Annotated in this window: 44 protein-coding genes, 2 tRNA genes and 1 pseudogene (1 of these 47 cut by a window edge); 22 read left to right on the forward strand and 25 right to left on the reverse strand. The window is 72.5% G+C overall.

The annotated features are described in order from the left end of the window. A protein-coding gene (locus ACEPPI_RS03725; protein WP_373913801.1) for a glycosyl hydrolase family 18 protein crosses the window boundary here: on the forward strand, positions 1 to 561 show its final stretch. It extends 1137 nt beyond the left edge of the window; the window shows 561 of its 1698 coding nt (coding positions 1138-1698); its start codon lies off the left edge, out of view; the stop codon is at positions 559 to 561. A gap of 153 nt (positions 562 to 714) precedes the next feature. Here ACEPPI_RS03725 and ACEPPI_RS03730 read toward each other — a convergent pair whose 3' ends face one another. Together ACEPPI_RS03730 and ACEPPI_RS03735 are read right to left on the reverse strand one after the other, a co-directional pair. Beyond that, positions 715 to 1251 (reverse strand): ALF repeat-containing protein, encoded by a 537-nt coding sequence (locus tag ACEPPI_RS03730; RefSeq protein ID WP_373913802.1) that lies wholly within the window; start codon positions 1249 to 1251, stop codon positions 715 to 717. A gap of 163 nt (positions 1252 to 1414) precedes the next feature. Beyond that, positions 1415 to 3214, reverse strand: a complete 1800-nt coding sequence (locus ACEPPI_RS03735; protein ID WP_373913803.1) for a putative bifunctional diguanylate cyclase/phosphodiesterase — start codon at positions 3212 to 3214, stop codon at positions 1415 to 1417. A gap of 410 nt (positions 3215 to 3624) precedes the next feature. Between ACEPPI_RS03735 and ACEPPI_RS03740 the strand changes: the two genes are divergently transcribed. Then, a complete protein-coding gene (locus ACEPPI_RS03740) occupies positions 3625 to 4821 on the forward strand; it encodes a M6 family metalloprotease domain-containing protein (RefSeq protein WP_373913804.1) in 1197 nt (398 codons plus the stop codon). A 60-nt stretch (positions 4822 to 4881) separates the two neighbouring features. Here the strand turns inward: ACEPPI_RS03740 and ACEPPI_RS03745 are convergent. The 4 genes and pseudogenes from ACEPPI_RS03745 to ACEPPI_RS03760 all read right to left on the reverse strand — a co-directional run bounded on the left by ACEPPI_RS03745 (position 4882) and on the right by ACEPPI_RS03760 (position 6736). Next, positions 4882 to 4955, reverse strand: a tRNA-Lys gene (locus ACEPPI_RS03745). Beyond that, positions 4946 to 5549, reverse strand: a pseudogene (locus ACEPPI_RS03750) (bifunctional DNA primase/polymerase). The gene ACEPPI_RS03745 and the pseudogene ACEPPI_RS03750 overlap by 10 nt, the downstream one beginning before the upstream one ends. 204 nt (positions 5550 to 5753) lie before the next feature. Next, complete coding sequence (locus ACEPPI_RS03755; RefSeq protein ID WP_266839198.1) at positions 5754 to 6101, reverse strand: hypothetical protein; 348 nt, start codon at positions 6099 to 6101, stop codon at positions 5754 to 5756. A 77-nt stretch (positions 6102 to 6178) separates the two neighbouring features. Next, a complete protein-coding gene (locus ACEPPI_RS03760) occupies positions 6179 to 6736 on the reverse strand; it encodes an NADPH-dependent FMN reductase (RefSeq protein ID WP_373913805.1) in 558 nt (185 codons plus the stop codon). A gap of 246 nt (positions 6737 to 6982) precedes the next feature. Between ACEPPI_RS03760 and ACEPPI_RS03765 the strand changes: the two genes are divergently transcribed. Beyond that, positions 6983 to 7465 (forward strand): hypothetical protein, encoded by a 483-nt coding sequence (locus ACEPPI_RS03765; RefSeq protein ID WP_373913806.1) that lies wholly within the window; start codon positions 6983 to 6985, stop codon positions 7463 to 7465. After that, on the forward strand, positions 7462 to 7650 hold the full coding sequence (locus ACEPPI_RS03770; protein ID WP_373913807.1) for a hypothetical protein: 189 nt from the start codon (positions 7462 to 7464) through the stop codon (positions 7648 to 7650). Before ACEPPI_RS03765 ends, ACEPPI_RS03770 begins: the two co-directional genes overlap by 4 nt. Positions 7651 to 7834: 184 nt before the next feature. Here the strand turns inward: ACEPPI_RS03770 and ACEPPI_RS03775 are convergent, their stop codons facing one another. The 4 genes from ACEPPI_RS03775 to ACEPPI_RS03790 are packed head-to-tail and all read right to left on the reverse strand — an operon-like array spanning position 7835 to position 12783. Further along, complete coding sequence (locus ACEPPI_RS03775) at positions 7835 to 9166, reverse strand: AAA domain-containing protein (protein ID WP_373913808.1); 1332 nt, start codon at positions 9164 to 9166, stop codon at positions 7835 to 7837. Further along, complete coding sequence (locus ACEPPI_RS03780; RefSeq protein WP_373913809.1) at positions 9163 to 10746, reverse strand: hypothetical protein; 1584 nt, start codon at positions 10744 to 10746, stop codon at positions 9163 to 9165. Before ACEPPI_RS03780 ends, ACEPPI_RS03775 begins: the two co-directional genes overlap by 4 nt. Next, entirely contained in the window at positions 10734 to 11924 is a 1191-nt protein-coding gene (locus ACEPPI_RS03785) for a hypothetical protein (RefSeq protein WP_373913810.1), read from the reverse strand. Before ACEPPI_RS03785 ends, ACEPPI_RS03780 begins: the two co-directional genes overlap by 13 nt. Further along, positions 11863 to 12783: a phosphatase PAP2 family protein gene (locus tag ACEPPI_RS03790; protein ID WP_373913811.1), complete on the reverse strand. Its 921-nt coding sequence runs from the start codon at positions 12781 to 12783 to the stop codon at positions 11863 to 11865. The genes ACEPPI_RS03785 and ACEPPI_RS03790 overlap by 62 nt, the downstream gene beginning before the upstream one ends. A 117-nt stretch (positions 12784 to 12900) precedes the next feature. Here ACEPPI_RS03790 and ACEPPI_RS03795 point away from each other — a divergent pair, with 117 nt between their 5' ends. Next, positions 12901 to 13497, forward strand: coding sequence for a histidine phosphatase family protein (locus ACEPPI_RS03795; protein WP_373913812.1), 597 nt, complete (start codon positions 12901 to 12903; stop codon positions 13495 to 13497). Between the two features lie 70 nt (positions 13498 to 13567). Here ACEPPI_RS03795 and ACEPPI_RS03800 read toward each other — a convergent pair whose 3' ends face one another. Beyond that, complete coding sequence (locus tag ACEPPI_RS03800; protein WP_373913813.1) at positions 13568 to 14890, reverse strand: tetratricopeptide repeat protein; 1323 nt, start codon at positions 14888 to 14890, stop codon at positions 13568 to 13570. A gap of 263 nt (positions 14891 to 15153) precedes the next feature. Here ACEPPI_RS03800 and ACEPPI_RS03805 point away from each other — a divergent pair, with 263 nt between their 5' ends. Both ACEPPI_RS03805 and ACEPPI_RS03810 read left to right on the forward strand, forming a co-directional pair. Continuing rightward, positions 15154 to 15606: a hypothetical protein gene (locus tag ACEPPI_RS03805; RefSeq protein WP_373913814.1), complete on the forward strand. Its 453-nt coding sequence runs from the start codon at positions 15154 to 15156 to the stop codon at positions 15604 to 15606. Between the two features lie 34 nt (positions 15607 to 15640). Further along, on the forward strand, positions 15641 to 16549 hold the full coding sequence (locus tag ACEPPI_RS03810) for a spermidine synthase (RefSeq protein WP_373913815.1): 909 nt from the start codon (positions 15641 to 15643) through the stop codon (positions 16547 to 16549). 146 nt (positions 16550 to 16695) lie between these two features. On the opposite strand, the gene ACEPPI_RS03815 is transcribed toward ACEPPI_RS03810, so the two are convergent. After that, positions 16696 to 17262: a hypothetical protein gene (locus ACEPPI_RS03815; protein WP_373913816.1), complete on the reverse strand. Its 567-nt coding sequence runs from the start codon at positions 17260 to 17262 to the stop codon at positions 16696 to 16698. A 78-nt stretch (positions 17263 to 17340) separates the two neighbouring features. Between ACEPPI_RS03815 and ACEPPI_RS03820 the strand changes: the two genes are divergently transcribed. From ACEPPI_RS03820 to ACEPPI_RS03845, 6 genes are all read left to right on the forward strand, one after another. Then, a complete protein-coding gene (locus ACEPPI_RS03820) occupies positions 17341 to 18027 on the forward strand; it encodes a response regulator transcription factor (RefSeq protein WP_280915177.1) in 687 nt (228 codons plus the stop codon). Positions 18028 to 18037: 10 nt separating this feature from the next. Then, positions 18038 to 19423: an ATP-binding protein gene (locus ACEPPI_RS03825; RefSeq protein ID WP_371678432.1), complete on the forward strand. Its 1386-nt coding sequence runs from the start codon at positions 18038 to 18040 to the stop codon at positions 19421 to 19423. A gap of 58 nt (positions 19424 to 19481) precedes the next feature. After that, positions 19482 to 19646 carry a DUF5993 family protein gene (locus tag ACEPPI_RS03830; RefSeq protein WP_373913817.1) on the forward strand — a complete coding sequence of 55 codons (165 nt, stop codon included), beginning with the start codon at positions 19482 to 19484 and terminating at the stop codon, positions 19644 to 19646. Between the two features lie 178 nt (positions 19647 to 19824). Further along, a complete protein-coding gene (locus ACEPPI_RS03835) occupies positions 19825 to 20298 on the forward strand; it encodes a hypothetical protein (protein ID WP_373913844.1) in 474 nt (157 codons plus the stop codon). Positions 20299 to 20501: 203 nt separating this feature from the next. Then, positions 20502 to 21164 carry an NADPH-dependent F420 reductase gene (locus ACEPPI_RS03840; RefSeq protein ID WP_373913818.1) on the forward strand — a complete coding sequence of 221 codons (663 nt, stop codon included), beginning with the start codon at positions 20502 to 20504 and terminating at the stop codon, positions 21162 to 21164. Between the two features lie 173 nt (positions 21165 to 21337). Further along, entirely contained in the window at positions 21338 to 21634 is a 297-nt protein-coding gene (locus tag ACEPPI_RS03845) for a DUF3303 family protein (protein WP_373913819.1), read from the forward strand. Between the two features lie 223 nt (positions 21635 to 21857). On the opposite strand, the gene ACEPPI_RS03850 is transcribed toward ACEPPI_RS03845, so the two are convergent. Continuing rightward, on the reverse strand, positions 21858 to 22355 hold the full coding sequence (locus ACEPPI_RS03850; protein ID WP_373913820.1) for a MarR family winged helix-turn-helix transcriptional regulator: 498 nt from the start codon (positions 22353 to 22355) through the stop codon (positions 21858 to 21860). A gap of 77 nt (positions 22356 to 22432) precedes the next feature. Next, positions 22433 to 22591, reverse strand: a complete 159-nt coding sequence (locus ACEPPI_RS03855; RefSeq protein ID WP_373913821.1) for a hypothetical protein — start codon at positions 22589 to 22591, stop codon at positions 22433 to 22435. Between ACEPPI_RS03855 and ACEPPI_RS03860 the strand changes: the two genes are divergently transcribed. Beyond that, positions 22590 to 23411, forward strand: coding sequence for an NAD(P)H-binding protein (locus tag ACEPPI_RS03860; protein WP_373913822.1), 822 nt, complete (start codon positions 22590 to 22592; stop codon positions 23409 to 23411). The genes ACEPPI_RS03855 and ACEPPI_RS03860 overlap by 2 nt on opposite strands. 69 nt (positions 23412 to 23480) lie before the next feature. After that, positions 23481 to 24524: a LacI family DNA-binding transcriptional regulator gene (locus ACEPPI_RS03865; RefSeq protein WP_373913823.1), complete on the forward strand. Its 1044-nt coding sequence runs from the start codon at positions 23481 to 23483 to the stop codon at positions 24522 to 24524. Between the two features lie 71 nt (positions 24525 to 24595). On the opposite strand, the gene ACEPPI_RS03870 is transcribed toward ACEPPI_RS03865, so the two are convergent. The 4 genes from ACEPPI_RS03870 to ACEPPI_RS03885 all read right to left on the reverse strand — a co-directional run bounded on the left by ACEPPI_RS03870 (position 24596) and on the right by ACEPPI_RS03885 (position 27322). After that, positions 24596 to 24668 (reverse strand) — tRNA-His (locus ACEPPI_RS03870). Positions 24669 to 24762: 94 nt separating this feature from the next. Further along, on the reverse strand, positions 24763 to 25365 hold the full coding sequence (gene orn, locus ACEPPI_RS03875; protein WP_266839171.1) for an oligoribonuclease: 603 nt from the start codon (positions 25363 to 25365) through the stop codon (positions 24763 to 24765). An 84-nt stretch (positions 25366 to 25449) separates the two neighbouring features. Then, positions 25450 to 26625, reverse strand: a complete 1176-nt coding sequence (locus ACEPPI_RS03880) for a helix-turn-helix domain-containing protein (protein ID WP_100660955.1) — start codon at positions 26623 to 26625, stop codon at positions 25450 to 25452. Between the two features lie 376 nt (positions 26626 to 27001). Beyond that, positions 27002 to 27322: a hypothetical protein gene (locus ACEPPI_RS03885; protein ID WP_373913824.1), complete on the reverse strand. Its 321-nt coding sequence runs from the start codon at positions 27320 to 27322 to the stop codon at positions 27002 to 27004. A 468-nt stretch (positions 27323 to 27790) separates the two neighbouring features. On the opposite strand from ACEPPI_RS03885, the gene ACEPPI_RS03890 reads away from it, so the two are divergent. Further along, complete coding sequence (locus tag ACEPPI_RS03890) at positions 27791 to 28321, forward strand: universal stress protein (protein WP_030229460.1); 531 nt, start codon at positions 27791 to 27793, stop codon at positions 28319 to 28321. 99 nt (positions 28322 to 28420) lie between these two features. After that, positions 28421 to 28990 carry a GPR1/FUN34/YaaH family transporter gene (locus tag ACEPPI_RS03895; protein ID WP_373913825.1) on the forward strand — a complete coding sequence of 190 codons (570 nt, stop codon included), beginning with the start codon at positions 28421 to 28423 and terminating at the stop codon, positions 28988 to 28990. 81 nt (positions 28991 to 29071) lie between these two features. Here ACEPPI_RS03895 and glmS read toward each other — a convergent pair whose 3' ends face one another. From glmS to ACEPPI_RS03910, 3 genes are all read right to left on the reverse strand, one after another. Beyond that, the gene (gene glmS / locus ACEPPI_RS03900; RefSeq protein ID WP_373913826.1) at positions 29072 to 30889 is read right to left on the reverse strand and encodes a glutamine--fructose-6-phosphate transaminase (isomerizing); all 1818 of its coding nucleotides are present in this window, start codon (positions 30887 to 30889) and stop codon (positions 29072 to 29074) included. A gap of 56 nt (positions 30890 to 30945) precedes the next feature. Further along, on the reverse strand, positions 30946 to 31221 hold the full coding sequence (locus ACEPPI_RS03905; RefSeq protein ID WP_030008735.1) for a hypothetical protein: 276 nt from the start codon (positions 31219 to 31221) through the stop codon (positions 30946 to 30948). 107 nt (positions 31222 to 31328) lie between these two features. After that, positions 31329 to 32216: a DUF4429 domain-containing protein gene (locus ACEPPI_RS03910; protein ID WP_373913827.1), complete on the reverse strand. Its 888-nt coding sequence runs from the start codon at positions 32214 to 32216 to the stop codon at positions 31329 to 31331. 52 nt (positions 32217 to 32268) lie between these two features. Between ACEPPI_RS03910 and ACEPPI_RS03915 the strand changes: the two genes are divergently transcribed. The 5 genes from ACEPPI_RS03915 to ACEPPI_RS03935 all read left to right on the forward strand — a co-directional run bounded on the left by ACEPPI_RS03915 (position 32269) and on the right by ACEPPI_RS03935 (position 37583). Next, on the forward strand, positions 32269 to 33846 hold the full coding sequence (locus ACEPPI_RS03915; protein WP_373913828.1) for a beta-N-acetylhexosaminidase: 1578 nt from the start codon (positions 32269 to 32271) through the stop codon (positions 33844 to 33846). Positions 33847 to 33928: 82 nt separating this feature from the next. After that, positions 33929 to 34255 carry a hypothetical protein gene (locus ACEPPI_RS03920; protein ID WP_373913829.1) on the forward strand — a complete coding sequence of 109 codons (327 nt, stop codon included), beginning with the start codon at positions 33929 to 33931 and terminating at the stop codon, positions 34253 to 34255. Continuing rightward, positions 34252 to 34884 (forward strand): hypothetical protein, encoded by a 633-nt coding sequence (locus ACEPPI_RS03925; protein ID WP_373913830.1) that lies wholly within the window; start codon positions 34252 to 34254, stop codon positions 34882 to 34884. The genes ACEPPI_RS03920 and ACEPPI_RS03925 overlap by 4 nt, the downstream gene beginning before the upstream one ends. Next, positions 34884 to 36518, forward strand: coding sequence for a putative T7SS-secreted protein (locus ACEPPI_RS03930; RefSeq protein WP_373913831.1), 1635 nt, complete (start codon positions 34884 to 34886; stop codon positions 36516 to 36518). The genes ACEPPI_RS03925 and ACEPPI_RS03930 overlap by 1 nt, the downstream gene beginning before the upstream one ends. A gap of 18 nt (positions 36519 to 36536) precedes the next feature. Continuing rightward, a complete protein-coding gene (locus ACEPPI_RS03935) occupies positions 36537 to 37583 on the forward strand; it encodes a toxin glutamine deamidase domain-containing protein (RefSeq protein WP_373913832.1) in 1047 nt (348 codons plus the stop codon). Positions 37584 to 37849: 266 nt separating this feature from the next. Here ACEPPI_RS03935 and ACEPPI_RS03940 read toward each other — a convergent pair whose 3' ends face one another. Genes ACEPPI_RS03940 through ACEPPI_RS03955 form a run of 4 tightly spaced genes read right to left on the reverse strand, consistent with a single transcriptional unit; the run spans position 37850 to position 42981 of the window. Next, positions 37850 to 39631, reverse strand: coding sequence for an IucA/IucC family siderophore biosynthesis protein (locus ACEPPI_RS03940; protein WP_373913833.1), 1782 nt, complete (start codon positions 39629 to 39631; stop codon positions 37850 to 37852). Then, complete coding sequence (locus ACEPPI_RS03945; RefSeq protein ID WP_373913834.1) at positions 39628 to 40206, reverse strand: GNAT family N-acetyltransferase; 579 nt, start codon at positions 40204 to 40206, stop codon at positions 39628 to 39630. Before ACEPPI_RS03945 ends, ACEPPI_RS03940 begins: the two co-directional genes overlap by 4 nt. Next, positions 40203 to 41504, reverse strand: a complete 1302-nt coding sequence (locus ACEPPI_RS03950; RefSeq protein WP_373913835.1) for a lysine N(6)-hydroxylase/L-ornithine N(5)-oxygenase family protein — start codon at positions 41502 to 41504, stop codon at positions 40203 to 40205. Before ACEPPI_RS03950 ends, ACEPPI_RS03945 begins: the two co-directional genes overlap by 4 nt. Next, positions 41488 to 42981 (reverse strand): aspartate aminotransferase family protein, encoded by a 1494-nt coding sequence (locus tag ACEPPI_RS03955; protein WP_373913836.1) that lies wholly within the window; start codon positions 42979 to 42981, stop codon positions 41488 to 41490. Before ACEPPI_RS03955 ends, ACEPPI_RS03950 begins: the two co-directional genes overlap by 17 nt. Positions 42982 to 43155 lie beyond the last annotated feature (174 nt).

Consider the following 43155-nt stretch of genomic DNA (forward strand, 5'->3'; position numbering starts at 1 on the left):
GGCCTCGCGCAGACCGCCACCGGTCCCTCCGGCGCCCGGCCCACCAGCCAGCAGGCCGGCATCGCCAACTACAAGGAGCTCGGCGGTATCGTCGACAACCCGGCGACCACCTTCTGGGACGACCAGGCCAAGGCCGCGTACTTCTACAAGGACGGCGAGTTCTTCACCGGCCTGAACCAGAAGGCCGTCCAGGCCCGGGTCGACTACGGCAAGCAGCGCGGCCTGGCCGGCGCGATGATGTACTCGCTGCTCGGCCTGGACGACAAGACCACCCTGCTCAACCAGATCTCGGACGCCCTCGGCGGTATCACGCAGCCCCCGACCACCCCGCCGACGACGCCGCCCACGACGCCTCCGACCACCCCGCCCACGACGCCTCCGACGACCCCGCCGACCACCGGCTGCGGCTCCGTCCCGGCCTACGTCGCCGGCACCGTCTACACCGGCGGCAGCCAGGTCTCGTACAACGGCCGCAAGTGGCAGGCCCAGTGGTGGACGCAGAACGAGACGCCGGGCACCACGGGCCAGTGGGGCGTCTGGAAGGACCTCGGCGCCTGCTGATCTCCCCCCACCCCGCGCCGAGCGGTACCTCCGCCCCGCACCCCGTACCCCGGGTGTGGGGCGGAGGTGTGCCCACGGGGCATGGAGGAAGCCCCGGAACGCCGCGGCGCGGCGGCCCCGTGGAGGGGCGGCCGCGCCGCGGGCAGTGGTCGGTCAGACCTGGAACCGGCCGACCGTGATGAAGTGGCGCAGCTCCTCCGGGGTGCCGTCCACGACCTTCTGCGCCGCCGCGCGCAGGGCGTCGCTGATGCCGGGGCGGGCCAGGATCCGGGCGACGTCCACGCGGTCGTCCTCGGCCTGGGCCAGGCGCAGGCCGGTCTTCAGGAAGGCGGTCCGGTCGGCCGGGGTGCCGTCGAGGGCCTTGTTGGCCTCGCGCTTGACGGCCTTGCCGGTGGCCGGGTTGGCGAACAGGATCCGCAGGATGGCGACCTTGTTGTCCTCGTCCTGGGCCTTGGCGAAGCCGGTGGCCAGGAAGGCGACGCGGTCGGCCGGGGTGCCGTCCAGAGCCTCCTGGGCTTCCCGCTTCACGCCCTTGCCGCTGGCGGGGTCGGCCAGGATCCTGGCGATGGCGGCGGCGTTGTCCGCGTCCGAGTCCACGGCCGTGGCCGCGGCGAAGGACGGCGTGGAGAGCAGCAGGACCGGGGCCAGCGCGGTCGCGGTCAGGACGAGTGCGGCTCGGGTCGTCTTCATGGTTCCCCCTGGGTCGAGCGGATCGCGGCCGGTTCACGGCAGCGAAAGGATCATGTGAAGACAATCCGCTCTACTGGTTCCAGGTGGGTGATTTCCGGCCATTGGGGATGTGTTGCGAACGCCGCCGCCGCGCACGGAGCTGCGGGGCCGGCCCGCAACGGGTTCAGGCTCCGGGGCGGGTGCCGATCATTTCGGCGATCAGTTCCGGGGCCACCGCCCGGGAGTACAGCCAGCCCTGGCCCGTGTCGCAGCCGACGCGGCGCAGCCGGGCGGCCTGGCCGGCGGTCTCCACGCACTCGGCGGTGACCGTCAGGCCCAGCCGGTGCGCGAGCTGGACCAGGGCCTCCACGATGGTCTCGTCGGCCGGGTTGGGATGGGAGCCCTCCTCGTAGCGGAAGCCCCGTACGAAGGAGCCGTCCAGCTTCAGCACCGACACCGGGAGCCTGCTCAGATAGGCCAGGTTCGAGTACCCGGTGCCGAAGTCGTCGATGGCGATCCGCACGCCCATGTCGCTCAGCGCCTGGAGGGCCTGGAGCGGCCGTCCCGCGGAGCCCATCACGGCCGACTCGGTCAGCTCCAGCTGGAGCAGCTGCGGGGCCAGTCCGGTCTCGGCGAGGATCTCCGCCACGTCGCCGACCAGGTCGGAGTCCCACACCTGACGCACGGCCACGTTCACGGAGACGAACACCGGCGCGTCGCTGGGCTGCTCGATCTGCCAGCGCCGGGCCTGGCGGCAGGCCGCGCCCAGTACCCACCGGCCCAACTGGACGATGGAGCCGTCCTCTTCGGCGATCCCGATGAACCGATTCGGCGTCAGCGTGCCGAACTGCGGGTGGTTCCAGCGGACCAGGGCCTCCACCCCGCGCACGGCTCCGCTCTCCAGATCCACCAGGGGCTGGTACTCCAGCTCGAACTCGCCCCGCTCCACGGCCGGCCGCAGCGTCGAGGACAGTGCCTGCCGCGTCATGCGGTGCGCGTTGCGCTCCGGGTCGAAGAGGGTCCAGCGGGCCTTGCCGTCCTCCTTCGCCCAGTACAGGGTGGTGTCCGCCGCCTGCATCAGCCCCGTCGCCGAGGTCCCGGCCGCGTCCCGTTCGACCACGCCGATCGACGCGGACACCGACAGCCGCTGCCCGGCCAGATCGAAGGGCTCCTGTACGGCGGCCAGTACGCTCCGCGCCAGGTCCACGAGCTGTTCGGTGCCGCTGGAGTCCTCGACCAGCAGTGCGAACTCGTCGCCGCCGAGCCGGGCCACGAGGTGCCCGCCCGTGCGCCCGTACCCGTACTGGTCGGCGCACTGGGTCAGCCGGGCCGCGACGGCGGTCAGCAGCCGGTCGCCGACCCGGTGGCCCAGGGTGTCGTTGACGGCCTTGAACCCGTCGAGGTCGAGGTAGCACAGACCGATCCGGCCGGTGCCGCCCTGCTCGTACGAGGAGGACTCCAGGGCGGCGGAGAGCCGTTCGAAGAACAGGGCCCGGTTGGGCAGCCGGGTCACCGGGTCGTGCATCTGGAGGTGGCGCAGGCGGGCCTGGAGGTCGCGCCGGTCGCTGATGTCGGCGACGGACAGCAGGACGTCCGGGGTGCCGGCCACCGGGCCCAGCGTGACCTCGGTCCACAGCGAGTGTCCGTCGGGGTGCTTGAGGCGGCGCGTGCAGCGCAGCCGGGCCTGACGCCCGCGCAGCACCTCCTGGTAGGCCTGCCAGGTACGGGCCTCGGCCGCGAGGTCCACGAGATCGGCGGCGCGCTGCCCGGCGAGCGCGTCCGGCTCGGCGCCCAGCAGCCCGGCGAGGGCGCGATTGGCGGCGATGACCTCGCCGTCGCGGCCGACGAGGGCCATGGCGAGGTTCGCCGCGTCGAAGGCGGCCCGGTAGTCGCGCGGCGAGGCGGACACCGCGGGGTGACGCTCCGTAAGGGCCGGTCGGATGCTGTCGGCCGCCGAACCGGTTCCTTCTGAGGTTGCGCTCACCCTTGGCTCCCGCAGTGTTCGTGAGTGTCCGTGCAGGAAAGTGTGCCGATCATAGAGGCTGCCGGGAGGCCCTATCCAGCGGCGTCGCCGTGCGGGGCGCGGCCCGTCGGCATGATGACGCCCCGCGGACGGTGTGCTGACGGAGCGTCGCGGAAGGCCCGGGTGACCGTTTCTGCGCGCCTGTGAGCGCGTGAGTGCCGTCATTGATCTCACGTGATCGGACGTGACGTTCCGTAGGCGGGCCCGTCAAATCGGTGGGTCACCGACTTGCCGTACCGCTCACTCATGTGGGGCAGCGGAACAGGGCATTAGTAAGACAATCGCCTCAAGGTGGATGAGAGGGTACGAATCCACCACCGGAGGTCGATGTGCCGCCACAGCAGACACCCGGGGGAGTGGACCGCTCCCGCATGCGCAGCACGGCCGCCGCCCTCACCTCCCTGACGGCACTCGCCGCGATGTCGCTCGTGGCGGGTCCCGCGGTGGCCGATTCCCGGACCGGAGGGCCCTGTGCGCTGACGCGCACGGCCGCGCACCACTCCCTCGGTCTGGACAGCTGGAACCGGGCCTACCCCAAGCCCGAGCGCGAGCTCAACGCGGTGCTGGTCTTCCTCTCCTTCCCCGACCACCGGCCCGCCGTCACCCCGGCGGACCTGACCTCCGACTACTTCCCGGCGACGAGCGACTTCTTCCGGCGGGCCTCCTACGGCCGGTTCCGCCTGGTCCCGCACCCGCAGGAGCGGTGGGTCCAGATGCCCCGGCCGTCGGCCGCCTACGGGATACGGCGCGACTGGGCCCCCGAGAACCGGGCGGCCTACCTGCGGGACGCGGTCGCCGCCGCCGACCCGCAGGTCGACTTCTCCCGGTACGACGTCGTGTACTTCGTCGCCGACCCGAACGCCCCCGGTGTGGACTCCGACGCCACCAAGGTCGTGAACTTCGACCGCCCGATCACCGCGGACGGCGTGGAGCTGCGGCGGATCGTCACCGTCTTCGAGCACCACCCGCCCGACCGCAACGTGCTGGCCCACGAGACCGGGCACGTCTTCGACCTGCCCGACCTCTACCATCGGCCGACGGACGGCAAGGGCGACTGGGACACCTACGTCGGTGACTGGGATGTCATGGGCAGCCAGTTCGGCATGGCCCCGGACCTGTTCGGCTGGCACAAGTGGAAGCTGGGCTGGCTGGACCCCTCCCAGGTCGACTGCGTGCGCTCCGGCACCTCGCTGCACACCCTCCAGCCGCTCTCGGAGGCCCCGCCGAGCGGCGGCACGGGCGGGACCAGGCTCGCGGTGATCCGTACGGGTCCGGGCAGTGCGATCGCCGTCGAGGCCCGCGGCTCCTCCGGCAACGACGGGGACACCTGCACGGAGGGCGTCCTGGTCTACCGGGTCCGCAACGAGGCGGCCTCCGGCGGCGGCCCGATCGAGGTGCTGGACGGGCATCCGCGCACGGAGGCCTGCTGGGACCGCTCGGTGTACCCGCCTCTGGCGGACGCGCCGCTGGAGGTCGGGGAGACGTTCACGGTGCCGGGCGAGCGGATCACGATCGAGGTCGCGGACCGCACGCAGTCCGGCGCGTACACGGTGAAGATCACGGCCTGACGGCGGCGGACACGACGAAGAAGACCCCCGCTCTGCTGAGCGGGGGTCTTCCTCCGTCTGTGCGCCGCCAGGGACTCGAACCCCGGACCCGCTGATTAAGAGTCAGCTGCTCTAACCAACTGAGCTAGCGGCGCTTGCTGACGAGGTAGACATTAGCATCAGGTCCGGCCGAAGGAAAAATCGATACCGGGCCGGGCGGCGTGCAGGAACGCCCAGAGCAGGGAGTCCGGCCCGGGGAGCCAGGGCCGGACGGCGTCGGGGGCCACCAGCCAGCGCGACGGCCCGGAGGCGGAGCCGGGGCCGGTGGACAGCGGGGGCACGGTGACGGCGTCCCCGTGGCCGTGGCAGAGCGGGGCCGTCGCGGCCGGGCTCCACTCCTCCCAGGCGAGCAGGGCCGGCAGCCGCTGCGCGGTCCCGGGGGCGGCGAAGAGCAGCATCCGGCCGCGGTGCACGGCGGCGGGCCCGGAGCCGGGCCCCCGCTCCCAGAGCAGGTCGAGCATCCGCCGGCCCGCCACGAGCGGAACGTTGACGACGTCGAACGCGGTCCCGCAGGGCAGGACCGCGGGCGCGGCGGGCCGGGCCTGCCAGGCCGCGAGGGTGTTCTCCGGGTGGGCGGAGGCGGAGGCCAGCCAGGCGGCGCCCTGCGCGGTGACCTGGGTGGCGGGCGCGGTGCGCGCGTCGAGGCCGTCGAGTACGGGGCAGCCGGCGGCCGTCGTCAGGGTCGTCATATGCCAAGGTCTACCGGGCGTAGTCTTCCCGTTCCCAGGAGTTACCGAAATCCGGGACAGGGCGGGCGGGGGTGGAGTATGTTGCGCCGCGCATATGCCAGGGGGCGCGCGGCGACCCCGCCCGGAACGCCGCGCGCCCGGCGCCCGCCGGAAGCGGCGCGCCGGGCACGGTGCCGGGTGGTGCGGAGTGGTGCGGGGGCGGGCTCAGGCGGTGTCGGGGCCGGCGCCGCGCTGGAGGTCCTCGCCGAACTCGATCATCTTGCGCGCGTAGTCCTCGGTCCACTCCGCCGCCTCGGCGATGGCCTGCGGCGACAGCCGGTCGAAGCGGCGCGGGTCCGCCAGCTGGGCCGCCGCCAGGGCCTGGAACTCCACCGCTCTGTCCTGCGCGGCCCGGAAGGCCAGGGTCAGCTCGGTGGCGCGGGCCAGCAGCTCACGCGGGTCCTCGATCGATTCCAGGTCGAAGAAGTGCTCCGGGTCCGTGGCGGCCTCCGAGGGCTCGAAGAGCAGCGGCGCCGGCCGCAGCCTCCGCTCGGTCCGCTCGGGCTCTGACATGCGTGTCCTCCTGCTGCGCGTACGAAATCCTCCGGGCCACCCTCCATTGTCCAGCGTCGCGCAAGGGTGCCGCCGGTTCAGGCGGCGGCGGGCTCCTTGGCCAGGGCCGAGATGTCCTCGAAGACGCCCGCCAGCTCGCCCGCCAGCCCCTCCGTGGGCTCGAAGCCCTCGGCACCGAGCAGTGAGTTGATGCCCGGGATCGCGAGGGAGCGCCCGGCGGGCAGCATGCCGAGCCGGGTCAGGACCGGCAGCAGCATCTCGGCGGCCGGGGCGCCGCCCGTGGCGCCCGCGCTGTAGCTGACCAGGCCGACCGCCTTGCCCTGCCACTCGCGGTAGAGGAAGTCGATGGCGTTCTTGAAGGGGGCGGTGAAGGACCCGTTGTACATCGGCAGCACGAACACGAACGCGTCCGCGGAGTCGACGAGCGCGCTCCACTCCCGGGTGTGCGCGTGGGCATAGTTCCCGGTCGAGGCGTACTCCGGCTCGTCCAGGAAGGGCAGCGCGATCTCCGCCAGGTCCACCGGGGTGACCTCGAAGCCGCCGTGCGCGCGGGCCTCGTCGGCGATCCAGCGCGCGAGGGGGCGGCCGCTGGAGGTGGGGCGGGTGGCGGCGGAGACGACGTGCAGGCGGGTCATGGTGTGAACTCCCGTTGGGTGGAGGTGTGCTGTGCGCACCGAAGTCTCGCCGCCGGGTCCCGCCGGAGAAAACCGGAACCCCGGGATATGTCACGACCGACCCCCGCCGCTACCGCCGCCCCGCTGCCCCGGAAGCCCTCAGGGCCGCCACCGCACCCGGTGTTCGGCGAGGTGGGCCGGGATGGGGACTACGCAGGGGGTAACGACATGCGGTACCGGCCGTCACCGGGTACTCGCGTCCTGAAGATGCGGCGGATCAGCCGAGACTCCGAATGCAGCTCTGCTCTGGCGTGGTCCAACGGTAAGGCGTGCGAGTTCTCCGTCTCCTGGTCGCAGGATCAGCTCTACGTCATGGCGGAACATGCATTCCTCGCCAAGTTGGGGAATGAGGAAATCACGGAACGCCGGTATGTCCCGGGCAGGGACAACAGGAAGCAGATCAAGGAGCTTGAGCGTGCCATCGACGATCTGGCGCAATCAATCGCCTTGGCCGCTTCCTCTGTCGTGGTCGCTTCCCTGACCGGCGCGATGGAGCGGCATGCGGCCAACCTCGAAGCGCTGATGGGTGAACCCTTCGTGCCGGGAAGGTGGGAGGTTGCTGGCACCGGCCAGACCTACGCCGGGAAGTGGTCCACCATGAGGGGTTGGACGGAGCGGGGTCCGTTCCTTCGCGAGGCGGGCTTTCGGCTCTTCGTCTGGGGACGCCCCAAGGCGAAGGGCGAAACATGACTGTCTACGTCATCTCTCCGGGTGATGTTGCCAAGAGGGTCAGTGGCGCTCTGGCCGGATCCGTTGAGCCGGGTGACGAAGAAGCGTGGAATCTTGAAGCTCTGAAAATCTTCAACGAAGTCCTGGAGGAGGAGATTGGCCAGTTCGGCGTCAGTTCCTCACCGATGTCGCGGGAGCTTCCATAGCTCCTGTGGTGGCCTCGGATCTCCTGCCCAAGCGGACCCACCGCCCGGCTGTGAGGTAGCCCGGCAGTGGTCGGAGGGGTGGTGCATGCAGAGGCTGCCTTGGCTGCTCCACCACCCGGGAAACACTCCCTGACGCTGCGGACGCTCATGGGTGAAGTGACCGGACCCCGAGCCCATCCGTGCCCTACGGCTTCCACGAGACTCGGTGGTTCGACCAGAAGTCCCACGTGGACATCATCGCCTCCCATCCGTCCGGGAATTTCACCGTGACGCCCAGCTGGACCGGTTCCGTCGAGGGGTGTTCGTCCAGGAGTTCCGCTATGCCCGCGCGGGCCACCACCACGCAGGCGTGCCGGTGGCGGGAGGCCAGGACGCACAGGCGGCCCGTCTCCAGGTGGAACGCCGTCGCGTCGGGGCGGCCCGACAGGGGGTGCAGGACCACCGTGAGGTCGTACTCGCGGCCCTGGAGCCGGTTCGCGGTGTCCACGGTGACCCCGGTGACGCCCAGCGAGGCCAGGGCCGAGCGGACCGCGGCGGCCTGGTCGCGGTGGGCGGTGCCCACGGCGATCCGGTCGGCCGTCAGCGGGGACGGCCGCGGGGACTGCTCGTCGGCGGTCACGGCGCCCCGGTCCAGCGCCCGCCGGACCACCAGCGCCACCGCCCCCACCGCCTCCGGATCCGTGCGCGGCGTGTGCCGTGCGGGCAGTTCCAGCAGGCCCCAGCCCGACGCGGCGGCCTCGTCCAGCACCCGGTCGGGGCCCGAGCCGTCGCCCGCGACCCCGTACGTGAGCCGCCGCTCGCCCGGACCCGTACCGCTGCGGAACTGGCTGTACGGGTAGAAGGCGCGCGAGACCAGCGGCGCGGCCGTCGCCGGCAGCCGCCACGACACCGGGAGCCGGTGCTGCGGCAGCTGCGGGTTGTGCGCCAGCAGGGTGGACACCGCCGACGCCGAGGGGTCGTAGGACAGGCCCGCCCACTGCTCGGCGCCCACCACGCTGAACGGGTCCAGCTGCCCCGGGTCGCCGACGAACAGCGCCCGGTCGAACAGCCCGGCCACGGCCAGCAGCGCGTCGGAGCGCATCTGGTACGCCTCGTCGACGATCGCGTGCTCCCAGGGCTCCGCGTCCTTCACGTACGCCCACTTCGCGGCCGTGGAGATGGTCACCGGCAGCTCCGCCAGGTCCCCCGGCTTGGCGGACAGGGTGACGGACGGCAGCTCCCGCAGGGCGGGGTCGTACGCGTCACCGTCGCTGCTGTGCAGCCGGCCGACCTTCAGCTCCGGGTCCTTGTCGGCAAGCCGCAGCACCAGGTCGTCGACCTGCGCGTTGGTCTGCGCGACCACCATCAGGCGGCGTCCGGCCGCGGCCAGTTCGCGGGCCGCGCGCACCACCAGCGTCGACTTGCCCGCGCCGGGCGGGGAGTCCACCACCACGCCCCGCTCGGTGCCGTGCAGGGTGTCGCGCAGGATGGCGGCGGTCGCCTCGGCGGCGGCCGCGCCCGGGTCGAAGGCGGTCACAGGAGGTCCTCGTCGGTCACGGAGTCGGGCGGCGTCGGGGCGCTCAGGTGGGCCGGCGGCCCGCCGTGCGTCCACGGGGTGTGCTCGGGATCGGGCAGTTTGGGTCCGCCCCGCGCGTCGTGCTCGAACAGCGTCCAGCACACCCGGTCGCCCTTCTCCGGCACCGAGCCCGCCACCGGTTCCCGGCCCGCGCCCATCTTGTCGAGCACGCGCAGCACCAGCTGCCCGTCCTCCTCGTGGCGCACGAACGCGAACGCCTGCTGGCGCCCGTCGAGCGAGCGGAACACCTTCCCGCCGCCCTCGTCGGCCAGTTGGGGCCGGTCCTCGGTGGCCACCGTCACCAGCGGGCGCGGGCGGGGCCGCTTGCCCTCCGTCCACTCCGTCACCACTTCGGTGACCTCACCGGCGAAGGCCTCGCCCGCGAGCCGCCGGCCCGCCATGACCAGCGGGTCGTCCAGCGCCTCCTGGGCGTCGAGCCGGACCTGCTCGGTCTCGCGCGTGGCCAGCTTCTGGGCCGCGGTCACCGCGTCGTCGCGGCGCGGCTGCGGGGGCTCGCCCGCCCTGACGCGGTCCCGGTGGCCGGTGAAGGACCACCGGTCGCGGGTCCAGCGTTCCGTGGTGCGCTCGCCCGGCGGCAGGGCGCGCAGCAGGGCGATCGCCTCCCAGGTCTGCCGCCAGGTGTGCGCCATCTGCGAGGTGACCAGCTCCCGGACCGCCCGCTCGGTCTCCCGTACCCGCTCCTCGGCGCCGGGTTCCTCCGCGGCCGCCGCCGCCCGGGCCGCGTCGAAACGGCTGATCGCGGGGGCGAGCAGCCCGTTGTCGAAGGCCGGGTCGGTGGCCGGGCCGGCCGGCGGGAACAGCAGCCGGCCGTGCCCGTCGCGGCCGAGCTCCACGTGCAGGGCCCACTCGGCCCCCGACGTGCCCCCGGGCGGAGCTATCCAGCCCAGCAGCGACCCGAGGTGCTGGTCCTCCAGGTTGCTCTGGCCGGTGGCCCAGTGCCGTCCCAGCAGCTCGGTGGCGCTGAGCAGCATCGAGGAGCCGGGGACGCGGGAGCGCTCGGCGAGGTGCGTGAACCAGCGGCCCAGCAACGGCACCCGGGCGGGCGCCGGGTACGGGTTCTCCGGGTCCTCCTCGGCGGTGCGCCGGAACCGCATCGAGCGGCCCAGCAGCCGGACGTACTCCACGCCGGCCCGGCTGGGCACGATGATCTGCGGGGCGTCCACGCACAGTTCGGCCTCGACCTTGGACTTCCGGCCGGTCTCCGGGTCGGTCTCGGTGCGCTCGGCCGGCTCCACGACGTCCGCGTACCCGTCGACGTACGGCATCACGCGCTCCGCCAGTCCGGCCAGGAACGTCCAGCGCAGGTTGCGGTCGCGCGGCTGCGGGACCACCAGGACCAGCGGGTCGTCCGGGTCGGTGCCCAGCATCGCGCCGAGCGGGGCCCCCGCCTCGCCGGCGGTGGTCAGCGGTACGAGGACCAGCGGCCGCTCGCTCAGGTGGCGGTGCCGTACGGTCGCCAGCGGCCGGGCGCGGCCCGCGCGGACGGCCTCCAGCCGGGCCAGGGTGTTCAGCAGGGGCATGCGGGGCCCTCCGGTGCGGGGTGCGGGGGCCGGGCGGCGGCGAGTTCGAGCGCCTCGGCGCGCAGCCGGGCGGCCCGGCGCAGCGCGGCGGCGGTGGGGTCGTCCCCTTCCTCGGAGGTCCCGTCGGCGGGGGCCGGGGAGCCGGCCGCGGCGAGGGCGGCGTCGACGGTGGCCAGCCCGCCCAGCTCCCCCCGTACGGAGCGGCCCAGCGCGGCGGGGTCCCCGGCGGCGCGGGACCGCTCGCGGCAGTGGAAGGCCAGCTCGCAGGCGGCCAGGCACTCGGGGGCGTAGGCCGCGTCGACGGCGGAGACGGCCTCGGTGAGTTCCCCGGCGGGCCGGGCCGGGTCGAAGCTGAGGCCCGCCGGCAGGTCGGCGGCCAGTTCCTCGACCCGGGTCAGCCGCTCCATCTGGCGCAGGGTCACCGCCCGTTCGCGGCGCACGTCGACGGGCGCGGCGGTGGGCAGGTTGGAGAAGTCCTTGGGGCAGACGAGCAGCACCCGGTGGCCGACCTCGGCGCCGGGCACCTTCCCGGCGGTCCGCTCCAGGGCGAGCACGTAGACGGCGGCCTGCCGCGCGGCGGCGCCCACCTTCGCGGAGTCGGCGGCCCCGTCGATCATCGGGAACGACTTGATCTCCACCACGCTCCACCGGCCGCCGGGGTCCACCACGACCGCGTCGGGCTCCAGGTAGGCGGGGGTGCCGGCCACCTCCAGCGCCAGCATCGGATGGTCCAGCAGCGTCCACGCCCCCGCGGCGGTGGCCTCGCGCAGGGCCAGCGCCGTCCGGGCGGCGCGTCCCTCCGGTCCGGCGGCGGTCAGGTCGGGCACCCGGGCGTCCGGTCCGGGGGGCTCGGCGGCCCCGCCCAGGAGGGTGTGCGCGAGCCGCAGCAGTTCGGCCCCGCCGTCGGCCTTGACCTTGGCCTCGAAGGAGTTGCCGCGGACGATGGCGAACTGCGACTGGCCGAACGCGGCGGGCGTGCCCAGGGCCGCCGCGAGCGCGCCCTTGTCCACCCCGGCGCCGTCGAGAAGGGCGCGTCTGCCGCATCCGGGGTTGGCCGCGAGCGCGGCCAGGGAGCGGGCGTCGAGCGGCCGGGGCGGCACGGCGGGGCCGCGCAGGTCAGCGAGGCGTTGCCGCAGTGTCGTCGTCTGTGCGGGAGCGGCGGGCGGGTAGGAGCTCACGGGCGGAAGTGTCCCATCCGCCACTGACAAGCGTGGACGTACCGTGAAAACCGGCCGGTTGTGCCTCCGGAGGAGCGCCCGCGGCGGGGGCGGGCGCGGTGTCCTTCGCGCGGTCCGGTGCGGAGGAAGGTTCCTGCGCCCGGCGGGCGGCGAGGCGGCGTGCGATCGCCAGGCCGGCGCCCATCACGGCGGCGCCGGCGACGGCGTCGAGGAAGTAGTGGTTCGCCGTCCCCATCACCACGACCGCGGTGAGCGCGGGATAGGCCAGGCCCAGCGCCCGTACGAGCGGACGCCGTGCGTACCGCCACACCAGGAGCCCGCACCACAGGGCCCATCCGACGTGCAGGCTCGGCATGGCCGCGTACTGGTTGGTCAGGGAACCGAGTCCGCGCGGGGCGCTCGCCTCGCCGCCCCACCAGCCGTAGGCGCTGTACCGGGCCATGGTGTCCGTGAACCCGTACGGGGCGTCGAGCAGCCGGGGCGGGCAGGTGGGCAGCAGGGTGAAGCCGATCAGTCCGAGCAGGGTGGAGGCCACCAGCCAGGTGCGGGCGGTGCGGTAGTGCGCGGGCCGCCGGCGGTAGAGCCAGAGCAGCACGGCGGGGGTGACCAGGTAGTGCAGGGAGGCGTAGACGAAGTCGGCGGGTATGCCGAGCGCGCCGGTCTGCGAGAACAGCCGGTTGAGGGGTCTTTCGAAGTCGAGGTGCAGGAGTTCCTCGGCGCGCAGGATCGCGAGCCCGTGGCCGACGGCGAGGTCCGCGTCGCCCCGGGCGAGGAGCCGGCCGGCCGAGTACGCGCCGTAGACGAGACCCAGGAGCAACAGTTCCGCCCACCAGCGCGTGGGCCAAGGCCGTTTGGTCATGAGGTGTATGACGCCCGTGGGACGGGCGGAGTTGCCCCGTGTGCACGTCGTGGATGATGGACGGACGACGGAACCGCTGCATCCGGGGCGAACGCCCACGAACCGGGAGAAGAAGATATGGCCCCCCGCATCCTGCTGGCCCGCCACGGCCAGACGGCATGGTCCCGGCTCGGCAAGCACACCGGGCGCACGGACGTGCCCCTGCTGGACGAGGGCAGGCAGGGGGCGAAGCTGCTGGGCGAGCGGCTCGCCCGCGAACCGTGGGCGTCGCTGCGCGGCCTGGAGGTGCGCACCAGCCCGCTCGTCCGGGCGAGCGAGAGCTGTGACCTGGCGGGCTTCGGGCTCCAGGCGGAGCCCTGGGACACCCTCATGGAGTGGGACTACGGGGACTACGAGGGCATGACCCCGGCCGAGATCCAGGCGGTCCGGCCCGGCTGGCTGATCTGGCGCGACGGGGTCCCCGGCGGCGAGTCCGTCGCCGACATCGCGGCGCGGGCGGACGAGGTCGTGGAGTGGGCCCGCGCGGCCGAGCGGGACGTCCTGGTCTTCGCCCACGGCCACGTCCTGCGCACCCTCGCCGCCCGCTGGCTCGGCTTCGAGGCCTCCTTCGGCGCCCGCATCCGCCTGGACCCCACCTCCCTCTCGGTCCTGGGCTGGGCCTACGGGGCCCCCGCGCTGGAGCGCTGGAACGACACGGGCCACCTCGACGGCTGACCGCGCCCGGCCCGTGGCCCCGGCTCGTACTCGCGCGGCCCGGCTCGCACTCCCGCCGCCCCGCCGCCGGTCAGGCCTCGGCGTGACGGGTCAGGAAGGCGCCGACGCGCGGGGAGCGCTGGTGGGGGACCAGGGTGCGGGCCGTGCCCGACAGCATCGAGCGGATCCGCGTCGACTGGACCTCGGAGAGCAGGTCCAGCACCCGCCCGCCCGCCCAGGCGGCCTCGTCGGGGGCGCCCGCCCGCGCCAGGTCCTCGGCCAGCTCCGCCGTATAGAGGGCCACGTTCCGCGCGAAGTGGGGGTCCTGGAGGTCGGCCGCCCGCCGGGCGTGCCGGGCCGCGCGGGCGTGCTCCCCGAGCGCCGCCCAGCAGCGGGACTCCAGCGATTCCAGCTCGGCCTCGCCGAAGAAGGACATCCACTCCGGGTCGTCGCCCGACGCGCCCCGCGCGAACTCCGTGTGCGCCCGCGCCAGCGCCTCCTCGCAGGCCCTGCGGTCCGCGAGCCCCGACCAGCCGCCCGCCTCCCGCAGGGCCAGCAGCGACAGCAGCCGGGGGGAGCCCAGCGAGCGGGCCGCGCGCCGGCCCGCCTGGGCGGCCCGTACCGACTCGCGGGGGCGCCCGCAGTCCCGGGCCAGGAAGGCCATGTTGCTGAAGGCGTGGGCCTCCAGGGCCGCGTCCCCCGACACCCGGGCGGTGGCCAGGGCCTCCGCGTAGTGCGAGAGGGCGTCCTCGAAGCGGCCCGAGTCGTGCGCCAGCCATCCCACCGAGACGGCCAGCTCCCCGGCCCCGGCGTGCAGCCGGTCCTCGGTGGACTGGCGGGTGGCCCCCGCGTCCAGCAGCGCGTAGGCGGTCCGCAGGGGCTCCGCCGCCCGCCGGTAGAGGGCGTCCGCCCCGTGCCGGTCGTCCAGCAGCCGGATCTGTCGTACGGCGTCCTCGACGGCGGCGGCCTCGGCCTCGCCCGCGCGGGAGGGGATCCGGCGGGTGTCGCCGAGCAGGGTGAGGCTGAGCGTCGCGGCCGCCACGGTCGCGGAGCCGCCCGCCATGAACGCGCGACGCAGCACGTCGCTCTCCTTGGAACGGTGGATGGGGTGGGCGAGGACGGGAGGCACGGGCAGGGCGCGCTGCGCGGAGCGGCCGCGCACCGCCTCGCGCGGGGAGAAACCGAGGTCGGCCAGGGTGCGGCCGGGGAACATGTGGAGGAAGACCCGCTCATAGGCGTAGTTGGGGCAGCGGATCTCGCCGGATTCGACCCGGCCGATGTAACGGGCGTCGCAGGAAACCGTTTCGCCGATCTCCCGTGCGGCCCGGCGCACCAGGGCCGCGAACTCGGCGGGGGAGTGCTGCCCGCGCAGCCGCCGGAAGGATGAGTTGAGTGAGTGGGGGGACGCCGCCATGGACGTGGCCTCTCTGGACAATCTCAGGTGATCCCGGTTGATCCCTGTCGATCTCGCCCCGGAGCGCGGCTCCGGCGCGCATGAACGTACCGCCGCCGAGGGTCCGTTCATGCGGTGTTTGGCTACAAAACGGATATCTCACCCGCGATCCGCCATGAACTGCCATCCTTTGCGGCGTCTTGCCGCCGCACCCGTTGACGCCCCCGTGCGTTGAACCCATGCGGATACGGATCGAGGAGGGGTTCCCCTTGGTGGAGGCCGGCATGGACAGCACTGGAACGAACACCGCGCACGAGCCCGGCGCGACCCCCCTGCTCCCGGTCCCGGTTCCGGCCGCGGCCCCGGACCTGGTGACCGTGCCCACCCGGCAGGGCCTGGAAGCGGTGGACATCATCCGCCGCGGCGCCGGCCGCACCGCCCCCGGTACGGGCCCCGGCGCCCCCGGCGTCGGCCCGGTGCTCCACGACGGCTCCGGCGACACCCTCGGCTTCCTCGTCCCGCCCGGCACCGCCGACGCGTGGGACCTGCCCGGCAGCGCCTGTACGCAGACCAACGGGCGCGGCATGCGCTTCGGCGACGCCGTCTCGCCGGCCTCCGGCGGCACCGGCTGGCTGCTGCCCCCCGACGCCGTGGGCCCGGTCACCGACCCCGAGGTGCTGCGCGCTGCGCTCGGCGAGGCGGCCCGGCTGATCGAGGCGGCCGACAACTGTCGCTGACGCGCCCGATGCCCTGACCAGCCATAATGGAGGGGTGGCAGGCAAGAGCAAGGGCGGCAGGAGCGGCGGTGCTCCCCGGGGCGGCACCTCCCGGGGCGGTGGCGGGTCGGTCGCCGGGCCGGTGGCCGGGCAGGTGGCCGGCGGGCTGGCCGAGCTGGCCCCCGACCGTGAGCGTTCCCGTGCCTGGACCCTGCTGATCGACGGGGCCCCGCAGTCCCACGTCGACCTCGACGACCCCGGTCACCTGGACTTCGCCTACCAGCGCCGGATCGGCCACCTCATCGACCTGATCGCCCCCGCCCGGCAGCCCCTGAACGTGGTGCACCTGGGTGGCGGCGCCTTCACCCTGGCCCGCTACACCGCGGCAGCCCGCCCCCGCTCCACGCAGCAGGTGGTGGAGATCGACGGGGCCCTGGTGGCCTTCGTACGGGAACACCTGCCGCTGGACCCGCAGGCACGGATCCGCGTACGGGCCGTGGACGCGCGGGCGGGACTCGCGAAGGTGCCGGACGGCTGGGCGGACCTGGTCATCGCGGACGTGTTCAGCGGGGCCCGCACCCCGGCCCACCTGACCAGCGCCGAGTTCCTCGACGACGTACGGCGGGCGCTGAAGCCCACCGGCTGGTACGTGGCCAACCTCGCGGACGGCCCGCCGCTGGCCCACCTGCGGGGCCAGGTCGCCACGGCCGCCTCCCGGTTCGGCGAGCTGGCGCTCGCGGCGGACCCGGTGGTGTGGCGGGGGAAACGTTTCGGCAACGCGGTGCTCGTCGCCGCCGACCGGGAGCTGCCCGTGGCGGAGTTCACCCGGCGGGTGGCGAGTGACCCGCATCCCGGCCGGGTCGAGCACGGCCGGGCCCTGGCCGACTTCACCGGCGGGGCGGCCCCGGTCGCGGACGCCTCGGCCGTGGCCTCGCCGGAGCCCCCGCCGTCGGTGTTCCGCTAGGGCCGGGGCGGGGCGGCCCGGGGGCCGTGGGCGGCGGCCTCGGCGGTCCCGGAGGTCAGGGTGTCCCGATGGCTCCAGCGGCTCCAGCGGCCCCAGCGGCTCCAGCGGCTCCAGCGGCTCCAGCGGCCCCAGCGGCCTCAGGGGCCTCAGGGGTCGACGATCTCCACCACCGGCGGGTGGTCGTGCCAGGTGCAGAACACCGACACCTCGCGGCCGTCGCGGGTGAAGGTGACCCGGATCCAGAAGTCCTGCTTCCACACCTGCATCCGCCAGCCCGCCTCCGGCGTCGCCGACACCAGGCCGGCCGCGGAGGCGCCGAGGTCGAAGACGACACGGCCGCCGGAGACCGAGTAGCCCTTCACCGTGCCGGAACCGGAAGCGGAATTCCCCTCGTCCGTCTCGCGGTACGGGTGTTGCCCGGCCGGCGGCGCGGGCTTCGGCTTCGACGGCGAGGCCGACGGGGCGTCGGCCGAGGGGGACGCCGAGGCCGCGGCCGACGCGGAGGCGGAAACGGAGGAGGACGGGGAGGCCGTCGGCCCCTGGGTGGAAGACGACAGCGGCAACCCGGTCAGGGGCTGCGTCGTCAACGGCACGGCGAGCGGCGGATCGTAGGCCGTCCCGGACATGACCGTGTGCACGCCCCACCACGACAGGGTCACGGCGGCCGCGGTCGCCAGCACCCACGCCAGGGCGTGTACAAGTCCTCGTCGCATCAGGGCACATACTGCACCACCCGCCACAGAGGTGGCCCGGCACCTCCCGGGGTCCCTCGAATGGACTACGGTGCCGCCATGGCAAGTGTGCTCGTGGTCGAGGACGACCAGTTCGTACGTTCCGCCCTGATCCGGCACCTGACCGAGGCCTCCCACACCGTGCGGAGCGTCGGCACGGCCCTGGAGGCCCTGCGCGAAGTCGCCCACCACCGCTTCGACGTGGTCATCCTCGACCTCGGCCTGCCCGACCTCGACGGCTCCGAGGCGCTGAAGATGCTGCGCGGCATCACCGACGTGCCCGTCATCATCGCCACCGCCCGCGACGACGAGGCCGAGATCGTCCGGCTGCTCAACGACGGCGCCGACGACTACCTGACCAAACCCTTCTCCGTCGAGCACCTCTCCGCCCGGATGGCCGCCGTCCTGCGCCGCTCCCAGGCCGCGGCCGCCGAACCGCCCTCCCGCGTCCTGCGCGTCGGCGGACTCGCCATCGACCCGCTGCGCCGCCAGGCCGAACTCGACGGCTCCGTACTCGACCTCACCCGAAGGGAGTTCGACCTGCTGGCCTTCCTCGCGGGCCGCCCCGGGGTGGTCGTGTCCCGGCGCGAGCTGCTCGCCGAGGTGTGGCAGCAGTCGTACGGGGACGACCAGACCATCGACGTGCACCTGTCCTGGCTGCGCCGCAAACTCGGCGAGACCGCCGCACGACCCCGCTACCTGCACACGCTGCGCGGGGTCGGGGTGAAGCTGGAGCCGCCGCTGTGAGCCGGTCCCGATGAGATGGGCCCTGGTCAAGGTGTGCCTCGCGGTCACCACCATGGTGGTCCTGGCCTTCGCCGTACCCCTGGGACTGGTGGTGCGGGAGATGGCCAGCGACCGGGCCTTCTCCAACGCCGAGCGGCAGGCCGCCACCATGGGGCCGACCCTGTCCATCACCACCGACCCCGTCCAGCTGCGCAAGGCCGTCGAGTCCACGCAGATGGGCGCCGCCCGCCGGATGGCCGTCCACGTCCCGGCCATCGGCGGCGCCGCCCCCGTGGACATCGGCGAAGGCTGGGCGGGCGCCCGCGCCGTGGCCGAGACCCGCAGCCTCGGCCGTGCGACCACCGCCCGGGTGACCGGCGGGGGTTCCGCCCTGCTCCAGCCGACCGCCCTGGGCTCCGGCGACATCGCCGTCATCGAGATCCTGGTCCCGGAGAGCGAGGTCAGCAACGGCGTCACCACCGCCTGGCTGGTCCTCGCCGGTGTCGGGCTCGCGCTGGTCGTGGGTTCCGTCGCGGTCGCCGACCGGCTCGGCGCCCGCCTGGTACGGCCCGCCGAACGGCTCGCGGACGCCGCCCACCAGCTGGGCGACGGACGGCTCGGTGCGCGGGTCCCCGAGGACGGACCGAAGGAACTGCGCTCGGCGGCCGTCGCGTTCAACGCCATGGCCGACCAGGTCGTGGAACTCCTCGCCAACGAGCGGGAACTGGCCGCCGACCTCTCGCACCGGCTGCGCACCCCCCTGACGGTCCTCCGGCTCAACGCCGCCTCGCTCGGCGACGGCCCGGCCGCCGAACACACCCGGGCCGCCGTGGAGCAGCTGGAGCGGGAGGTCGACACGATCATCCGTACGGCCCGCGAACAGCGCCCCGCCACCCAGGCGGCCGGCTCGGCGGGCGCCGGCTGTGACGCCTCCGAGGTGATCCGCGACCGGATGGCCTTCTGGTCGGCGCTGGCCGAGGACGAGGGCCGCGAGGTCCGGCTGGCGGGCGTGGACCGTACCGTACGCATCCCCGTGGCCCGTCCGGAGCTCGCCGCCGCCCTCGACGCCCTGCTCGGCAACGTCTTCCGGCACACCCCCGAGGGCACCCCCTTCGCGGTGGACGTGCACGACGCCGGTGACGCCGTCATCGTCCTCGTCTCCGACGCCGGACCCGGCATCGCCGACCCCGACGCCGCACTGCGGCGCGGCAACGACGGCCGCCGCGACGGCTCCACCGGCCTCGGCCTCGACATCGCCCGGCGGGTCGCGGAGTCCACCGGCGGCGACGTCCGGCTGGGGCGCTCCGTACTGGGCGGCACCGAGGTCCGGATCTGGATCGCCCTCGACGGCCGGGCCCGGGGCGACGGCCGCGGACCCGGCGTCCGGCGTGGCCGTCGCAAGCGGCGGGGCAACTGACTGACCCCGGGGGCGCGCCTCGCGGGAGGGAAGTGCCCAGGTCGGTACGGTCCGCCCCATGGACACCCTCATCTTCGGCGGGCTCCTGGCCACCCTGATCGCGATGTACCGGGAGTCGTCCCGGACCGTGGTGCTCGGGGCCTGGTGGGTCTTGCTGGTCGCCGTGGTGCTGCTGATGGCCCACCACATCACCAGCGCTCCCGCCCTCGGTCTGAGCTACTGACCGTGGCCGCGCTGAGCAGCCTCGTGCCGGAGACGGCCCTGGAGGGCGGTCTGCTGGGCCGGACGCAGTACTGGTTCGCATGCCTGTTCACCGTCGGCTGGACGGGCGTCGTCTGCGGCGGCCTCGTCCACCAGCTGGCCCGGGGGAGTACGCCTGCCCGCTCTGCCTCGTGCAGCGGATGTGCATGCTGCTGGCCGCGATCGGGGCGGGGTACGTGGTGCGCACGGGGCTCACCGCGGGCGCGATCACCGGCCGGGACTACATGACGGGCTGGGGCCTGGCCCTGGTCGCCGTGACGGCGGGGTCGTTCGCGGCGGGCCGGCAGACGATGCTGCATGCCCTGTCGGCGGACGGGGGCTACGGCGGCGAGGTGTTCGGCCTGCACCTGTACGTGTGGGCGTGGATCCTGTTCACCGCCTCGGCGGTCGCGATCGGCACCGTCCTGGCCTTCGCCCACTCCACGGCCGACCGGGCCGTCCCCACCGAGGGCCCGGGGCCGTACCGGGCGGCGGGACGGTTCGCGCTGGGCTTCCTGGGGGTGGTGATCGCCGCGGACCTGGCGGCCGTCTTCGTGCAGGAGGGCTTCCACTGGTTCCTGCCGGAGGAGCCCGCGCGCTACGCGTTCTTCCACGACGTCGGGATCCTCGGGTAGGCGACCGCGCCGGGTCGGGGTGGATGGGGTGGATGGGGTGGATGGGGTGGTCGGGCGGGTCGGGGTGGATGGGGTGGTCCGGGTGGTCGGGTGGAATACCGTACGGGCCGGGTGAGTTGAGGCCGCCGGGTGCGCGGGTGCGTTCCCGGGCGGGTCCCGCCCCTCGCCCCACGCGCTGAAGCCCTCGCCTGATTGGAAACCGCATGCGTTACGCAATCCTCGGCACCGGCGTCGTCGGCCGGACGGTCGCCGCCCGGCTCGACTCCCTGGGCCACGAGGTGGTCATCGGCACCCGCGACCCCGGGGCCACCGTGGCCCGCGCCGAGTACGCCGCCTGGCAGGAGGCGCATCCGCGGGTCTCCCTCGCGGACTTCCCCGAGGCCGCCCGGCAGGGTGACGTGCTCGTCAACGCCACCGGCGGGAAGGTGAGCGTCGCCGCCCTGACGGAGGCCGACGCCGCGCACCTGGACGGCAAGATCCTGATCGACATCGCGAACCCGCTGGACTTCTCGAAGGGCTTCCCGCCGAGCCTGGACCCCGTCGACACCGACAGCCTGGGCGAGCTGATCCAGCGGACGTTCCCGCAGCTGCGGGTGGTCAAGACCCTGAACACCATGAACTGCGAGATCATGGTCGACCCGGCCCGGGTGAAGGGGGACCACACCGTCTTCCTCTCCGGTGAGGACGCCGACGCGAAGAAGACCGTGCACGCCCTCCTCTCCTCCTTCGGGTGGCCGGACCGTTCGATCCTCGACCTCGGCGGCATCGAGACCGCCCGCGGTACCGAGATGCTCCTGCCGATCTGGCTCCGGCTGATGGGAGCCCTGGGGCACTCGGAGTTCAACTTCCACATCCAGGGAGCCTGAGCGGCCGGGACCGGGTCCGGCCCTCCTCCTCGTCCCCTCCTCCTCGTCCCCTCCTCCTGGCCTCCTCCTCGCCTCCTCATCCCGGCTCCGTCCCCGTCCTGCCCGGACGGGGGCGCAGATGTTGCCGGGCCCCGGGGCCGCCCGGACCGTGGGGGTGACGGAAGGAGACGCGCATGAGAGTCATGCTCAGGGCCCACATGGACACCGCCGCGACCAACGAGGCCATCCCGACCGGTGCCCTGCCCCAGTCGATCAAGAGGCTGATGGACACGGTCAAGCCGGAGGCGGCGTACTTCGGGCTGCACGAGGGCGTACGGTCCTGCTGGATGGTTTTCGACCTCCAGGACAGCGCCCAGCTGCCGTCGCTGACGTGGGACCTGTTCCAGCAGTTCAACGCCGAGATCGAGGTCGCCCCGGTCATGAACGCCGCGGAGTTGGCGGCGTCGATGGGAGCGCTGCAGTCCTCGTAGCGGCGACGGCGACGGCGACGGGGGCGGAGCCGGACCGGGCCCGCCCCGAGCTGGCCGGTGCCCCCTCCGCCGCCGCGGCGGCCGCTCCGCACGGCAGGGCGGACGGCGTCTGAGCGAGGACCGGTCCGCTGTCCACCGCCGGCACGACGCCCCGGAGCCGGCCACCGCGAACGGCGGGGCCGGCTCCGTCGTGTCCTCCGGGGAGCCCCTGTTCAAGGCGCGGTCAGGCGCGGTCCTCGGCGCGCAGCCGCTGCGTCTGGGCCCGTCCGACCTCGGCGGCGCGGTGGAGGTAGTCGGCGATGACGGTCAGCTCGGCGTCCGAGTAGCCGTCCAGCACGGCGCCGAAGGCGCGGCCCGGGGCGTCCCAGGCCGCGCCGATGCGTTCGCGGGCGGCGGGCGCGAGGACGACGAGCGAACGCCGCCGGTCCTCCGGGTCGGCCCGGCGTTCGACGACCCCCGCCTTCACCAGGCGGTCGACGAGGCGGGTGGCGGAGCCCGAGGTCAGGCCGGTGAGGCGGGCGATGTCACCGGTGGAGACGGGGCCGGGCTCCATGTCGAGGAGGGCCACGCACTGCATGTCCGTGGGGTGCAGGCCGACGTGGTCGGCCATGGCCTGGGTGAAGAGGGAGTAGTCGGCGTAGTGCCGCTGGCTCTCGGTGACGATGCGCGCCAGCAGCTCGGCGCGGCTCCACTCACCCGAACGGGGGGAATCGGTTGACATCGGCTTCTCCATGCCTGAGATTTATCTGTGTCACGCAATGAATGCGTGACGCAGAATCTGCACCACGTAACTCTTGCTCACCCTACCCGGGCCCGAAGCCGTGGCACGGGCCGCGACGGCAACACGCACGGCAGCACGGGCAGCAACCGCACCGACAGCAACAGCACTGACAGCAACAGCACTGACAGCAACAGCACTGACAGCAGCAACACCCGATGAATCAGGAGTCCCACCATGTCCCTCCTCGTCACCGGCGGCCGCGGCGCCGTCGCCCGCCACCTCGGCGGCCTCCTCTCGGCCCGCGGGATGTCCCACCGCATCGGGTCGCGCGAGCGGGACACCCCCGGCGCCGTGCACTGCGACCTCTCCGACCCCGCCACCTTTCCCGCAGCCCTGGCCGGAATCCGGTCCGTCTTCCTCTACGCCGAGGCCTCCGCCGCCGAAGCCTTCGTCGAGGAGGCCGTCTCCGCCGGGGTGGAGCACGTGGTCCTGCTGTCCTCCTCCTCGGTGGTCGGCCCGGATCCGGCCGGGAGCCCGCTGTCGGCCGGACACCTCGCCGTCGAGCAGGCCCTCCTCGCGTCCCCGATACGCAGCACCCTGCTGCGGCCCGGCTCCTTCGCGAGCAACGCCATCGGCTGGTCCTGGGCGCTGAAGTCCGGCCGCCCGGTCCGCCTGCCCTACCCGGGTTCCTACGCCGACCCCGTCCACGAGGCCGACCTCGCCGAAGCCGCCCTCGCCGTCCTGACCGACCCGGCCCTCGGCGGTCGCGCCCACACCCTGACCGGCCCGCAGTCGCTGACCTTCGCCGCGCAGCTCGCGATACTCGGCTCCGTCCTCGGCCGGCCCGTGCCCTTCGACGCCGTCACCCCCGAGGAATGGAAGGCCGAGGTGGAGGGCTACATACCCGGCCCGTACGCCGACGCCCTCCTCGACTTCTGGGCCGCCTCCGACGGCCTGCCCGTCCCGGTCACCGATGCCGTCGAGCGGCTCACGGGGCATCCCGCCCGTTCCTTCGAGACCTGGGCCCGGGACCACGCCGAGGCCTTCGGGGGCTGAGCGGTACCGACCGCCTTCCGCGGGCGCCGACGGGCAGGCCGGGAGTAGATTCGCAGCCTGGAGGCAGCGATGAAGGCTCACGGGCGCAGCGGGGGCCGACCGACCTTGGAGGAGGTCGCTCTCCGGGCCGGGGTCGGGCGCGGCACCGTCTCGCGGGTGGTCAACGGCTCGCCCGGGGTCAGCGCGCGGACCAGGGCCGCCGTCGAGGCCGCCGTCGCCGAGCTGGGATACGTACCCCACCGGGCCGCCCGGGCGCTGGCCGCCGACCGCGCCGACGCCGTCGCCCTGGTCGTCCCCGACCCGCGGGCGCCCCTCTTTCCCGGCGGCTCCTTCATCGAGGTCGTGCGCGGGGTCGGCGCCGTCCTGGCCGACACCGACGTGCAGCTGGTGCTCGCCCTGGCGGGCGGCGAGCGGGAGCGCCGCCGTCTGGAGGGGTTCCTCTCCGGGCGCCGGGTCGACGGGGTGCTGCTGGTGGCGGTGGGCGTCGGGGATCCACTGCCGGAGCTGTCGACGCGGCTGGGCATCCCGGCGGTGCTCGGCGGGCGCCGCTCGGCCGCCGAGACGCTGCCGAGCGTGGACTGCGACGACCGGGAGGGCGCGGCCGCGGCCGTACGCCACCTCCTGGAGCGGGGTCGGCGGGCGATAGCGGCGATCACCGGGCCGCTCGACGCGTACGGGGACCGGTGCCGGCTGGAGGGCTACCGGCAGGCTCTGGTGACGGCGGGGCGCCCCGTGGACCAGCTGCTGATCTCGGCGGGGGAGCCCACCGCGGAGGGCGGCCGGCGGGCCGTGCGCGAACTGCTGGAGCGTCGCCCCGAGCTGGACGCCGTCTTCGCCGCCTGTGACCCGCTGGCGGCCGGGGCCCTGGCCGGGCTGCGCGCGGCCGGCCGTCGGGTACCGGGCGACGTGGCGCTGGTCGGCTTCGGCGACTCCGGGGTGGCCCGGTACCTGGATCCGCCGCTGACCAGCGTCCGGCAGCCCGGGGAGGAGCTGGGCCGGGCCATGGCGCGGCTGCTGCTGGAGCGGATCGCGGGCGGCCGGGGCATGCCGGGAGTGCCGGGGGAGGGGTCGGTGGTCCTGCCGACGCAGCTGGTGGTCCGCGGGTCCTCGTAGAGCGTTCCGGGGGCGGGGAGGGGAATGCAGAAGGCCCCGGTCCGCTTCCGCGTACCGGGGCCTTCCCGCAGGGTGAGTGACGGGACTTGAACCCGCGGCCACCTGGACCACAACCAGGTGCTCTACCAACTGAGCTACACCCACCATGTCCGGTCGCAGAACGACCGGCCGAAGAAAAGGGTACAGGGTCCGGGAGGGTGCTCGCTCCACCCTTTTCCCGCCCCCCTCTCCGGGGGTCCTACTCGCCCGCCACCACGTGCTTGGCGGCGATGGTGCGGGCGGTGTCCGAGTCGGGTCCGGGCTGCGGCACGAAGACCGCCTCCCGGTAGTAGCGCAGCTCGGCGATGGACTCCTTGATGTCCGCGAGCGCCCGGTGGTTGCCGTTCTTCGGCGGGCTGTTGAAGTACGCCCGCGGGTACCAGCGGCGCGCCAGCTCCTTGACCGAGGACACGTCCACGATCCGGTAGTGCAGGTAGCCCTCCAGCGCGGCCATGTCGCGCAGCAGGAATCCGCGGTCGGTGCCGACCGAGTTGCCGCACAGCGGCGCCTTGCGCGGCTCCTTGACGTGCTCGCGTACGTACGCGAGGACCTGGGCCTCGGCGTCGGCCAGCGTGGTGCCGGCGGCCAGCTCGTCGAGCAGACCGGAGGCGGTGTGCATCTCGCGCACCACGTCCGGCATGGTTTCCAGGGCCCGGTCCGGCGGGCGGATCACGATGTCCACGCCTTCGCCGAGCACGTTGAGTTCCGAGTCGGTGACCAGTGCGGCCACCTCGATAAGTGCGTCGTCCGTCAACGAGAGCCCGGTCATCTCGCAGTCGATCCACACCATGCGATCGTTCATGCGCCCCACCTTATGCCGAAGGTCCCCCACATTGGTGCTCGGCCGATGTGGGGGACCTTCGGCAGGCGGTGCCGGGAGTGGTCGCTACGCGTGCTCGCGCAGGACCCGTCCCGGGGAGTACAGCTCCGTCACGCTCGGACCGGAGGCGGCCAGGGCCGCCGCCGCCCGCTGGGGCTGCGGAGTGCGCTGGTGCGGCAGCGGACCGCCCGAGAGCTCGGACACCGGGGACACGTCGGCCTGCGGCCGACGCGCCCGGTAGGCGGAGCGGTAGGCGGCCGGGGAGGACCCCAGCTGCCGGCGGAAGTGCCCGCGCAGCGCGACGGGGGAACGGAACCCGCAGCGTCCGGCGACCTCGTCGACCGAGTAGTCGGAGGTCTCCAGCAGCCGCTGTGCCTGGAGCACCCGCTGGGTGATCAGCCACTGGAGCGGCGCGCTGCCGGTGAGCGAGCGGAACCGCCGGTCGAAGGTGCGCCTGCTCATGTAGGCGCGGGCGGCCAGCGTCTCCACGTCGAACTGCTCGTGGAGGTGTTCCAGTGCCCAGGCGACGACCTCGGCGAGCGGGTCCGCGCCGATCTCCTCGGGCAGCGACCGGTCGAGGTAGCGCTCCTGGCCTCCCGTGCGGCGCGGCGGGACGACGAGCCGGCGGGCCAGTGCCCCGGCCGCCTCGCTGCCGTGGTCCGTGCGCACGATGTGCAGGCACAGGTCGATTCCGGCCGCGGTGCCCGCGGACGTCAGCACGTCGCCGTCGTCGACGAACAGCTCGCGCGGGTCGACGTGGACGGACGGGTAGCGCTTGGCCAGCGTCGGCGCGTACATCCAGTGCGTCGTCGCGGGCCGGCCGTCCAGCAGCCCGGCGGCGGCGAGCACGAACGCTCCCGTGCACAGGCCGACGATCCGGGCCCCCTCCTCGTGCGCCAGACGCAGGGCGTCCAGGGCCTCCGGCGGCGGCGGTGAAGTGATGGAGCGCCAGGCCGGCACGACGACCGTGCCTGCCCGGGCGATCGCCTCCAACCCGTACGGCGCGGTCAGTTCGAGTCCGCCGGTGGTCCGCAGCGGACCGTCCTCCCCGGCGCACACGAGCAGTCGATAGCGTGGAACTCCCGCGTCCTGCCGGTCGATGCCGAACACGGAAAGTGGAATGGAACTCTCGAAGATCGGCCCGCCGCTGAACAGCAGCACGGCGACGATCTCCCTGCGGCGACGCCCCGCGAGCTTCCGGCCCGCGTCGGCGACGACTGCGGCGGTGGAATCCTGGCTCATGGCGCTAAGCCCCCCTTGGGTGTCGCGACTCCTTGGTCTGGTCGCACCTGCACGTTTCCCCTCGGCCTTGCACGTGGATCCCCCGCCGTAAATACATGATCGAATCTACTGCGTCCCGTGGTGTCGGCGTGACAAGTTCAGCACGCAGCGCTATGTCGACTTGGCAACTTGGCGAAAAGCATTCGATCAGGAAGCGTTCCACTCCGCTACCCGGGTGGGAAGCTCGCCGTCCGGCCATGGCCAGTACACGTAGGGTCTCGGCGCCCCCCGACGCTTGTAGTCGCTGGTGGTAGGGGGGTTGGGGGGACATTCCGGCAAGGGGGGCACACGGTCCGGAAGTTGGCTGAAAACAAGCGGGTGTGTACGTGCGAACCGGTCAGTCGTGAGGGGAGAGGGTGCCGGAACCGTGGCAACCGCGGTGCGAACCGGCCCCGCTGCGCGAGTGCCGGCCCCGGTGGCCGAGCGGAAGCGGCCCCTCCGAGCGCCCCCGCGCGGCGGCCCGCTCCGTCTTCTCCGAGTGCCTCAGCAGCACCCGGCAGGCGGCGGTGACGGCGGCCAGCCCCAGCGTCGCCACGGCGGCCCCGCCGTAGGAGGTCCCGTAGACGACCAGGACGACGGGAACGAGGAGGCAGCTGAAGGCGGCCCAGCGCACCACGTCACCCGCCGGGTCGTCAGGGGCGCGCCCGGCGGACCGCACGGACGGGTGAAGAACGGAGGGCGCGTGAGGCCGGGCGGTGGAGTGGGGGGACGGGAGGGACTGCGTCGGCGGAGCGGGCTGGACGGGCTGGACGGGGTGAACCGGATGGCCGGGCACGGCGTACTCCCTGCGGGCTCTTCCTGGACGGTCGGACGCCTGTCCAACGCCTCGCCGCACGGCTCGGTCACTGCGCGCACGGGTGGCGCGCGGGCCTCTCGTCACTGGCTGTAGGGGACAACCGCCATTGCCAAGGCGCTGTCGCTCCGGCATGCTCCCTGGGACGCTCTCCAAGGGCGGCATGCCCTGTGCAGGACAGGAGTGTCGCCGTACCCTGGTGGGTAAGGGCTTGGGAAGATGCTTCCCGGACAGAGCTCCGTCACCCTGCGTCGTCAAAACCGCGTCGTCAAAAACCTGCGTCGTCGAAATCGCCCCTGTCGCTTCCCCCGAGGACTCTTCACCGAGACACCCATGGCCGGTCACGAATTCTCCGAACCCGCGGACCGCAAGCGCAAACCCCTCGCCGATTCCGTATCGAGCGACCTGCGCGCGGTGGAACAGACCCGACTCCCCTGCGACCCGGCCTTCCGGCACGGCGTGGTGGTGGGCTTCGACGGTTCCACGTCCAGTGAGCGAGCCCTCGCGTACGCGATCGGAATGGCCCGGCGCTCGGGCTCCGGTCTGATCATCGTGCACGTGGCCAACCGGCTCCCCACCACCGTCTGGGCGGGCTGCGAGCCACCCGTCTTCGTGGACGTGCCGGACCACCGCACCGAGGTGCTGGGGCTGGAGCTGGCCTGCGCCGACTACCTGTCCGAGGTGCCGTGGATCCTGGTCGAGCGCGGCGGGGACATCTGCCACGAGCTGGAGGAGGTCGGCCGGGAGTACTCGGCCGACGCCATCGTGGTCGGCTCCACGCACGGGATCGTCGGCCGGATCTTCGGCTCGGTGGCGGGCCGGCTGGCCAAGCGGGCGCAGCGACCCGTCGTTGTCATTCCGTAACCCTCTGTACGTCGGTTGTGCGGTTGTGAACCCTCTTGTAAAGGGTAGATAAATGCTGCTGGGACGCAGCAAACAACTGCAGATCGAAGGGAGCCCGCCGTGGACAACGGTGTCTCTGCGGGAAGCACGGCCTCGACTTCGACCCTGGGGAACATCGCCCTGGGGCTCACCCTTCTCGCGTTCGGTATCGGCCACACGGGCGTCGTCAGCGGCGTGACCGTGGCCGACTCCGTGTCGCTCGCCATGTACGTCGGCGGTCTCGCCCTGTTCGTCCTCGGACTCCTCGAATTCCGGGGCGGCAACGGCTTCAACGGCATGGCGTTCGCGGGCCTCGGCGCCTTCTGGTTCACCTGGGCCGGCGGCGCCGGCGGAAAGGTTTCGCCGCATGCGGCCGGCCTGTTCCTCGCCCTGTTCGCCCTGCTCGCGCTGACGCTCACCGTGAGCGCGGCGAGCGGACTGTTCGGCCAGGGCGTCTACGCCCTGCTCACCCTCTCCCTGGTGCTCCTCGCGATAGGCGCCTTCGCCGGCGGCGACGGGCTCGGCAAGGCGGCCGGCTGGGTGGCGGCGCTCTCCGGGCTGCTGGCCTGGTACGGGGCCACCGCCGCACTGGCGCACTGGCCGACGGCGCTCGGCAAGGCCTCCGGCAGCGGCGCGGTCGCCGCGGGCTGAGCGGCCGGGCACCGTACGCGCGTAAGCGGCCCCCGGGGTCCCCCGGGGGCCGCTTCCGCGCGTGCCGTGGTGGCGGTCCGACTACTCGACGGTGACCGACTTCGCCAGGTTGCGCGGCTTGTCGATGTCCCGGCCCAGGGCCAGGGCGGTGTGGTACGCCAGCAGCTGGAGCGGGATGCCCATCAGGATCGGGTCCAGCTCGTCCTCGTTCTTGGGCACGAGGATGGTGTGGTCGGCCTTCTCCTGCTCGCGGTGGGCGACCGCGAGGATGCGGCCGCTGCGGGCCTTGATCTCCTCCAGCGCCGCGCGGTTCTTCTCCAGCAGGTCGTCGTCGGGGACGATCGCGACCGTCGGCATGGCGGGCTCGATGAGGGCGAGCGGGCCGTGCTTGAGCTCGGAGGCCGGGTAGGCCTCGGCGTGGATGTAGGAGATCTCCTTCAGCTTGAGGGAGGCCTCCAGGGCCACCGGGTAGCCGCGGACCCGGCCGATGAACATCATCGACTTGGCCTCGGCGTACTCGGCCGCCAGCTTCTTGATGTCCTCTTCGCCTTCGAGGATCTCCTGGATCTGCGCGGGCAGCTTGCGCAGGCCCTCGATGATGCGCTTGCCGTCGGTGACCGACAGGTCCCGGATGCGGCCCAGGTGCACGGCGAGCAGCGCGAAGGCCACGACCGTGTTGGTGAAGCACTTGGTGGAGACGACGCAGACCTCGGGGCCGGCGTGCACGTACACGCCGCCGTCGGCCTCGCGGGCGATGGCGGAACCGACCACGTTGACCACGCCGAGGACGCGGGCGCCCTTGCGCTTGAGCTCCTGCACGGCCGCGAGCACGTCGTACGTCTCACCGGACTGGGAGACGGCGATGTAGAGGGTGTCGGGGTCCACGACCGGGTTGCGGTAGCGGAACTCCGAGGCCGGCTCGGCGTCCGCGGGGATGCGGGCCATGCTCTCGATGAGGCCGGCGCCGATCAGGCCCGCGTGGTAGGAGGTGCCGCAGCCCAGGATCTTGACCCGGCGGATGCCGCGCGCCTCGCGCGGGTCCAGGTTCAGGCCGCCCAGGTGCACGGTGTTGAAGCGGTCGTCGATCCGGCCGCGCAGCACGCGGTCGACCGCGTCGGGCTGCTCGGAGATCTCCTTGTGCATGTACGTGTCGTGGCCGCCCATGTCGTAGGAGGCGGCCTCCCACTCCACGGTCTCCGGGGTGGAGGTGGTCTTCGTACCGCTGGTGGTGTAGGTGCGGAAGTCGTCGGCCTTGAGGGTGGCCATCTCGCCGTCGTTGAGGGTCACGACCTGGCGGGTGTGGGCGATCAGCGCGGCGACGTCGGAGGCGACGAGCATCTCCTTCTCGCCGATGCCGAGGATGACCGGGGAGCCGTTGCGGGCGACGACGATGCGGTCGGCAAAGTCGGCGTGCATCACGGCGATGCCGTAGGTGCCCTCGATGACCTTGAGCGCCTCGCGGACCTTCTCCTCCAGGCTGTCGGCCTGGGAGCGGGCGATCAGGTGGGTGATCACCTCGGTGTCGGTGTCGGAGACGAAGACGACGCCGTCCGCCACCAGCTTGGCGCGCAGCTCGTCGGCGTTGTCGACGATGCCGTTGTGGACGACGGCGACCTTGTTCTCGGGGTCCAGGTGCGGGTGCGAGTTGATGTCGCTCGGGGCGCCGTGGGTGGCCCAGCGGGTGTGGGCGATGCCGGTGGTGCCGGCGAACCGCTTGGGGACGCGGGACTCCAGCTCGCGGACCCGGCCCTTGGCCTTGACCATCTTCAGCGCCGCGGCCTTCGGGCTGTTGACGACGATGCCCGCCGAGTCGTAGCCCCGGTACTCCAGCCGCTGGAGACCCTCCAGCAGCAGCGGTGCCACGTCGCGCCTGCCGATGTAACCCACGATTCCGCACATACGGTCTTGCCCCTCCTGTAGTTCGGTGTCCGTGCCCTGCGCCGTCGCCGGTCGTCTCAGCCGTAGACGATGCGGCGCAGCTGCCGGAGCGAGAGCTCCGGGGGCGCCACGGCGCGGTGCGGCAGTTCGGCGGCGATCCGTTCGAAGATCTCCGCGTTGACCGCACCGCCCGACTGGAGCTCGCGGTGACGACGACGGACGAACTCCTCGGTCGTCTCGTCGAAGTACGCGAGCACGTCGAGCACCACCCGGGCGGCCTCTCCGCGCTGCAGCGCGGTGCTGCGCACCAGGTGGTCGACGAGGTCGTCATGGGACGGGCGGCGGTCGAGCACCTGTAGATATTGACGGTCCACGGGCTGGAACGCAAAGATCCTGCCCGAAATCGGGCAGGATCCAGCTGGTCTGGACCAGGGGAATGGGTAATTCCGATCCGGGTCGGTCAGAAACGGCCCAAAATGGCGGCCTTCGCGGCGCTGAACTCCTCGGCGGTCAGGATCCCCGTCCGATGCAGTTCGCCCAGCTCGCGCAGGCGCCGCAGCAGGGTGTCGTGGTCCACCGGCTCGCCCGCCAGGGCTGCGCGCGACTCGGACAGCGGCAGCGCCGCGGGCGCGGGGGCCGGCGCGGGCGCCGCCGGGTGCGGGATCCGCACCGCCACGGCCGCCGCGACCAGCGCCATCAGGGGGTCCTTCTTGAAACCGAAGAGCTCCAGGGTGTGCGGGTCGTACTTGGGCGCGGCCGCCGCCGTGGCACCCGTCAGGGTGAACCGCAGCCAGCCGTTCTCCAGCCCCCTGGACGGCGTCCACTCCACCGACCGCACGTCGCCGACGCGGAACTCCCTCGGTCCGGCGGAACGCTTCGCCTCCTCCGTCGTCCAGTTCCAGTCCAGCAGCACCCGATCGCCGTCGAAGGTCACCGAGCCGTCACCCGCGCCGACCGAGATCGGAACGGCGGGCCCCGCCAGCAGGTAGGCGTCCGAGGGGCCGGGTTCGACCTGGTCCAGCAGCAGGGCGTTGCGCAGCTCGTCGACGAAGTAATCCGCGACCCCGGTCCGGTCCGGCTCCACCGTCAGGAGGTAGGGGTCCGAGGACTCCGGCAGCCGCCCTCCCGTCACCTGCAGCAGCGGGTCCGCCCCGTCCCGCAGCCGCAGCCGCAGCCGGCCCGCCCTGCGGCCCGGCTCGTGACTGATCCCCGCGACGGCCCGCAGCGGTACGACCACCTCGCCGAGGTGCTGCCGCAGCAGGCCCACCCCCTTGTCGCGGCCCGGCACGATGCGCACCGCGTCCCCGTCGAACGTCCACATGCCGTCCTTCTGGATGATTTCCGCCATGCGGGGATTCTCCCACCGGCATTCCAGGGCCGGTTGGCCTATACCTGGGCGCATGAGAGTCCTGCGACGCACGCTCGGCACCCTCCTCGCCCTCGGGGCGGTCGTCTCCTGCACCGCGGCCCACGGCGACGACGCCAAGGCCACCCGCCGCCCCGCCGCCCTCGCCCCCTACGAACGGCTCCTGCCCGCGCCCGCCTCCGCTCGGGCCGAAGGCGCCCCGTACGTCTTCGGGGCCGGCACGGTGATCCGTACGGGTGTGGCGGCGCCGGAGGAGGTCCGGCGGGTCGGCGAGCTCCTCGCGGAGCAGCTGCGCGGCCCCGGCGGGCTGCCGCTGCCGGTGGTCGACGGCGAGGACGGGGACGGGGTCCGGCTGCACCTCGACACCGGGGACGCGGAACTCGGCGCGGAGGGCTACCGGCTGCGCACCACCGCCGCCGGGATCACCCTGACCGCCCGCACCCCGGCCGGGCTCTTCCACGCGGGGCAGACGCTGCGCCAGCTGGTGCCGGTCCGGGGCGCGGGCGGCGTGCCCGGCGGGACGGTGGTGGACGTCCCGCGGTTCGCGTACCGGGGGGCGATGGTGGACGTGGCCCGTCACCACTTTCCGGTGGAGCAGGTGAAGCGGTACGTCGACCAGCTCGCCCAGTACAAGATCAACACCCTGCACCTGCACCTCACGGACGACCAGGGCTGGCGGATCGCGATCGACTCCTGGCCCCGGCTCGCGGAGTACGGGGGCGCGAGCGAGGTCGGCGGCGGGCCCGGCGGCCACTGGACCAAGGAGGAGTACCGGGACCTGGTGGCGTACGCGGCCGAGCGGTACGTGGACGTGGTCCCGGAGATCGACATGCCCGGCCACGTGAACGCCGCGCTCGCCTCCTACCCGGAGCTGACCTGCGACGGGAAGGCCCCGGAGCGCTACACCGGGATCAAGGTCGGCTTCAGCTCGCTGTGCGTGGGCAAGGAGCGGACCTACGAGTTCATCGACCAGGTCCTCGGCGAGCTCGCGGAGCTGACCCCCGGCCGCTACCTGCACATCGGCGGCGACGAGGCCAGCGCCACCCCGGCGGCGGACTACGCGGCCTTCATGGACCGGGCCCAGCAGGTGGTGGCCCGGCACGGCAAGACGGTGGTGGCCTGGCACCAGCTCGCGTCGGCCCGGCCGGCGCCGGGCGCGGTGCTCCAGTACTGGGGCCACGACAGGACGTCCGCCGCCGAGAAGGCGGCGGTCGTGGCGGCGGGGAAGTCCGGCCACCCGGTGATCCTCTCCCCGGCCGACCACGCCTACCTGGACATGAAGTACGACACGGCGACGAAGCCGGGCCTGGCCTGGGCCGGCTACGTCCCGGTCCAGCGCTCCTACTCCTGGAACCCGGGCTCCTACCTCCCGGGCCTCCCGGAGTCCGCCGTCCTCGGGGTCGAGGCCCCGCTGTGGACGGAGACCGTCGCGACCCGCTCCGACTGGGAACTGCTGGCCTTCCCCCGCGTCCTGGGCCTGGCGGAACTGGGCTGGTCCCCGGCGAGCGCCCTCGACTGGCCGGCGTACCGCCAACGCCTGGCGGCCCAGGCCCCCCGCCTGAACGCCCAGGAGATCGCCTACTACCGGGCCCCGGAGGTGCCCTGGGAGTAGCCGGGGCGGGTCTGTTGCCGTCCGTGCGACGATCTGATGGGCCGTGAGGCCCGTCGACGGACGGCAAGAGGGGGAGCTCCGGGTGGGGTTCGACGAAGAGTGGGCGCAACTGCGCGCCGCGGCGGCCGCACGAGCGGCATCACTGCCCGCAGAACCGCCGAAGCCCGCCGCGGCTCCGGCGTCGGCCGCGGTCCGGACGGATCCGCGCGACGTGGCACGCGAGGCGGCCGGGGCGCGGGCGGCGGCCGGGGTACGGGCGGCGGAGTTCCGCGGCCGGGTGGTGCTGGTGCCGCTGGACTTCCCGTGCGGGGTGGCGTTGGACGCGGCCGGGCCCGACGGCGCGGTGTTCCCGCCGGTGCGCGGGATCGTGCCGGATGCCGTGGCACTGGACGGGGAGGTGGCGGTGTGAGCGGGGACGGGGCCGATCTGGACGTGTCGAAGCAGGCACTGGGCCAGATAGCGCAGGGGATCACGCAGACGCTGGCGGAGCTGAAGGAACTGGGGATGGTCGGCTCGGCCAGCATGGGGCGGGGCTTCTCCGACCTGTCGCTGTCGGGCATGGAGACCGGGCACGACGGCCTGACCTCCTCCCTCGGGTCGTTCTGTCAGCGGTGGGAGTGGGGGGTGCGCTCGCTCGTGCGGCAGGGCAACGACTTCGCGGCGAAGGTCGGCCTGTCGGCCGGCGCCCTGCACGAGCAGGACCAGTACCTCCAGGGGAGCTTCAAGGTGCTGGTGAACGCGGGGATGGGCAATCCGTACGCGTCCGAGGACGACATCACGGGGAAGGACTGGGGCGCGGTCCTGGCCGACAATCCGTACACGCAGGTCAGGGACGCGGACTACAGCGCGGAGTCCTCCGAGAGGGCGAACGAGAACATCAAGGAGGCCTGGAAGGGCGCGGTGCGGGACGTGAACAGCTCCCACATCTTCCTGCCCAACCAGATCATCGACGGCGCCGGTCTGCGGGACGAGGTGGACAGGACCGTCGACGACATGCTCGGACCCGCGCCCGAGCCCCGCGGTGGCGGTGAGCGCTGATGCCGGACTGGGGCGGGCTGGTCGACAGGGGCCTGGGCAAGCTGGAGGACGGCTGGGACTCCGCCAAGAAGGTCGTCGGCGAGGGCGTCGACAAGGCCGCCCACGGGGTCGGCGACGTCCTGGACCAGGTGGGCGCGCACGGCTGGGCGGACAAGGTCGACGACTGGGGCGACGACATCGCCTCGGACCTGGGCGTCTCCGTGGGCGAGCAGCAGCTCGGCCAGTCGCAGCAGGCGAACGAACTGATCCACGGCAAGCCGTCGGCGATCCGGGAGTCGGCGAAGCACCTCACCGACTTCCAGGCCGCGTTCGACCGGGTCGGTCAGGGGATGAAGGCCCTGGACTCCAGCCACTGGAAGGGGGCCGCGGCCGACGCGTTCCGCGAGAAGTTCGCGATGCACCCCACGGACTGGCTCCACGCCTCCGACGCCTGCCAGGCGGCGGCGGGCGCCCTCACGCACTTCGCGGAGACGGTGGACTGGGCGCAGAAGCAGGCGCAGCAGGCCATCGACCTCTACCAGCAGGGAGTGAAGGCGTCGAAGGAGGCCACTGAGGCCTACAGGGCGAAGGCCGACGCCTACGAAGCCGCGGCCAAGGCCGGGCGTGACCCGGGTCCGTGCCCTTCGCCGGGCGCCGACCCGGGTGCCGAGGCCCGTGGCAACGCCCAGGAGATCCTCGCCGAGGCCCGCCGCCAGCGCGACGACGCCGCCGGCGCAGCGCAGCGGGCCATCGACGCGGCCACCGAGAAGGCCCCGGCCCTGCCGTCTGCGTCGGACCGGGCCTGGGGCAGCTTCCTCGACTACGAGGCCGGGCAGGTCGTCGAGCTCAACCACGTCGTGGGCGGCGCGGTCAAGGGCACCGCGGGCATGCTCGACTTCGCCCGGGGCCTCAATCCCTACGACCCGTACAACCTCACCCACCCCGCGGAGTACGCGCAGCACGTCAACATGACCCTGGCGGGCCTCGTCTCCACCGCGGCCCACCCCGAACGCGTCCCCGGCGCCCTCCTGGACCCCTTCAAGGACGACCCCAGCGAAGGCCTCGGCCGCCTCCTCCCGGAACTCATCGGGACGAAGGGCATGGGCGGTGCCCGTACGGGGGTCCGCGTCGCGGAGACGGCGGCGGCGAAGCCGTCCGCCTGGTCCCACCTGGCGCAGCCGGCGAAGGGGGTGACGGAGCGGAACGCGATCCATGCCGACTCCGTCAGTGTGAAGCAGGCCCAGGAGTTCCTCGACGCGGAGTATCCGTGGATCAAGGACATGAACAACACGCACCAGCCCGGGTACCAGTACAACTGCACACACAATGTGGTCACCCTCGACAAGAGGCTGGACGGTGTCGAGGTGTCCGCGGCGCCGAGGATGGATCCGGCCGATATTCCCTACAAGGAACTCGGTGTGGAGCCAAGCGCGAAGAAGGTCGTCAGCAGCTACGACGACATCATCAAGGACCTGGAGGAGCGGGGCCCGGGTTCACGCAGTGTGGTGGCCATCTCCCGGAATGGATCGGCGGGGCATGTCTTCAACGCCGTGAACACCCCCCATGGCGTCGTCTTCCTGGACGGGCAGAGTGGCACCCTGGCGAAACTTGAGACAGTGAACATCAAAGAGATCGCCCATGTCCCTTACCGATAGCGCCGTCAGGAATCACGCATGCTCACGCTGAACGAAGCCGTCGAGGCGGCGAAGCCCTATCTCGCTCGCGCCTTCGCCCATCAGCCGTGGACGATCGTCCTCCAGCCGGAGCTCAGCGAGGAACTCGACCTGGCCTGGGTCATCCGCTTCGACACGCAGGAGAGCATCGACGCCGGCGACCACTGGGTCGGTCCGCTCACCAAGGTGGTGCTCGTCCCGAAGGACGGGGGCGCGGTGCAGTTCCCTCCGTCGCACCTGCCGATGGACGAGTTCCTGGCCTACGTGCGCCACGGCGGCTGGCAGGTGGCCTACTTGGCGAGGACCAACAAGGCCGAGCCGTGGCAGTGGGCCCTGGAATGGCTCCTCACCACCTATCACGGGCTCGTGGAGCTGGTGGGGATCGAACCCGTCGCCGAGGACGCGGGGACGTGGCTGTTCGCGTGCCGGACCATCGAGCAGCCGGGGTATCCGCGCACCCCCATGCTGGCCGCCTCCGTGGTGGTGCCCAAGGACCTCGGACGGCCGTTCCACCCCGCTTCCGATGACCCTTGGAGCGACGCCGCGGAGTACACCCGGACCGAGGAGGAGCGGGACCCCGAGGTCCAGGCGCGGCGGTTGAACTCGCGCGGGTGTGTCGTGACCGTGGCCGCCGCCATCGCCGGGGCGCCGTCGACGCCGTTGCCGTGGCAGCCCGCGCACGAGGCGCCGGGGTGGTGGGAGCTGCTGCTCAAGCGGTACTTCCCGACCTCCGAGCAGATCCGCTGCGGGAGCTGGGACGAGGTGATCCGGCGGGCCGAGGAGACCGGCCCTGACACCCAGGGCGTCGTGTGGGTGCGCCGGGTGATCGGCGGCACCGAGGTAAGCGGGCACCTGCTGTACGCGCACAACCACAACGGCAGCGTCGTGTTCCTGGACGGCATGACCGGCGGTCTGGCGCGGCTGGACACCGTCGGTGTGCTGGAGCTGGTGTTCGCGCGGCTGCTGCCCCGGGCCGCCGTGCCGCAGCCCGGAGGGGCCGAGGGCGGCCGGGCGGCCCGGGGGTTCGGGGGCGGCGCCTTCGGGTGAGCGTGGGTGGCGTCCGGTCGGTGAGCGGTGCGGACCGTTTCGGCCGAGCAGCCCACAGCCCGGTCGCCGCGTCGGGTGGGCGGCCCTAGACATCTGCTGACCGCGCCGGCCGTGGACAAGGACGGGTTCCTGAACGTCGCGTGGGTCGTGGGCACGCAGCCCTGGCACGACCCGGTGCGGTTCGGGCCGGGAGTGTTCCCGACACCGTAGGAGGCCGGGGCACTCCCCGAAGGGACCGTATTCGGGGAGTGCCCGGCCCGGGGCCGTCAGCGCCGGGCGAAGGGCGCGACGGGGTTCTTGAGGGTGCCGACCAGCTGGAGGGCCGCCGACGGGTCGGCGAGGTCCACCATCTGCTTGTTGTTGCGCAGCTGCAGGCGGTTGAGGCAGGACAGCTGGAACTCCGGCGCGAAGAGGTCGTAGCGCTCGAAGCGGTCCGCGAGGGCCGGGACCGAGTCCTGGTAGGCGTGGGCGCAGTCGGCCACGGCCTTCCAGAAGGTGTCCTCCTCACAGATGCCCTCGGTGGCGAGGATCGGGCCGAGGAAGCGGAAGAAGCAGTCGAAGACGTCCGTGAAGACCGACAGCAGTTTCATGTCCTCCGGGATGTCCGCCCGGACCCGCTCGACCGCGGGCGGCAGGACCGCGTCCGCGTCCATGACCACGATCTCCTCGGCGATGTCCTTGAAGATCGCCCGCTGAACGACGCCGCCCTCGATGACGAGGATCGTGTTCTCGCCGTGCGGCATGTACGCGAGGTCGTACTGGTAGAAGCAGTGGAGGAGGGGGACGAGGTAGGCCCGGAGGTAGGAGGACAGCCACTCGGCCGGGGTGAGGCCCGACTCCTCGATCAGGGCGCCGACGAATGACTTGCCGTCCGCGTCCACGTGCAGGAGGGAGGCCATCGTCGCCAGGCGTTCCTCGCCCCGGACGAAGTTCACCGGGGACTCGCGCCACAGCGCGGCGAGCATCTTGCGGTACGGGGAGTAGCGGTCCGTCGCGCGCTCGTACTGGCGGTGGTGGTAGCCGATCGCGGCGCGCTCGCGAATGATCGAGAAGTCGACCGACCGCAGGACCTCGTCGTTCTCGATCAGCTGGTGCAGCCAGTCGTTGATGGCCGGGGTGGCCTCCATGTACGCCGCCGAAAGGCCGCGCATGAAGCCCATGTTGAGGACCGAGATGGCGGTCTTCACGTAGTGCTTCGTGGGGGTGGTGGTGTTGAAGAAGGTGCGGATCGACTGCTGCGCGAGGTAGGCGTCGGAGCCCTCGCCCAGCAGGACCAGGCGGCGGTTCGCGATCTCGGCGGCGAAGGTGACCGTGGTCTTGTTCCACCACTGCCAGGGGTGCACGGGCAGCAGGTGGTAGTCGGCGAGGTCCAGGCCGAGGGAGGTCATCTTCGCCGAGAAGAGGGTGAGGGCGTCCTCGCCGAGCTCCTCGCGGACGAAGGCGTCGTGGTCCAGGCCCGCGCCCGCCGTGAAGGTGGACACGTCCCTGCGGGCGGCGACCCACACCAGGTGGACCGGGCTCGCGGTCTCCGGGGCGTACGAGAGGTACTCGTGCACGCCGAAGCCGAGACGGCCGTTGTTGGCGACGAAACAGGGGTGGCCCTCGGTCATGCCGGTCTCGATGTCCTGGAAGGAGGACTTCGCGAGGACGGCGGAGGAGACCTGTGGCTTGGTGTACTTGTAGCCCGAGCCCGCCAGGGTGGAGGAGATCTCCTCCAGGTAGACGGGCAGGACCTCCGCGCTCAGGCCCAGGGTCTCCCGGAGCTCGATGTGGAAGTCGAGGGCGTCCAGGTCGGCCGGCCCGCCGTCGCGGTGACGGGTGATGGAGGCCTCGTCCACCGACCAGTGGTCCAGCGCGTGCAGGGTCGCGGCGAAGCGGTACTCGACGGCGGCGTCGTCGCTGAGGACCGAGTACAGGCCCGAGTCCAGGAGCTTCGGGGTCAGCAGGCGCTCGTGGGAGAACTCGGCGAGTGCCTTGCGGACCAGGGCGCGGTTCGCGCGGGCCCACAGCTCCGGGGAGAGGTGGGAGATGGCGTCGGACAGGCTCATATCGACTCCCGCTGGGTGGCCTCGAACTGCTCGCGGGTGCAGAAGCTGAGCAGGGCGGTCTTCTCCGGCTTGACGACCTCGCGCTCGGGGACGAAGCCGACCGCCTCGTTGAGGGCGTGGACGGCCTTGTTGCGGACGTCCGGCTCGACGACGACGCGGAGGTTCGCCGGGTCGGCGAAGAGCGAGGCCATCACCGTGGTGATCACGGCGCGGGTGAAGCCGCTGACCGGGGTGTCGGTCGGGGCGACCAGGAAGTGCATGCCGACGTCGCCGGGCTCGGCGTCGTAGAGGCCGACCAGCTCCAGGTGCGCCGGGTCGTAGCTCTCCATGAGGAAGGCGGGCCGGCCCTCGTGCAGGCCGATGAAGGCCTGGTGGTGCTCGTGCGTGGTGATGCGCACGTACTCGCGCTCCACCTCGGTGAGGGTGGCGTCCTGCATCATCCAGAACGCGGCCTTCGGGTCGGTGACCCAGCCGTGCAGCAGCTCCGCGTCGGCGAACGGGTCCAGGGGACGGATCGCGAAGGTCCCGAGGACGGCGTCGGTGCGGGTGAAGAGGATCTCGGTGGTGGTGCTCATGCGTGCGTGCCTTCCGGGGCCGCGAACTGCTGGAACGCGATGGACTTCTCGACCTTGTAGTACTCGCGGCCGAGCAGCTCACCGACGATGTACGCGTTGCGGTACGCGGCCATGCCCAGGTCGGGCGAGGTGATGGAGTGGTTGTGGGTCGTGCCGTTCTGGAGGTAGACGCCCCGGCCGGTCGTGTCCACGCTGTAGTTGCGGCCCGCGTCGAGGCGGCCGTGACCGTCGAAGTTCAGGCGGTCGCGGACCGGCTCCAGGAAGCCGGGGACGACGTACTTGTAGCCGGTGGCGAGGACCAGGCCCTCGGTGGAGAGGGAGAAGTCCCGCTCCTGCTCCTCCTGGCGCAGCCCCAGGGTGTAGGTGCCCGTGGTGGTGTCGTACGCCGTGCTGTTCAGGGAGGTGTTGGTCAGCAGGGTGGTCGGGACGGGGCCCGGCATGCTGATCTTCTTCTGGTAGAGCAGGTCGAAGATCTCGTTGATCAGGTCGCCGTCGATGCCCTTGAAGAGGTTCTTCTGCTGGGTCTCCAGGCGGTAGCGGGTGTCCTCCGGGAGGGCGTGGAAGTAGTCCACGTACTCCGGGGAGGTCATCTCCAGCGTCAGCTTGGTGTATTCGAGGGGGAAGAAGCGCGGGGAGCGGGTGACCCAGTTCAGCTGGTAGCCGTACGCGTCGATCTCGGCGAGGAGGTCGTAGTAGATCTCGGCCGCGCTCTGGCCGGAGCCGATCAGGGTGATCGACTTCTTCTTCTGCAGCTCCGCCTTGTTCTGCATGTAGGCCGAGTTGTGCAGGAAGTCGCCGCCGAGGTCCGCGCAGGCCCGCGGGACGTGGGGCGAGGTGCCGGTGCCCAGGACCAGGCGGCGGGCGAGGTGGGTCTCGCCCTTGTCCGTGCGGACCTCGTAGAGGCCGGCGGCCTCGTCGTGGGTGACCTCGGTGACCGAGGTGGAGTACAGGACGTTGTCGAGCCGGTCGGCGGCCCAGCGGCAGTAGTCGTTGTACTCGGCGCGCAGCGGGTAGAAGTTCTCGCGGATGTAGAAGGAGTACAGCCGGTCCTTGTCCTTCAGGTAGTTCAGGAAGGAGAAGGGCGAGGTCGGGTCGGCGAGGGTGACCAGGTCCGACATGAAGGGCGTCTGCAGGTGCGCACCGTCGAGGAACATGCCGGCGTGCCACTCGAAGTGCGGCTTCGACTCGATGAAGAGGCCGTTGAGCTCGTCGATCGGCGCGGTCAGGCAGGCGAGTCCCAGGTTGAAGGGACCGAGGCCGATGCCGATGAAGTCGTGGGGCTTAACGGTGGACGGCAAGGGATTCTCCCAGGAACTGCTCGGCGTGTGCGGCGAGGAGGTCGAGGACGGCCGCGATGTCGGACGTCGTGGTCTGCGGGTTGAGGAGGGTGAACTTCAGGTACTGGCGGCCGTCCACCTTGGTGCCGGCCACGACGGCCTCACCGGAGGCGAACAGGGCCTTGCGGGCGTGCAGCTGGGCCTCGTCGAGGAGGTCCGCGCGGTACTCGCCGCCGGTGGGGACGTAGCGGAAGACCAGGGTGGAGATCTGGGGGCGGACGACGACCTCGAAGCGCGGGTCGGCCTCGATGACCTCGTAGCCGGCCGCGGCCAGGTCGATGACCTCGTCGAAGAGCGAGCCGAGGCCGTCGGCGCCCATGACGCGCAGGGTCATCCAGAGCTTGAGGGCGTCGAAACGGCGCGTGGTCTGGATCGACTTGTCGACCTGGTTCGGGATCCGCTCCTCGGCCATCCGTCGCGGGTTGAGGTAGTCCGCGTGGTACGTGGCGTGCTTGAGGGTGTCGCGGTCGCGGACCAGCATCGCGCTGGAACTCACGGGCTGGAAGAAGGACTTGTGGTAGTCGACCGTGACCGAGTCGGCGCGCTCGATGCCGTCGAGGAGGTGCCGGCGGGTGGGGGAGACCAGCAGTCCGCAGCCGTAGGCGGCGTCCACGTGCATCCACGCGGAGTGCTCGGAGGTCAGGCGGGCGATCTCGGGGAGCGGGTCGATGGACCCGAAGTCGGTGGTGCCGGCGGTGGCGACGACGGCCATCGGGAAGAGGCCCTCGGAGGCGAGGTTCTCCAGCTCCAGGGCGAGCACCGAGGTGTCCATGCGGCGGTTGCGGTCGACCGGGACGGAGATGACCGCCTCGTAGCCGAGACCGAGCATGGCGGCCGACTTCTGGACGCTGAAATGGCTGGCCTCGGAGGTGAAGATGCGAAGCTTCGGCAGCAGTTCGGCCTTGGTGAGCTCGACTCCCTCGTCCAGGGCGCGCTTCATGACGATGCGGCAGGCCTCGTCGCGGGCCAGGAGCAGCGCGTGGAAGTTCGACTGGCTGCCGCCGGAGGTGAAGATGCCGTCGGCGCCCTCGCCCAGGCCGATGCGGAGGGCGGTCCAGTCGATCAGGCGGCGCTCGATGAGCGTGCCGCCGATGGACTGGTCCCAGGTGTCGAGCGAGGAGTTGACGGCCGAGAGGACCGCTTCGCCGACCACCGCGGGGATGACCACCGGGCAGTTGAGGTGGCCCAGGTAGCGGGGGTGGTGGAAGTAGACCGCGTCACGGAGGTAGACGCCTTCGAGCTCGTCGAGTGCGGCCGCGGTGTCGGCCAGCGGGGTGTCGAGGTCGATCGAGGCGATGACCGGGGCGAGCTCGTCGACGGACATGCCGGTGTGGGGTTGTTCCGTGGTCGCGAGTTTGGCGGCGACGCGGTCGACGCCCTCGGTGACGGAGCGCCGGTAGAGGTCCGCGGTCGTCTCGTTCAGCAGATGCGAGCGCATCAACTTTCCTCCGGGCAGGGGGAGAAGCGGGTGGGGTGTAATGATTAGGTTAGCCTAACCTAATCATTCGGCCAAATGGAGAAGGGGGGGGGGGGGGGGGGGGGGGGGGGGGGGGCGCGGCCCCCCCCCCCCGCCGCGGCCCCCCCCGTATCACAATATTATAAGTATTATTTT

Origin of the sequence: Streptomyces sp. AB3(2024) (genome assembly GCF_041862025.1) — a bacterium.
Lineage (GTDB): Bacteria > Actinomycetota > Actinomycetes > Streptomycetales > Streptomycetaceae > Streptomyces.

Excerpts from the sequence above, each read along its gene's own strand:
- ACEPPI_RS03770 (WP_373913807.1), top strand. The coding sequence starts at position 7,462 with ATGACTGTCTACGTCATCTCTCCGGGTGATGTTGCCAAGAGGGTCAGT.
- ACEPPI_RS03815 (WP_373913816.1), bottom strand. The coding sequence starts at position 17,262 with ATGCGACGAGGACTTGTACACGCCCTGGCGTGGGTGCTGGCGACCGCG.
- ACEPPI_RS03865 (WP_373913823.1), top strand. The coding sequence starts at position 23,481 with ATGAAGGCTCACGGGCGCAGCGGGGGCCGACCGACCTTGGAGGAGGTC.
- ACEPPI_RS03795 (WP_373913812.1), top strand. The coding sequence starts at position 12,901 with ATGGCCCCCCGCATCCTGCTGGCCCGCCACGGCCAGACGGCATGGTCC.
- ACEPPI_RS03805 (WP_373913814.1), top strand. The coding sequence starts at position 15,154 with ATGGACAGCACTGGAACGAACACCGCGCACGAGCCCGGCGCGACCCCC.
- ACEPPI_RS03845 (WP_373913819.1), top strand. The coding sequence starts at position 21,338 with ATGAGAGTCATGCTCAGGGCCCACATGGACACCGCCGCGACCAACGAG.
- ACEPPI_RS03945 (WP_373913834.1), bottom strand. The coding sequence starts at position 40,206 with ATGAGCACCACCACCGAGATCCTCTTCACCCGCACCGACGCCGTCCTC.
- ACEPPI_RS03880 (WP_100660955.1), bottom strand. The coding sequence starts at position 26,625 with ATGAGCCAGGATTCCACCGCCGCAGTCGTCGCCGACGCGGGCCGGAAG.
- ACEPPI_RS03955 (WP_373913836.1), bottom strand. The coding sequence starts at position 42,981 with ATGCGCTCGCATCTGCTGAACGAGACGACCGCGGACCTCTACCGGCGC.
- ACEPPI_RS03850 (WP_373913820.1), bottom strand. The coding sequence starts at position 22,355 with ATGTCAACCGATTCCCCCCGTTCGGGTGAGTGGAGCCGCGCCGAGCTG.
- ACEPPI_RS03830 (WP_373913817.1), top strand. The coding sequence starts at position 19,482 with ATGGACACCCTCATCTTCGGCGGGCTCCTGGCCACCCTGATCGCGATG.
- ACEPPI_RS03820 (WP_280915177.1), top strand. The coding sequence starts at position 17,341 with ATGGCAAGTGTGCTCGTGGTCGAGGACGACCAGTTCGTACGTTCCGCC.
- ACEPPI_RS03940 (WP_373913833.1), bottom strand. The coding sequence starts at position 39,631 with ATGAGCCTGTCCGACGCCATCTCCCACCTCTCCCCGGAGCTGTGGGCC.
- ACEPPI_RS03760 (WP_373913805.1), bottom strand. The coding sequence starts at position 6,736 with ATGACCCGCCTGCACGTCGTCTCCGCCGCCACCCGCCCCACCTCCAGC.
- ACEPPI_RS03780 (WP_373913809.1), bottom strand. The coding sequence starts at position 10,746 with ATGCCCCTGCTGAACACCCTGGCCCGGCTGGAGGCCGTCCGCGCGGGC.
- ACEPPI_RS03835 (WP_373913844.1), top strand. The coding sequence starts at position 19,825 with ATGTGCATGCTGCTGGCCGCGATCGGGGCGGGGTACGTGGTGCGCACG.
- orn (WP_266839171.1), bottom strand. The coding sequence starts at position 25,365 with ATGAACGATCGCATGGTGTGGATCGACTGCGAGATGACCGGGCTCTCG.
- glmS (WP_373913826.1), bottom strand. The coding sequence starts at position 30,889 with ATGTGCGGAATCGTGGGTTACATCGGCAGGCGCGACGTGGCACCGCTG.
- ACEPPI_RS03800 (WP_373913813.1), bottom strand. The coding sequence starts at position 14,890 with ATGGCGGCGTCCCCCCACTCACTCAACTCATCCTTCCGGCGGCTGCGC.
- ACEPPI_RS03860 (WP_373913822.1), top strand. The coding sequence starts at position 22,590 with ATGTCCCTCCTCGTCACCGGCGGCCGCGGCGCCGTCGCCCGCCACCTC.
- ACEPPI_RS03740 (WP_373913804.1), top strand. The coding sequence starts at position 3,625 with ATGCGCAGCACGGCCGCCGCCCTCACCTCCCTGACGGCACTCGCCGCG.
- ACEPPI_RS03855 (WP_373913821.1), bottom strand. The coding sequence starts at position 22,591 with ATGGTGGGACTCCTGATTCATCGGGTGTTGCTGCTGTCAGTGCTGTTG.
- ACEPPI_RS03730 (WP_373913802.1), bottom strand. The coding sequence starts at position 1,251 with ATGAAGACGACCCGAGCCGCACTCGTCCTGACCGCGACCGCGCTGGCC.
- ACEPPI_RS03935 (WP_373913832.1), top strand. The coding sequence starts at position 36,537 with ATGCTCACGCTGAACGAAGCCGTCGAGGCGGCGAAGCCCTATCTCGCT.
- ACEPPI_RS03790 (WP_373913811.1), bottom strand. The coding sequence starts at position 12,783 with ATGACCAAACGGCCTTGGCCCACGCGCTGGTGGGCGGAACTGTTGCTC.
- ACEPPI_RS03825 (WP_371678432.1), top strand. The coding sequence starts at position 18,038 with ATGAGATGGGCCCTGGTCAAGGTGTGCCTCGCGGTCACCACCATGGTG.
- ACEPPI_RS03930 (WP_373913831.1), top strand. The coding sequence starts at position 34,884 with ATGCCGGACTGGGGCGGGCTGGTCGACAGGGGCCTGGGCAAGCTGGAG.
- ACEPPI_RS03910 (WP_373913827.1), bottom strand. The coding sequence starts at position 32,216 with ATGGCGGAAATCATCCAGAAGGACGGCATGTGGACGTTCGACGGGGAC.
- ACEPPI_RS03890 (WP_030229460.1), top strand. The coding sequence starts at position 27,791 with ATGGCCGGTCACGAATTCTCCGAACCCGCGGACCGCAAGCGCAAACCC.
- ACEPPI_RS03840 (WP_373913818.1), top strand. The coding sequence starts at position 20,502 with ATGCGTTACGCAATCCTCGGCACCGGCGTCGTCGGCCGGACGGTCGCC.
- ACEPPI_RS03915 (WP_373913828.1), top strand. The coding sequence starts at position 32,269 with ATGAGAGTCCTGCGACGCACGCTCGGCACCCTCCTCGCCCTCGGGGCG.
- ACEPPI_RS03755 (WP_266839198.1), bottom strand. The coding sequence starts at position 6,101 with ATGTCAGAGCCCGAGCGGACCGAGCGGAGGCTGCGGCCGGCGCCGCTG.
- ACEPPI_RS03765 (WP_373913806.1), top strand. The coding sequence starts at position 6,983 with ATGCGGCGGATCAGCCGAGACTCCGAATGCAGCTCTGCTCTGGCGTGG.